Genomic DNA, 47,253 nt, shown 5'->3' with positions numbered 1-47,253 from the left:
TTAGGCTCGATGATGAGCGGACTTACAGTGGGTACGGGCGGCGCCAAGGATGCTGGTGGAAAAGGAGCTGAAACGGGACTTTCTATAGCCAAAGGAAAGATTTGAAACGAAAGCACCGAACCAGTGTTGATCTGAGATTTGGATCAACACTGCGTATCAATCAACACGCACTTCGTCGATGTAGAGACCAAAACCTTCAAAACCTTCACGCAGCTCAGCATTAGATGGTTTACTTTGCAGAATACCGATTCCGGAGTTCAAGCCGCCATTTTTGACTAACCCTAATGCGATAGAAAAGATCGCAAGAACTGCGAAGGCATACAACAGTCCCCACGCAGCAAAGAATGCGAAGGTACCGATCACGGCAGCACGAACAACCCACTTCACTGAATTGACGATAACGCTCGGCGCACCAATACGGCTGAATGAAGACCAAAGCGCTTTTTCAGAGCGAAGTATCCCACCCACACCACGGCCGAGCACATGCCCGATCCGCACTGCGGCGCTTCCGTTTTTGCGAGTTTCTGTGGTCATACTTCACCCCTGAATCGTCGTAAAACATGTCATTCTGATATCATTTATAGCCCTATTTCATGCTATATTCAACTCAATCCCCCTTAAAAATCAAGCTCACGACGAACAACACTTCACCAGGATCAGATTGCTCCGAGCCAATCCCACCAAGGCTTCCAGCCTGAGATTTCTGCCTCAGAAGATACTGATAACCGACCTGAAACAATCCCCAAGAGATTGCTTGTTGGATGCTTAAGATTGAGAACGTCCTTGATCACTAGATCTGCCTCAGCCATTAGGTGTTAGATTGGAAAATCTAGATCGTCTGTACTCAGAATGTATCACCCAGGGTTGGACTCCTGCCTCATATAACCCAAAAGGAAATGGCTGAAGCAAATGGAAAAGCGAAAGGTTTTAATGGAATGGGGCACAAGGGTAAGTGCCTTACCTGAAAAGGCCGTCGATGCCGACGGAAATGGTCAGCCACAAAAAGGAGTTCAGAAGCCAATACCGCCGGGCACGGCCCCAATGATGATTGCCGAACTGATTAAGCATCTACTTTTTTCATGTAAGCCCATGGCAGCACGCCAAAGCCATCACAAACCGGCCTCTTTGAAGCAGGCATACAATCCTGCCGGGGCAACCTTTCTAGAACTAATAAAGGTTTGGACTTGTTCCTCAGCGTTAGGTAGAGCAAAAGCCCACCAATGACCTCATCATGGGTGCCTCAATGCTCAAGTTTCTGTTGCGAAAAACAGCTTCCCCCCCTCCCTCCAAAAAGACAGCCGGCTTTCTAAAACCCGAGTCGCCCGACTCCCTGCTGGGTACGCCTCGCAGACGTAAACTGATCGAAAATATTTGGCAGCGTACTTCGCTATCTCGCAAACAATTCCAAACCCTTTACGTCGGCGCGTTCGAACGCTACGCCGCGCTGGTCCAGCAGCTCCCAGCCTCAGAAAACCATCACCATGCCTATCAGGGTGGCATGCTTGATCATGGTCTGGAGATTGTGGCCTACGCGCTGAAGATCCGGCAGATGTATCTACTGCCGATTGGGGCACCTCCCGAATCGCAAGCATCCCAGTCAGAGGCGTGGTCTGCTGCAGCGGCTTACGGTGCCCTTGTGCATGACTTGGGCAAAATCGCAGTCGACGTGCAAGTAGAACTGGTGGATGGAACAACCTGGCATCCATGGCATGGACCGTTGGATCAGCCGTACCGCTTCAAGTACGTCAAAGGCCGCGACTACCGACTGCACGGAGCAGCGTCCTCCCTCATCTACTCCAGCGTGATTCCGTCGTCAGCACTGGACTGGCTCAGCGGCTTTCCCGAGCTATGGGCTCAACTGGTGTTCGCTTTCGCGGGCCAGTACGAGCATGCCGATATTCTCGGTGAAATCGTTTCCCAAGCTGACCAGGCTTCCGTTGCTCAGGAACTTGGAGGCAATCCAGGTCGGGCGATGTCGGCCCCCAAACAGTCTATTCAACGACAACTGGCAGAAGGCTTACGGATGCTTGTGTCTGAGAAGTTCAAATTGAACCAGCCCAACGGACCCTCGGATGGGTGGCTGACGGCGGATGGTTTGTGGCTTGTCAGTAAACCTGCGGTAGACCAACTCAGAGCTCATTTACTGTCACAGGGCATTGAGCATATACCCTCGTCCAACGCCCCGATGTTCAACCTGCTCTAGGACCAGGCGATCATCCAGACTAACCCCGAAGGCAGGGCGATCTGGAAGGCCCACATCGACAATGGCCGGGGCTGGAAAAATAGCTTCACCGTTTTGAAAGTCTCGCCAGCTTTGATCTGGCCACAAGCCAGCGACCGGCCTGAACCCTACACAGGCATTCTGACCGTTGACTCTGCACCCGTTGCGAGTGAGGACGAAGAGACAACTCCTTCTCCCACAGAGCCGCTAGCGTCCACAAGCAAGAAGGGCTCGAAACCCAGCGGCACGGGTAGCGACCAAGAAGCGAACCCTTCACCGTCGAAAAAAGAACCCGCCCCAGAAAAAGACTTTAATGCGCTGGATGATTTACTCGAGCTATTCCCTGATCAAGTCGCTGAGTCAACGGACGCCCCTCCTGTGCCTGAGCCTGCCACTGATGAGCAGATTCCGTTCAGCGCTCCACCACAAACAACCACTCGCCTGAAACAGCCCATGCAATCCACCACAGCAACTGGAACAACCGATGACATGCAGATTGAGCAGATGAATCAAGATGTCCTCGACCCGAATACAAATCATGGCACGGCCTTTCTGAGATGGCTCAAAGACGGTGTGATCTCTCACAAGGTGATCATCAATGATGCCAAGGCACGCGTGCATACAGTAGACGGCACAGCCTTTTTGGTCAGCCCAGACATCTTTAAACGCTATGCACTGGAAAATCCCAGCATCGAGCGGCAGGCGCGAGAGCGGGACCTAGAAGCATGGCAATTGGTACAGCGTGCCTTTGAAAAATTGAAGAAGCATCGCAAGACGCCGACCGGCTTGAATATATGGACGTGCCTGGTCAAAGGACCTCGCAAGAGCAAAGAGTTGAGGGGCTACCTGCTTACAGATCCTACCGAAGCATTCAGCGAAGTGCCTTATGACAACCCAGTTCTGACGTTGGTAAATCTGGCGGATAAGGAAACATCCGAATGAATACGAGGACCCTCCCAGAGCTTACTGAGGAATACATACTGACCCACGATCTGCGCCCTGACACTGTGAAAATTTACAGGGCAGCGACCAAGTCATATGTGAATTTCTTCGGGGAATGCTTGGCCTGCGAGACTACTCATCGCGAAATGCTGAACTGGCGCAGATCTGAACTCGACAGAATCTCCAAGCGTAGCTGGAACACCTACTCAAGCCACTTGCGGACCGTCTATCGTTACGCAATGGAACACGGCCTGGTTGATTTCAAAGTCAATCCCCTAAGGGAGACCCGAGTTATCCCAACTAAGCGTCCCAAGAAGACCATAGTCAACGACGCAATAGTGCGCGCGCGCAGCTGGCTAGAAGTACTTGCCAGTGAGGAAAGCGAGACAATATCTCGAACTGAGATTACGCCAGCATGGTTTTGGCTATCTGTTTTCGAGATGTTTTACTACACAGGTTTAAGGCTTAACGCCCTGCTATGTTTGAGGTACGTCGATATTGACCTCAGCCAGCGGATGATTAAGGTCCGAGGGGAGACAGAGAAAACGCATCGTGAGTTCATGATTCCCGTACCTGACGGGCTAATGCCGCACCTGGAACGCATCATGACTGCAGCTCGGGCCCTAGACTTTCTTCCAAAGGATCAATTGTTCAACGTGAATCGCTTTTCAGGCCACTACCGTCGCAAAGAAATGAACTCTGATCAGGTCGAGGCGATGTTCAAAAAAGTTACCGCCATGACCGGTGTGAGAATTACGCCGCACAGATTTAGGCATACGATCGCTAGCGAGCTGATGAGACAGCCCGAGCGGAACATTCATCTCACAAAAACGTTGCTCAACCACTCCAACATCGCTACCACCATGGAGTACCTAGAGCCTGATTACGACATGATGCGCGAAGTCATGAACGAACGAGGAAGGCGACCTGCGAAGATCAGATACCTCTCCAAGGCTGACGCTGCCGTGCGAGCTGACAACCGGCCAAGGTTGCCAACCCCACTCAAGAGTTTGATATCTGCCCCAGCCACCCAAGCCCCATCAAATATCTCCCCCGCCGCGCCACAAAAAACCAGATCCAACCAGGATGCTGGCTCAGTTAGCCCTAAACATACAAAAATAGTGCCCCCGATAAGCTCCCATGAGCCGCCAAAAAGAGACCGCAGCGCAACGCAGGAACCCAGCCAGCAAAATAACCTACGTTGCCCAGCAGAGTACCTCGCGCCTTCAAGTCATGACGATGATCTGTTGCAGATATCAGGGCTACCATCGGACTGCTCCAGTCCAGAGGAGTTAGTCAGAAGCCTGGACCAAATCGCGCAGTGGCTGAGAAAGAATGTGACTAGGGAAAACGTACCTGTCAGAACATTGGATCAGGGGCCCTCGCAAAACCTACCTGATCAGATGCAACATTCCCGCTCAAACACCTTTAGTGATACTGGATGGAGCCCGCGTTCTGGATGACAGAGAAACTGCAAGCTCGCAGCCAGGAACGTCTGCTCTTAGAAAACGCATCCCGATTTCCACGGGTCGTCTTTTCTCGCCTAATGAACGCTGGGGTTAGGCCGATAGATGCTAGGCAAAGGAAATTTGGACAAAAAACGCCTTATCCACTCAGCTTTCGCTTCGAATAAGACGTTCCAATTTGACATCACCGAATGCCGGCGCTATGTTTCGCGACAGACGGCTGCTTGTCTGAGTGTAGATTCCATCAGATGGTAATGCCTGCCTTCAGCCTGAAGACGATCCACCTAATAGAATTTTAAGATCACAGCCACACAGCAATTTGGTCGGGGTAAGGGGATTCGAACTCCTGACATCCTGCTCCCAAAGCAGGCGCGCTACCGGACTGCGCTATACCCCGGTAAAACAAGGCACCTCTACAAGCTGCCTGCGACCTGATGCGAATGGCACCAGATCTTTAAGATTCCGCTCCAAGATTACTCTTGAAGCCAAAAATGGTGGGTCGTGTGGGATTCGAACCTACGACCAATTGGTTAAAAGCCAACTGCTCTACCAACTGAGCTAACGACCCGCTTCGTGGTGGCGCGTATATTACTGATTTCTCTCAGTAATTCAACACCTGTTTGCAAATATTTTAAAAGTAACGCGTGGGATCAGTCACCCCAGCCAATGCAAAGCCCTCAGCACGCAAGCGACAGCTGTCGCATTTACCGCATGCTCGCCCAAACTCGTCGGCCTGATAGCACGAAACCGTCAGACCGTAATCGACGCCCAGACGCACGCCTGCCTTGACGATATCGGCCTTGCTCAAATTCTGCAGCGGCGCCTGAATGGTGAAGCCTTGCCCTTCTACACCCGCCTTGGTAGCCAGGTTAGCCATGCGCTCGAATGACTCGATGAACTCCGGACGGCAATCGGGATACCCCGAGTAATCCACCGCGTTCACACCAATAAAGATGTCGCGAGCGCCCAGCACTTCTGCCCAGCCCAGCGCCAGCGATAGAAAAACCGTGTTGCGAGCAGGGACGTAGGTCACCGGAATACCTTCGCCCGGCGACTCAGGCACGGCAATGCTACTGTCGGTCAATGCCGAACCGCCGATACCATTGAGGTTAAGACCAATCACCTTGTGCTCCACGACGCCCAGGTCGTTGGCCACACGCACTGCCGCGTCCAGTTCAGCCCGATGACGCTGACCGTAATCAAAACTCATGGTGTAGCAGGAGTAGCCATCGGCACGTGCCATGGCAACGACGGTGGCCGAATCCAGACCGCCCGATAGAAGGATTACCGCTTTTTTCTCACTCATCACTTGCTCACTCATGTCAGCGCCCCGGCTCGTCGTTCCAGAGAAATTTATGCAACTGCAACTGCAAGCGGACTGGCAGGTTGTCAGCGACTATCCAGTCAGCAAGGTCGCGCGCACTCATGTCGTGATGACTGGGTGAAAACAATACCTCGCCCGCGCGACGCTCAAGCCCGTATTGAATGAGCTTGGAAACCGCCCAGTCGTAGTCTTCCCGAGAACAGATGACGAACTTGACCTGATCGTTGGACGTCAGCAGGTCAATGTTTTCATAACGGTTGCGGGTGACTTCTTTGGAACCGGGTGTTTTCAGATCGACAATCCGACTGACGCGAGAGTCCACCGCCGAGATGTCGAGCGCGCCGCTGGTTTCCAGGGATACTTCATAACCCGCATCGCACAGGCGCTTGAGCAGCCCTATCGCGTTCGGCTGGGCAAGAGGCTCGCCGCCCGTGACGCAGACATAGCGAGGACGATAGCTGGCAACTTGCTCAACCAACGAATCCAGCGTCTGAATAGTGCCGCCACTGAAAGCGTAGGCGCTGTCGCAGTAACCGCAGCGCAGCGGGCAGCCAGTGAGTCGCACAAATACCGTGGGCAGGCCAGCGGTGCGCGTTTCACCCTGCAACGAGTAAAAAACTTCGGTGATGCGTAATGTGTCTTGCATAAGAGCCACGGGCGTAACGGCTAAACAGGCCATCCGCCTCCGTCAGGCACTTCAAAGCACCCTGCGCACGCAGAATCCAGAGAAGCGAAATCAATACCGGAATTTCGGGTGCGAGATTCTAACGAAAAAAGCCGCGCAAAGCGCGGCTTTCTTGAATCAGCGGTCAAGCTCGATCAGAGACGCTGAAGGTCTCGTTGAGCCAACTGCGCGGCTGAAGTCCCCGGGTATTGGGCAACTACTTGCTGCAGGATGCCTTTGACCTTATCGGTGTGACCAAGGCGGCGCTCAACATCGGCCAGTTTGTACAGAGAGTCCGGCACTTTGGCATGCTTGGGATAATTCTGACTGACTTTGGCGAATGCCTGACCAGCACCTTGAAGGTCCCCTTTGGCCAGGTTCACCTCCCCCAACCAATACTGGGCGTTGCCCGCATACTGACTGTTGGGGTACTTGCGAAGGAAAGCTGTAAAGGCCTGACTGGCCTTGTCGAAATCCTTTGCCTTGATCAGATCGAAAGCAGCTTCGTAATAGAGCTTTTCTTTCGCTGGATCAGGAGGCTCACTGCCTGCCTGGGGTGCCCGAGCAGCCCCAGCAGGTGTTCCGCCGGCATTGATTGCGCCGTCGGATGAAGAATTATTGGCAGCGGGTGCAGCAGGTGCGCCGCCAGCGCCTATGCGCGAATCAAGGTCCTGATAACGCTCCAGCGCTTGTTGCTTCATTTGCTGGATATCGTTCTGCTGGACTTCGACTATTCCGCGCAAGCGCGAAATTTCATCCTGCATTTGTTGCAACTGCATGAACAGCTGACCTTGCGCCGAGGGTTGAGCCGTAGCCCCACCCCCGGCGTAGGCGCCGGCCGTACCATAACCTGATGGCGGATAACTGCTGCCAACAGAGCCAGAGTTGTCATCGACCACAGGAACCGCACCCCACGCTGCAAGCGGAAGGGTAAGAGCCAAAACGGTTAAAGCACGGCGGCACGTTCGCATGTCAAATTACTTACGCAGTTCGACGCGACGGTTTTGAGCCCAGGATTGCTCGTCGTTGCCGGTAGCAACTGGACGCTCTTCACCATAGGAAACCACTTCCAGCTGAGCTGGCGAAACGCCTTGCAGGACCAGGTAGCGTTGAACGGCTTTCGCACGACGCTCGCCCAGAGCCATGTTGTACTCACGAGTACCACGTTCGTCGGTGTTGCCTTCCAGAACTACGCGAGCGCCATTGCCTTTAAGGTCTTTAGCGTGAACGTCCAGAGCGCGCATGGCCTCTGGTTTCAGGTCCGAACTGTCGTATTCGAAGTAGAAGGTGGTGATTGCGCGCAGAGCAGCTTCTTCGCTCAGGCTGCCATCAACAGCACCGCTGTTAGCACCGTAACCAGCGTTTGGATCTACAGCAGCGCCTTCACCGGCATTGTCGCCGCCTTTGGACGAGCAACCTACAGCTACAGCCATGGCCAGAGCCAGCGCAGCAAATTTACCAAACTTAAGCATTTCCATCGTGAAACTCCTAATGAACCCCAGTGTGTTAAGTGAAACGTGAAACGCCGCGTCAGTTCAGGTAAGGGGACCAGGAAGGTTCTCTGACTTCGCCTTGAGCGGTAGGAAGCGGGAGCCTTACGCGTCCGTTAATGGACACGAGCATCAAGACTCCCCGGCCCTGCTGGCGGGTGGCGTAGATTACCATGGTGCCGTTGGGCGCAACAGTAGGCGACTCATCAAGGTTGCTGTCTGTGAGGATTTTAACGCTACCGCGCTGCAAATCCTGGGCTGCGACCTTGAAGTTGGTGAATCCATCCTGACGATGAATCATGACTAGCGTTTTTTCATCGGCCGACAACTTAGGGTTGGCGTTGTAGTTACCAATGAAAGTGACACGCTCCGCACCACCACCGTTAATACTGGTTTTATAGATCTGTGGTTTGCCACCACGATCGGACGTGAAGTAAATGGTTGAGCCATCTTTACCGAAGAAAGGTTCGGTATCGATAGAGGAATCATTGGTTACACGACTGATTTGACGGGACGCCAAGCTCATCACGTAGATTTCCGGGTTGCCATCTTTCGACAGAACGAACGCCAGCTTGCTGCCGTCCGGAGACCATGCAGGCGCGCCGTTCAGCCCTTCGAAGTTGGTCACCTGCTCGCGGCGGCCAGTATCGATATGCTGAATGAAGATGCGCGGACGCTTCTGCTCAAACGACACATAAGCGATGCGCTTGCCATCTGGCGCAAAGCGCGGTGACAGAATAGGTTCGCGCGACTGAAGCAGAGTCACCGCACGGGCACCGTCGTAATCCGAGCGCTGCAACGTGTAACGCGTGTTCATGCCGCCAAAACGCTCTGCGGTGACATACAGAATACGTGTGGAGAACGCACCTTTGATGCCGGTTAGTTTTTCAAACGACTGGTCAGCAATGTAGTGCGACATATCGCGTAGTTGATCAGGCGTGCCCGATACGTTGCCGGTCAATACCTGCTGTTCGGTCGCCACGTTGAACAGTGCGTACTGCACCTGCAGACGACCGCCCGCAGGGGTAATGTTGCCGACCATTACGTACTGCGCGCCCAGCGCTTTCCAGTCACGGAAGATGACTTCACTCGCCTGAGTCGGCAGGCTGATCATGTTCTGCTTTGGAATCGGCGTGTAATAGCCGGAGTTGAGCATGTCGTTGCTGATGATCGCCGACATGTCTTCTGGCAGCACATTGCCGCCTTGCCAGCCAAACGGCACAACGGCAATCGGCGTCGCGCGATCACTGCCGCTGGTGACCAGAATGTTTTTTTCGTCGGCAGCGACCATGCCCGCTGCGCAACATAGAACGACAAGCAATCCTCGAAGAAGGTTAATCACAAGGCTAGATCCTCTGGTGTGAATGTCATCTTGAATGACCGGTAAGGTGCGAAATCAGAAGGTTTCAGACCCTGCATCTCTGTCAAGCGACCAATATTCTTGACCGCAGCAACCGCTGAACTGTCGAAAGACCCGTCTCCGCTGGACTTGGAAACGTTGACCGTGGTGATCGTACCGTCCGGCAACATGCCAATCTGCAAGACCACCGTCATGCCTTTGCGCGCCGAAGGAGGTCGAGCCCAGCCTTCTGCCGCTCGCGAGCGAATCAAGTCGTCAAAGCTACCCGCTGTTTCGTCGCCCCGCTCATCAGCCAAGGCCTGTTGGCGCTCCGGCTTGTCGGAAAGCAGGTCAGCCAGTGCCTGAGCCTTTTTGTCCTCCGCCGATTTGCGCGCAGCTTCCTGAGCCTTCTTGGCAGAGTCCGCAGCCGCCTTTTTCTTGCTGTCCTCAGCCGCTTTTTTCTTCGCGTCGTCGGCAGCCTGTTTCTTGGCGTCTTCAGCTGCTTTCTTTTTCGCGTCGTCGGCGGCCTGCTTCTTGGCTTCTTCAGCGGCAGCGCGCTTGGCGTCTTCCTCAGCCTTTTTCTTCGCGTCGTCTTCAGCTTTCTTCTTGGCTATATCAGCCAATTGTTTCTCTTCTGCAGCTTTCTTCGCGTCATCGGTTTTCTTGGCCTCGGCCTTTTTGGCGTCATCCGCCTTTTTGGCCTCGTCGGCTTTCTTGGTTTCTTCAGCCTTTTGTTCTTCGGCTTTTTGAGCAGCTTCCTCTTTCTTTTGTTCCGCCGCCTTCACCGCTTCCTGCTTCTCCTGCTCAACTTTTTTCTGTTCCATCTGTTCGACTTCTGTTTGTCGCGCAGCGGATTTCTTTGCCTCACCAGCAAGCTTCTGGTTGGTCTGGGTCGTCGCCTGACTTTTCGACTTCAACTGATAGAGCGTGGCCTGAACGATAGGCTTGGCCTCAGGCAGTTCCGGCGTCATGGCGAAACTGACAAAGAGCAGGCCAAAAATCAGGACATGCAACGCCACAGCCCAAACGGTGGGCCAGAAGTAGCTTTCCGAGGCTGTCGGCTCTCGAATTGGCTGCATCAGGGCGCCTCAGTAATCAAACCAACGTTCCCGACCCCGGCCTTCTGTAACCCACCCATCGTGCCCATGACCGATCCGTAATCGACAGTTTTGTCGCCACGAATAAAGACCTGGGTCTGTTTACCGGCTTCACGGCCGGCGGCGATGATCTTGGTCACGGCACTGGTCAGCTGCGGCAAGGTCATGGCCTTGTCCATCTGCTTGTCGGTATCGACTTCAGTGCCAAGGTTCCAGTAATAGGTCTTGTCAGCCTTGATCGAAATAGTCAGGACCTGATTGTTGTTGTCCTGCGGCAAAGCCTCGCTGGAGACCTTGGGCAGATCAACCTTCACGCCCTGGTTAATCATTGGCGCGGTCACCATGAAAATGACCAGCAGCACCAACATCACGTCGATGTATGGCACCACGTTCATTTCGGCGACCGGCTTGCGTTTTTTTCGTCGATCGCGAGCGATTAAAGCCATTTGGAAATACCTGCCTAGTCTTCGCTGGTGTGCACTTTACGGTGCAGGATTGCCTGGAATTCGTCGGCGAATGTGTAGTAACGGCCAATCAGGTTTTCACCGCGAGCGGCGAAACGGTTGTAGGCGATTACTGCAGGAATTGCTGCGAACAGACCAATGGCGGTGGCGATCAGTGCTTCGGCGATACCCGGTGCGACAGTCGCCAGGGTCGCCTGTTGCGCAGTGGCCAGACCACGGAAGGAGTTCATGATCCCCCAGACAGTACCGAACAGGCCTACATAGGGGCTGGTTGAACCGACCGTGGCAAGAAAAGGCAGACTTTGCTCGAGCTTTTCTTCTTCACGGGAAATGGCAACGCGCATGGCTCGCGCCACACCTTCCATGACCGCATCAGGGTCGACGCCCGGTTGTTGGCGCAGACGGGAGAACTCCTTGAAACCAGCTCGGAAGATCTGCTCCACACCAGAATCCGGGTCCGGATTGCTGCCTGCCTGACGGTAAAGTTTCGACAGGTCGATGCCCGACCAAAAACGCTCTTCGAAGCTTTCCAGCGCACGGCGCCCTGCACGCAGCAAACTGCTGCGCTGAAAAATCATGACCCACGAAGTGATTGAAGCAGCCACCAGGATCAGCATCACCAATTGAACGACTACGCTGGCATTGCTGACCAAACTCCACATGGAGGAATGGTCGACGACGTTAGCTTCCACGCTGTATCTCCTGCTCTGAATGTGTACCCGCGCCGCTCTGACCGGCAAAGGCCGTGCGCAGAGCTTCGGGAATGGCCCGGGGTTTCAAACTGTCGGCGCGCACACACGCCACTAAAAACTGCCCCTCGCAGAGCAGCACATCATCCGCTACCCGCCTGACTTGCTGATGAAAGCGCAGGCTGACACGGTTCAATTCGGTCACATCGGCGCTGACCAGCAGCTCATCATCCAACCGCGCAGGCTTGTGGTAACGGGCCTCACAGGAATGCACGACGAACAACAGGTTCTCACCGGCCAGTGCGGACTGGGCAAATCCCAACTCCCGCAGCCGCTCGGTACGAGCCCGCTCCATGAATTTCAAATAATTTACGTAATAAACGATGCCGCCTGCATCGGTGTCCTCGTAATAAACGCGACAGCGATGTGAGAACGACTGCCCCCCGTTTTGCGCGCGCATACTCTAGTGCTTACTCCTCAGGTTGCCAATCCGGCCAGGCAACTGTTTTTCATCAATTTTGCCGCTGACCTGTCGCCGCTTTATCGCGACTGCCCGTCAGACCATGAAACATCCGAATAAATCGCCCACCGTCACTTTTAATCATCAAGATCTTCGAGATCATCGACAGGCGTGCTCAACGTTGGCAGCTCACCCATGCGCGCAGGAATGTTCAGACCAAAATGCAGATAGGCATGGCGCGTCACCACGCGGCCACGAGGCGTGCGCATGATATAGCCTTGTTGGATCAAATAGGGCTCAAGTACATCTTCAATAGTGTGTCGTTCTTCACTAATTGCAGCAGCAAGGTTGTCCACCCCGACCGGCCCGCCATCAAACTTCTCGATCATGGTCAAAAGCAGGCGTCGATCCTGATGATCGAAGCCTCGTTCATCGACATCCAGCAAGTTAAGCGCAAGGTCGGCGATCTCTTTGGTGATCTGCCCCTGCGCACGCACTTCAGCGAAATCCCGAACGCGGCGTAGCAGCCGATTGGCAATACGTGGAGTGCCGCGAGCCCGTCGAGCAATCTCGAACGCACCGGCATCTTCGATGTGCAAACCGAGGATGCCAGCAGAACGCGAGACGATGGTGGCAAGATCCGCGATGTTGTAGAACTCCAGGCGCTGCACAATCCCGAATCGATCACGCAGCGGATTGGTCAACATGCCAGCACGGGTTGTCGCGCCCACCAGCGTGAACGGCGGCAGGTCAAGCTTGATGGAGCGGGCGGCAGGGCCCTCTCCGATCATGATGTCGAGCTGGAAGTCCTCCATCGCCGGGTACAGCACTTCCTCGACAATGGGCGAAAGACGATGAATCTCGTCGATAAACAAGACATCGTGCGGCTCAAGGTTAGTCAGAATCGCAGCCAGATCGCCAGGACGTTCCAGAACAGGCCCGGAAGTGCTTTTAATCGAAACGGACATTTCCTGGGCAATGATGTTGGCCAGCGTCGTTTTGCCCAAGCCCGGCGGGCCGAAGATCAGCGTATGGTCCAACGCTTCGTTGCGCCCACGCGCAGCCTGAATGAACAACTCCATTTGCTCGCGCACGGTGGGCTGACCGATATAGTCAGCCAGGCTAAGAGGCCGGATCGCCCGGTCCAGCTGCTCATCACGGTCACGTCCACCCGTGGCGGCTATCAGGCGGTCGGCATCAATCACTTAAACCATCCCCTTGAGTGCGCGTCGGATCAAATCTTCACTGCTCAAATTTTTGTCCTTGATGGCGGAGATTGCCTTGCTCGCCTCTTGAGGCTTGTAGCCCAGGGAAACAAGCGCACTGACCGCATCGGACTCTGCCGTTGCCTGTTGTACAGGCGCTCCAGGGCCCTCGGTCACCAGCGTAAATGCCCCAGGCAATGTGTCCCACGCCTTGAAGCGATCCTTGAGTTCGACCAGCAATCGTTCCGCGGTTTTTTTGCCAACGCCAGGCACACGAGTCAATGCCGAGGTGTCCTGAGCCTGAACGCAACGCACCAAATCATCGACTTCAAGCGTTGACATCAGGGCCAGTGCCAGTTTAGGCCCGACACCGTTGAGGCGAATCAACTCACGAAACATCTCGCGATCACGCTTTTCGTAAAAACCGAACAACAGCTGCGCATCCTCACGGACCACCAGATGCGTATGCAGGGTCACCTGTTCGCCAAGGTGCGGCAATCTGTAAAGGGTAGTCATGGGGACTTCAATTTCGTAACCCACACCGCCGACATCGAGCACCAGATGTGGCGGCTGCTTCTCGACCAATGAACCGCGTAAACGTCCAATCACCTATCGGATCCTTATTGATAACCGGGTAGTGCTCCATCCCGGCTTGACCGTGCTCGCCATGTTTGCAGGACTTGCGCGACCTGCAAATGAAAATTTATGAGTGAATGATGCGTCACAGACGCAAACGTCCACCACGACTGCGCGCCGTACTCAAGCCATGAGGAATAAGACTGGACCGGGTATGCGCATGGCACAACGCAATTGCCAAGGCATCCGAGGCGTCTATTTGCGGCTTTTGCGTCAGCTTCAGCAAATGCATGACCATCATCATCACCTGCTCTTTATTTGCACCGCCCGTTCCGACAATGGCTTGTTTGACCTGAGTCGCTGTGTATTCGGCGATTTCCAGGCTTTCTTCGGCGGCGGCGACAATGGCGGCACCTCTCGCCTGTCCGAGTTTGAGCGCGGAATCCGCATTTTTGGCCATGAATACTTTTTCAATGCCCATGGTCATCGGGCCGTAGGTCTGAATGACTTCCCTCACCCCTCGAAAAACGATCTGCAGACGTTCGTGCAACAAGCCACCCCCAGTACGAATACAGCCCGACGCCACGTACACACAGCCGCGTCCGGTATCACGCACAACGCCATAACCGGTAATTCGTGAACCGGGATCGATACCTAGGATAAGAGTCATAACGCCTGCAGCATGAGAAGTGGCACACACAATGAAACGCAGCATAAAGGCAGAAGCCGGAGGCCGATAGCGATGAGATCATCAGCGCTTCGTTTCTCCGGCTTCACTGTCCTGACAAAAACACCGTTAGCCAAGCTGCTCCAGAACATCGTCTGGAATTTCAGCATTGGAATAAACGTTCTGAACGTCATCCAGGTCTTCAAGCATGTCGATCAGCTTGAGGACCTTTTCAGCCATCTCAAGATCAAGCACCGCACTGGTGGTCGGCTGCATCACGATTTCAGCATCAGTGACATTGAAACCGGCAGCTTCAATCGCGGTGCGCACAGAATAAAAGCTCGCAAAAGACGTAAAGACATCAATGGAGCCGTCCTCATTGGTGACGATGTCGTCAGCGTCAGCTTCCATCGCCGCCTCAATGAGCGAATCCTCATCGACGCCGGCAGCAAAGGATATTTGCCCCTTGCGCTCGAACAGATAAGCAACTGAGCCATCAGTGCCAAGGTTGCCGCCGCACTTGCTGAACGCGTGACGAACAGCCGCCGCGGTACGGTTTCGGTTGTCAGTCATGGTTTCAACCATGATCGCCACCCCACCTGGTCCGTAGCCTTCATAACCTAACTCTTCAACATCGTTGCCATCGTCGGCACCGACACCTCTGGCAACCGCACGATCGATAGTGTCGCGGGTCATGTTTGCGCCCAGGGCCTTGTCCAACGCCAGACGCAAACGTGGGTTCGAGCCCGGATCACCGCCGCCCTGCCGAGCAGCAACGGTCAGCTCGCGAATCCACTTGGTGAAAATCTTGCCTTTCTTGGCATCCTGACGCTCTTTGCGGTGCTTGATGTTCGCCCACTTGGAATGACCAGCCATAACACGCTCCAAACCTTGAAACACGAACGTCTTCAACTTGATGACTCAAGCGAAGACGCTTTACTCAATACGAGCCCACTAAGGGCCAAAAGACAGGGCGCAACGATGAATAATGCGCCCTACCCGGTTTACTCAGCCTTTGGCTGCTCACGCAGACGGATGTGCAACTCGCGCAACGCTTTGGCATCAACGGCACCAGGCGCCTGGGTCATGACGTCAGCAGCACTCTGGGTTTTCGGGAAGGCGATCACTTCACGAATCGACTGGGCGCCAGTCATTAGCATGACCAGACGGTCCAGACCGAACGCCAAACCACCGTGCGGCGGAGCACCGTATTTCAACGCGTCGAGCAGGAAGCCGAACTTCTCTTGTTGCTCGTCTTCGGAAATGCCCAACAGGCGGAAGACCGCTTGTTGCATTTCCTTGCGGTGAATACGGATCGAACCACCGCCCAGCTCTGTGCCATTGAGGACCATGTCGTAGGCACGGGACAACGCGGTGGCAGGATTGGCCTCCAGCTCTTCAGGCGAACACTTGGGTGCAGTGAAGGGGTGGTGCAATGCCGTGAAGCTGCCGTCGTCGTTCTCTTCGAACATCGGAAAGTCAATGACCCACATCGGTGCCCACTCGCAAGTGTGCAGCTTGAGGTCGTTACCGATCTTGATGCGCAGAGCGCCCAGGGCTTCGCTGACGATTTTGAACTTATCGGCACCAAAGAACACAATGTCGCCGTCAACCGCGCCAACGCGATCAAGAATGACTTCAAGATTGTCCTCAGGGATGAACTTGACGATCGGCGACTGCAGGCCTTCGGCACCTTTGGCGCGCTCATTGACCTTGATATACGCCAGGCCCTTGGCACCGTAAATGCTGACAAATTTGGTGTAATCGTCAATCTGACTGCGTGGCATGGACGCAGCACCCGGGACACGCAATGCTGCAACACGACCTTTAGGATCGTTGGCCGGGCCGCTGAACACCTTGAACTCAACCCCGGTCAGTTGGTCGGCAACATCGACCAACTCCAGCGGAATACGTAGATCCGGCTTGTCAGAGCCGTAGCGACGCATGGCTTCTTCGAAGGTCATGTGTGGGAAGTCATCGAACTCAAGATCCAGCACTTCCTTGAAGAGCTTACGGATCATTTCTTCGGTGATGCCCATGATGTCGGCTTCGTTCAGGAAGCTGGTTTCGATATCGATCTGAGTGAACTCAGGCTGACGATCGGCACGCAAGTCTTCGTCACGGAAACACTTGGCAATCTGGTAGTAGCGGTCGAAGCCGGCAACCATCAGCAACTGTTTGAACAGTTGAGGCGACTGCGGCAAGGCAAAAAAGCTGCCAGGGTGGGTGCGGCTCGGCACCAGGTAGTCACGCGCGCCTTCAGGGGTGGCACGGGTAAGGATCGGGGTTTCGACGTCGAGGAAACCGTTGCCGTCGAGGAAGCCGCGGATACTGGACGTGATGCGCGAACGCAGACGCAGCTTTTCAGCCATTTCCGGACGACGCAGATCAATGAAACGATAGCGCAGGCGGGTTTCTTCGCCGACGTCGGAATATTCATTCAAGGGGAACGGGGGCGTCTCCGATTCGTTCAGCACTTCCAGGTCGTAACCCAGAACCTCAATGGCACCGGACGCCATGTTTGCGTTAACCGCGCCAGCCGGACGGGCACGGACTTTGCCCCGAACCTTGACAACGTACTCGCTGCGAACACGGTCAGCAGCGGCAAATGTGTCAGCACGATCAGGGTCGAAAACCACCTGGGCCAAACCTTCGCGGTCACGAATATCGAGGAAAATCACCCCGCCGTGGTCGCGACGGCGATGGACCCATCCGCATAGGGTAATTTCCTGACCTTCCAGGCTCTCGTTGAGTTGGCCGCAATAATGGCTGCGCATCATGATCGTGTTTTCACTTCTCGTAATTCGGAATTCAGTGGAGCTCTCACTGTCACTGGCGGGCAATGGTGCGAGAGCTTTGGCATGCAGTTCAACCCAGCGGTCTATCCCTGCCGTCCATAGTAAGGCGAAGGATTATATAGGGTTAATCAAGGCTGTGCAGCCGCGCAGATAGACTGTCTATCTGCGCGGCCCTGAATGCGGGCACAAGACAACCCGCAGGATGCAGGTCCGCCGAAAGCGAACCTGCGAAATTTTCATTCCATCCGTATCACGCTTTCGACAGCGGCAAATCATCAGTTTTCAATACATGAGCTACACACACCACGCGGATCAACCCGCTAAAGTTTTTTACCCCTCCGTGCCTCAGGTGTACCTCCCTGTCGACATACGACAGAACAGAATTGATAGAACAACGATTAAGCCGTGCGATCTCGGACAGGATATTCCAATAAACCTCTTCAAGACGCAAACAGGTTGCAAGACCATTCAACCTCACCGACCGCGAATGAGGCTGCGCAAGTTCCATATTGAAATCCTCGACAAAGGGATCACTTCGAATTCCGATACTCCCACCTAAATCCCCGACTTCTCGAGCCACTCCTCGAACCATGATGCCTCCGTTTTTCCGTTACTTGATTCAACACATTAAGAAACATCCAAAAACAAATGAATGCATCTCTATCAAGCCTTATTCAGGTTCTTTTATCCAGCAGGTGCAACACCTGAACGCTGTAGGAGACAACCATTTTTACTTGAGGAATATAGGAGCCTGATTGTAGAAAAACAGCGAAAGTCGGCAAGGGTAATAATTATTTATTTTTTGTACTCCCCCTATACAGAATCGAAATTAAAAAACCGTCAAGCAGCCAGCTGGCCCCATGCCTGACGACAAATGTCCACAGGCCAAAGGCTGATCGGCATCATGAGTACGCGGAGACGACACAGAGAGAGAGCGACCGTGCCTGCTGAAGCGATGGCTGAAAGCCAAACGTCAGCCCATTGGCTGGGCATCAGCCAGACTGACCCTATTGAAATGGGCGAACGGCACGTTGCATGCCGCACGCCCTTTGCATTAGTTGGTTTCCAACATGGAACGAAGCATCCATGCGGTCTTTTCATGCACTTGCATACGCTGAGTCAACAAGTCAGCGGTAGGTTCGTCACTGACCTTATTGAGCAGTGGAAATATACCGCGAGCGGTTCGCGTGACAGCTTCCTGACCTTGTACCAGCGAGCGAATCATATCTTCAGCACTTGGCACGCCATCCTCTTCCTTGATAGAAGACAAACGTGCATAAGTGGAGTAAGTACCTGGCGCAGGAAAACCCAACGCACGAATTCTCTCAGCGATCAAATCCACCGCCAATGCCAGCTCGTTATACTGCTCCTCAAACATCAAGTGCAGAGTACGAAACATCGGACCGCTGACATTCCAGTGAAAATTATGGGTTTTCAAGTAAAGCACATAGGTATCCGCTAACAGGTGCGAAAGACCTTCCACGATCGACTTGCGATCTTCCTTGCTAATACCGATATCAATTGCCATGTTTTTCCCCTTTGCAGGATAGTGTTTTCCAAACAGATGCCAACCACTCTAGCAAGAGAATGCTGCAAACGCAGCTATCTATCGGTATAGGTCCGCGAACCCAAAAAAAAAACCTCGACTCGCGCTTTGGGCTCGGCGCCCTCTCAAGAAGGCCCACCCCACGCCAGCGAGCCAAAATAAAGTCAAAAGGCCACCAACCCTGACTTACACCTCCCCTAAGCGCTTGATTTGAGTAGCTCTCGGCTTTGCTGTTAAATACACCGCGTGTCGCTATCGATTTGCCAACTGGCTATAGCGCATAGGCTGACTCGACCGGAGTGCATCACGCCTTCCATTTTTCAGAAGCGTACCGAAGGCCATCAGCTATTTCCTTGTGATCCATCTTAATGTGAGTCATTCAAAATGTTGAAAATAGTCCACCTGCTAACGGGCGCAGCTGCCCTGCTGCTGTCATTCATACCTGGCCTGCGTAGTGAGGCCTTGTCTTCCTACCTGTCCCAACCTGATGCGCTGTATCTGGCATTCTTCGGGTTGCTGAACCTGGTGCTTGCCCCAGTGATCCCCTATTGGAACAGAGGACCACGCCACCAATTGCAAAACCTGGTCAGCGCATTGCTCATCCTTGCTGTCGTCCTTCAAACCATGATCCTGCTCGTACCCCTTGAAACTATCGCTGGCCAACCTGCCATTCTGGTCAGCCTGATCGCCGTTGTGATAGCAGTAGCTCTGCATCTGGCCGTCAGCTTCTATAAGTCATCCCCTACCCCTGCCGCCCAGAACCACGACTTGGGCAACCGCGATACCGGCACAGTGAAATGGTTTAACACCTCCAAAGGGTTCGGCTTCATTTCCCGCGACTCCGGCGACGATATCTTCGTGCATTTCCGCGCCATTCGCGGAGAAGGTCATCGGGTTCTGGTCGAAGGCCAGCGCGTGGAGTTTTCCGTGATGAACCGCGATAAAGGCCTGCAAGCCGAAGATGTGATTGCTGCACTGCCTCGCAGATAAAAATCTGTCGATAAAAAACCGCGCCCCTGAACAGAGCGCGGTTTTTTTGAGCCTGCTATACGCAGTGCTGCCTGCGCCTCAATAATGAGGCGGCGGCGCATCTTCCTCAGACGCTTCGAATTGCCCGCCCATTTCATCCTGCCGTTTTATCAAGGCGGCGACCTGCCGCTGCAACCGCTCCAACGAGCGCTGCTGAGTCACCAAAACGTCATTGAGCGCCTGGAGGGTATCGTCCTGAAACGCCAAACGGCTTTCCAGCTCCATGACTCGCTCGTCAAGGCTCATAGCGGTGTCTCCACGAACGTAAAGTCCTCGGTGAGTACTGCCCTCAACTGCGTGATGATTGCTGCAACCTCATCGGCAGAATAAGGCAATGCCGGATGTTTGCCCCAGACCGGGGCCGGCCATGCCGCATCGTTACGGTGGCGAACGATGACATGCATGTGCAACTGACTTACCACGTTCCCCAACGCTGCGACATTCATCTTGTCTGCCTTGAACAACTGCTTGAGGGTTTGTGACAAAACCGTGGTCTCTTGCCACAGTTGCGCCTGCTCCGTCCCGGACAGCTGAAATATCTCACTTACATCAGCCCGCCGGGGCACCAGAATGAACCACGGGTAATGCGAGTCATTCGACAACAGCAGCCGACACAGTGGGAAGTCGCCTACAGCCAAAGTGTCCTGCATTAACCGCGAATCTAAGACAAACACATATAACTCCTGACTAATGGGTAACATTTGGTGCCGCACTTCGAAGTGCCTGGCTCGCAATACCGAGCAGCATACTCGGGAACAGAATTTGAATCATACGATCGACGGTATTTCAAGGCACACCTCCAAGCACCATGGATTTTGGGCCGGCCCAGGTGCAATAGCCTTTTTTGCGAGCCGCGCACCAGCAGCGGACACTGCTGGCAATCTCGCACCGATATGACTCACCACGTAACAAACACCAGGCAAAGCCAGAGCCTATTGAGACACCTGATTCCGGCGCATGAAGGCACCATTCATCAAGCCGTTCTATATCTATCAGCCACGGCATCGCACGACAGCTCCAACATCAGGCATTTTCCGCCCTTCACGCACCAAAACGACCCACTCTCAAGACGATAGCCACCCACAGCATCCGTAAATTACTCACTTGGTATAAAGGTCAGGTAACGTCGGTGACATATTCCAGGATCAATCTACATTCAGAGTCAAGAAATGAGTTTCTCCATGAAAAAAAATTATCTATAAAAATCATATGGTTATATGGAAACTCTAAATTTTTCCGTACATTTTTGCTTTTTTTTCATACTGACCGGAACTTTGTGCACGGTTGTTGCTTCATCCCTTATAGGAACGACAACGGTGCGGATCTGAAAAGGATACCAGCGCGGTCGAAAACGGTGACAACGGACCGATTTACCGAAAGGATTTGAAGGATGGATTTCAGACCACTGCGGGGTGGTTTTATCCCTCAAAAAACACCGCATGTCGTTGTACGTTTTAGACGATGGAAGCTGTTCAATAGCGACATGGACAGAGCTGATTTGCGACACGGCCGTAAAGAGTTTGAAAGGATAGGTTCGTAACTATCGCCAATAATGTCAGCGTGCTATAAATTTCGCTGACACAAAAAAGAAAGAGCCGCCCAGATAAAAACACAGGTGGGACGGCAGTACTCTTCTTAAAAACCAAAGGAGCAAAGTCACGATGAGAGTGATGAAGTGGAGCGCAATCGCACTGGCAGTTACCGCCGCCAGCACCCAACTGGCCACAGCGGCCGCTTTCGTAAGCGACCAATCTGAAGCCAAGGGTTTTATAGAAGACAGCCATCTGGATCTGAAGGCTCGTAACTACTATTACAACCGCGACAAGAAAAACGACGCGGTAGACGACAAAGACTGGACTCAAGGCTTCTTTGGTAATTACAGCTCCGGTTACACCCAAGGTCAGATCGGCGTGGGTATCGATGCGTTCGGTTACGTCGGCTTCAAGCTCGATGGCTCCGACAAATACTCAGGCTCGGGTAACCTGGTGACCGATAGCCAAGGCAAGAACGAAGACAGCTTTGGTAAAGCCGGTGCCGCTGTTAAGTTTCGAATCTCGAAAACCGAGCTAAAAATCGGTGACATGCAACCAGCCAACCCCGTTTTTGCTGTCGGCGGTTCTCGCCTGCTGCCACAAACCGCCACTGGCGTGACGTTGCAGAGCAGTGAAATCAAAGGCCTGGACGTTGAAGCCGGTCGCTTTACCTCCGGCATCAGCCAGGACGACACCAACCGTAATGGCGATATCTGGGCCACTTATGCGGGTGTAACTTCCAAATCGTCTACTTATGGCGGTGGCAAGTATTCCATCACCGACAACCTGGGCGTTGGTTTTTACTACAACAAACTGGAAGACGTGTGGAACCAGTATTACGGTAATGTGAACTACGCTCTGCCGTTGACTGACGACCAGTCCCTGGCCTTCGACTTCAACTACTACAACACCCAGGATACCGGCAGCGCTAAAGCTGGCGATATCAGCAACAACACTTACTCCCTCTCAGCGGCCTATTCGTTCCTGGCTGCTCACACATTGACCTTGGCATTCCAGAAGGTTAACGGTGACACCCCGTTCGACTACATCGGTATTGGCGATAATAACCGCGGTGGCGACTCGATCTTCCTTGCGAACTCGATTCAATACTCCGACTTTAACGGTCCTGGTGAAAAATCCTGGCAGGCGCGTTACGACCTCAGCATGGCTCCATATGGTGTTCCTGGCCTGAGCTTCATGACTCGTTACATCAGTGGTAAAGACATCGACGGCACCAACACGCCGTCTAACAGCACCTACACTGGATTGTATGGTGCTAACGGCAGCCACCACGAGACCAACGTCGAAGCTAAATACGTTGTTCAAACGGGTCCAGCCAAAGACCTGTCGTTCCGCATCCGTCAAGCGTTCCACCGCGCCAACACCGATGAGGGTGAAGGTGATGTTAACGAGTTCCGTCTGATCGTCGACTATCCAATTTCGGTTTTGTAATCGTAGAGTCTGACACTCGTTGCACAGAAGCCCGGCCTAGCGCCGGGCTTTTCTATTCGCGTCAATAACCGTGCCTCACGCCTTGGGACGGCCACCCGCCCTGTACTCGCAGGTATCACCACCGTACAATGCCGGGTCATTTCCAGTCACAGCAACCGACAACGGCCAACCATGCGCACCAGTCAATATTTGCTTGCCACACAAAAAGAAACGCCTTCCGACGCCGTCGTGATCAGCCACCAGTTGATGCTGCGTGCCGGCATGATTCGTAAACTGGCTTCCGGCCTTTATACCTGGCTCCCCATGGGCCTGCGTGTACTGCGCAAGGTCGAAGCTGTCGTTCGCGAAGAAATGAACGCCGCAGGTGCGCTGGAAGTGTTGATGCCCGGTATTCAACCAGCAGAACTGTGGCAGGAATCAGGACGCTGGGAACAGTATGGCCCTGAGCTGCTGCGCCTGAAGGACAGACACGACCGGGATTTCTGCGCAGGCCCGACCCACGAAGAAGTCATTACCGATCTGGCGCGTAACGAGCTGAACAGCTACAAACAGCTGCCCATCAACATGTACCAGATCCAGACCAAATTCCGTGACGAAATCCGTCCACGCTTCGGCTTGATGCGCGGTCGCGAGTTCATCATGAAGGACGCCTATTCCTTCCATACCGATCAGGCTTCCCTGCAGCAAACCTACGACCGTATGCATCAGGCGTACTGCAACGTCTTCACCCGCCTGGGCTTGAACTACCGCCCGGTTGAAGCAGACAACGGCTCTATTGGTGGCGCGGGTTCTCACGAGTTCCACGTCCTGGCCGAATCCGGCGAGGACGACATCGTTTTCAGCGATACCTCCGATTACGCCGCTAACATCGAGAAGGCCGAAGCGATACCACGAGAAACCAGCCGCCCTGCCCCAGCCGAAGAATTGCGTCTGGTCGACACACCAAACGCCAAGACTATCGCAGCCTTGGTCGAGCAATTCGATCTACCGATCGAAAAGACCGTCAAAACGCTGGTTGTCCACGCCGCAGAAGAAGGCAAGCTGATTGCACTGATCATTCGTGGTGACCACGAACTCAACGAAATCAAGGCGGCGAATCAAGAACAGGTCGCCAGCCCACTGGTCATGGCGACCGAAGCTGAACTACGCGACGCCATTGGCGCCGGGGCGGGCTCGCTGGGCCCTCTGAACCTGCCACTGCCGTGCATCATCGATCGCTCCGTCGAGCTGATGAGCGACTTCGGCATCGGGGCAAACATCGATGACAAGCACTACTTCGGCGTGAACTGGGAGCGCGACCTGCCGGTACCGCTCGTTGCCGATCTGCGCAACGTGGTTGAAGGTGACCCAAGCCCGGATGGCAAAGGCACAGTGGTTATCAAGCGCGGCATTGAAGTCGGCCATATCTTCCAACTGGGCACCAAATACAGCGAAGCGATGAAGTGCCAGGTGTTGGGCGAGAACGGCAAGCCGGTCACGCTGACCATGGGTTGCTACGGTATCGGTGTTTCTCGCGTGGTGGCTGCCGCCATCGAGCAGAACAACGACGCTAACGGCATCATCTGGAGCGATGCATTGGCGCCATTCCAGATCGCACTGGTCCCACTGCGGTACGAGACCGACGCCGTGCGCGAGGCAACCGACAAGCTGTACGCCGAACTGACCGCTGCCGGTTTCGAGGTCTTGCTGGACGACCGCGACAAGAAGACAAGCCCTGGAATCAAGTTCGCCGTCATGGAGCTGATTGGTATCCCGCATCGTATCGTCGTCAGTGACCGCGGCCTGGCCGAAGGCAATCTGGAGTATAAGAGCCGCACCGAGCCAGAAGCCCAGGCCTTGCCTGTGGCGGACGTGTTGTCGTTCATCAAGGGTCGCCTGAACCGCTGAGTCTGGGGCGCGCTCGCTATCGGCGAGCGCGTCCTTCTCAGCCTTGGCGCTTGTTCAAGCGTGTCCGCCTCATCGGTCCCAAGAGATCTCATGTACAAGCGAAGTTCCCTTAGCCTCGCAAGCGCCACGCTGTGCGGCACGCTGATTGTCAGCGGTTGCGCCAACCATCTTTCCCAACGCAGCGAGCACGAAGAACGCATCGAGCGCAAACTGCTCGAACACAGCTTGCAAGTTGATGTTGGCGAACCCAAGACGCTCGAACTGCCGCAACGTCGTGTGCTCATCCATGAGCTGAAAACCTTTGACGTCACCGAGTTCGAAGTAACGCGTCACTACGACCGCTACACCCCGTACCAGCCCTGGCGGGAAATTTACGAAATTCCGCTAGGCGCCGTGGCGATTGTCGCAGGCGTCGGTGCGAATATCGTCAATGTGGTTACGTTTGGCAGCCTGCCCGATAGCATCACCAAGGACTGGATCAGTTATGGGGTCGCAGGGCTCAATCCGTTCATGAACGCTCCGTCTCATGGGCGCGCGCAGCAGAATCTGGCAGGCATCGACGAAGTCCAGCGCGATCATCACGTAGAGCGCTCAAGTTTGCCCTGGAGCGAGAGCCCGGTTGACGTCGAAGCTGGCAACCAATCTCATGAACTGATCACAGACCGCAATGGCGTCCTGCGCATCAACCTGCTGGACAGCCCGTTTGCCGAACAGGACCTCAGCCGTGTGACCCAACTGAACCTGAGCGTGGAGGACAATCAGGCGACCGTACACGCCAATGCTACGTTGCCGCTAAGCAAGTCACTGCGCGGCAAGCTGATCGAAGCTCATGATCTCATTTACGACGACCTGGAAGACGATGAGGTCAGCCAGTGGGTTCATCGAGTAAAACGCTTGTCCGATCTGGGCCTGGAGGAAGAAGCCAGTGACCTGGAACAGACCTTAATCGAAATGACTCGCAACGATCCACAACTGCAGCACGAACTTCTCAAATCGCTGGCAAAGGATGCCGGTCGCCTTGTCGCCGTACCGGCCACTGCCGAGTAACGTCGCAATGCACGCTTAGGGCACAGACGGGTGACTCAACGGCTGTGTAAATGCTCAATGAGAAACAGCTCCAGTTGTTCGTGGGCGCCACGCAAATCATGCAGGCGCACCCCCACCCCCAGTAACCGCACCGGTTTACCACCGCGCGCGAATGCCTGAGTCAGCAGTTGCGTATAACTTTCCAGATCCCAGCCCGCCCCCGCTTGTTCCAGCGTGGTTTGGGTGAAGTCGTGAAACTTCACCTTCACGAACGGTTTGTCTGGTCGGTACTGGGTGTCCATGCGCTCGATCCGCCCTGACAAGGTCTCTATCAATGCAGGCAACTTCTCCACACAGCTGGCCAGATCAGGGAGATCGTTATCGTAGGTATTTTCAACACTGACTGACTGCCGACGGCTGTCATTTTGCACAGGCCGTTCATCCACTCCCTGAGCCAGATTCCACAGCCGCTCCCCGAACGAGCCAAATTCACGCGCCAGGCCCAACTTGCTCCACTGACGCAAATCGGCGCAGGTGACGATGCCTAACCTGCCCAGCTTGTCTGCCGTGACTTTGCCGACGCCATGCAACTTTGACACAGGAAGCTCAGCGACGAAGGCCTCCACCTGATCCGGGGTGATGACAAACAGGCCGTTTGGTTTTTTCCAGTCGCTGGCGATCTTGGCCAGAAATTTATTCGGAGCGACCCCCGCCGAGACAGTGATGTGCAACTGGTTGGACACCCGCCGACGAATATCCTGAGCGATACGCGTAGCGCTGCCTCCAAAATGCTCGCTTTGCGAGACATCCAGATAGGCTTCGTCGAGCGACAGCGGCTCAATCAAATCGGTGTATTCACGAAAAATCACGTGGATCTCTTTCGACGCCTCCTTATAAGCATCGAAACGCGGCTTGACGATGGTCAGGTCTGGACACAAGGTCAGCGCGTGGCGCGAAGACATCGCAGAGCGTACCCCGTAGGCCCGCGCTTCATAATTGCAGGTGGCGATCACCCCTCGTCGATCAGCCGCTCCGCCTACGGCCAATGGCTTGCCCGCCAACTGCGGATCGTCGCGCATTTCAATGGCGGCATAGAAGCAGTCACAGTCAACATGGATAATTTTGCGCTGTGGCATGACGTGCAGTCGTACGTACGGAAAAAGGTGAAGCAGTATCGCATTCAAGCCGCAATGCCGCACTCGTCACGCCGATGTGCGAGTAGGACATTTCTGAAAAATCGATGCCAAAAAGCCAAACCGGCGCACAGAATATGCGCGCATAAGCCCGTGCAGCATGGCTCTACAGGTATTTCAGCGTACAGCGAGGGCTGCTAACCAATTGAACAAAAAGCACTTTTTTCAATACAACGGTTGACACCCCTGCGTTCCTCTGTAGAATGCCGACACACAGACGCGGGATGGAGCAGTCTGGTAGCTCGTCGGGCTCATAACCCGAAGGTCGTCGGTTCAAATCCGGCTCCCGCAACCAAACATCAAAAGAGGCTACTCGCAAGAGTGGCCTTTTTTGTGCCTGTCACTTTCCAGTCTTCCCTATAGCGCCGGCCGTGCCCTCCTTTAAATAAGGCGTGAGCAGGCGGAGCGTGCCTCTCTGGGATAAAAGCCTTGTGCGACCACAACTTATGCACGCCAAGGCAATAGATGGGGTTAATTTGTCGATGTTCAGCATTAAAGATTGACACTTCGGCGTTCGACTGTAGAATGCCGCCACACAGACGCGGGATGGAGCAGTCTGGTAGCTCGTCGGGCTCATAACCCGAAGGTCGTCGGTTCAAATCCGGCTCCCGCAACCAACGTTTAGAAAGAAGGCTACTCGAAAGAGTGGCTTTTTTTTTGCCCTGGCGAAAAGCCCCGAACAGCACACGCATTGCACTGTCAGACGACCACCAGCGATTCGTTTCACATGGTTTTCATCTGTATTTCTCACGGCGCGATAGTTTTTGATCTTTGCGCCGATAGGGTATGCATCAGCTGAACCTAGACTGAATGGCAACCGAAACATTTCTGCCTTATTCGCCCGTTAGGCGTTGAAGCGCTAACATCCTGAATTATTTTTTGCGTAGGGATTGGTAACTTGGCTGTATACCCCCATCCTGTCGCGCACGATCCGAGGAGTGATTGATGCGCGCCAACCCGTCCGACAACAATGCTGAAGCAGTTACGGCTCATACATCGCCTCCCCCTGCCCGCCGGCGCCTACTCGACCTACTGAGCAAAAACCGTCAGTCCATCGGGCTCGCAGTCACGATACTGTTGTTTGCGCTGGCGTTGATCGCCTGCCGGCACATGCTGACCGAACTCGACATCTATGCGCTGCAGGATTCTTTGCTCAGCGTACCTGCGCCGTCTCTGGCCGGTGCCGTGCTGGCGACAGTCGTCGGCTTCATTATCCTGCTGGGGTATGAGTGGTCCGCCAGCCGTTACGCCAATGTCGATTTGCCCAAGAAGATGCTGATCATGGGCGGATTCTGCGCGTTCGCCATCGGCAATGCTGTCGGTTTGTCGATGCTGTCTGGCGGCTCAGTGCGCTACCGGCTGTATTCACGCCACGGCCTGAGTGCTGGCGAAGTGGCGCGCATGACGTTATTTGCCAGCCTGTCACTGGGCTGTGCATTGCCGCCTCTGGCTGCCCTGGCGACGTTGAGCGATCTGCCTTCTGCCTCGCTCGCGCTGCACCTTTCTGTGTCGGTGCTGGCAACCATTTCCGTGATCATTCTGGCGCTGAGTGCGCTGCTGGGCGTGGCGATCTATCGCCGTCGGTTGCCTGAGCAAACCATCCCGCACAACTTGCTGGTCCGCGCCGGACGCCGGACGTTGCGCCTGCCTAGTCTGCGCTTGACGCTCATGCAATTGGTCATCACGGCGCTGGATGTAGCAGCGGCGGCAGTCGTTCTTTATATGCTGCTACCGTCCGCGCCTCCCTTTGGCGCCTTCCTGCTGGTGTATCTGCTGGCCCTTGCTGCTGGCGTACTGAGCCATGTGCCTGGCGGCGTCGGGGTGTTCGAGGCGATTCTGCTGGCCGCGTTCGCCGACGAACTGGGCGCCGCGCCGCTGGCTGCCGCGTTGCTGCTGTATCGGCTGATCTACGTAGTGCTGCCACTGCTGGTGGCCTGCCTGACCTTGCTGTACAGCGAAGCCAAACGGCTGATTTTCACTCAGCAAGCGATTCGCGTGGCCTCGGGCCTTGGCGCCCCGATCCTTGCCCTGCTGGTTTTCCTGTCGGGTGTAGTGCTGCTGTTTTCGGGCGCAACACCGGAGATCGACACACGCCTGGAAAGCCTGGGCTTCCTGATTCCCCATCGCCTGATCGACGCCTCACACTTTGGTGCGAGCCTGATCGGCGTGCTCTGTTTGTTGCTGGCGCAAGGCCTGCGCAGACGCTTGTCAGCGGCATGGATGCTGACAACGATTCTGCTGCTTGTTGGCTCGGTGCTCTCGATCCTTAAGGGTTTCGACTGGGAGGAAGCCAGTCTGCTGCTGCTGACCGCCTGTCTGCTGGCGATCTTCCGTCGCTCGTTCTATCGCCCAAGCCGTCTGCTGGAGTTGCCGTTTTCACCGTTATATCTGGTGGCGAGCGTCTGTGTGCTGGGGGCTTCCTTTTGGCTGCTGCTGTTCGCCTATCAGGACGTGCCCTACAGTCACCAACTGTGGTGGCAATTCACTCTAGACGCCGATGCCCCTCGTGGTCTGCGCTCAGCGCTGGGGAGCGCGGTGCTGCTGGTGATCGTGTCGCTCACCTGGTTGCTGCGCACGGCGCGCCCGGTCATTCACTTGCCCAACGAGGCGGAACTGGCGAAAGCAGCCGAAATCATCAACGCGTCAAATCAACCGGACGGCGGCCTGGTGCTCACCGGCGACAAAGCCGTGCTGATGCACCCAGACGGCAATGCGTTTCTGATGTATGCCCATCGCGGTCGCAGCCTGGTTGCGTTGTATGACCCCATTGGCCCGACCCAACAACGCGCCGAACTGATCTGGCAATTTCGCGATCTGTGCGATATCCACCATGCACGCCCTGTGTTCTACCAAGTACGTGCCGAGAATCTACCGTTTTATATGGACATCGGCCTGACCGCGATCAAGCTGGGCGAGGAAGCCCGGGTCGACCTGCACAAGTTCGACATAGAGGCCAAAGGCAAGGAAATGAAAGACCTGCGCTACACCTGGAATCGGGGTGGGCGCGATGGTCTGTCGCTGGAAATCTACGAGGTCGGACAGGCACCGCTCGATGAACTGAAAGTGATTTCCGATGCTTGGCTGACCGGCAAGAACGTGCGCGAAAAAGGCTTCTCACTGGGCCGTTTCAGTACCGAATACCTGAAGCATTTCCGCATTGCGATCATTCACTTCGAAGGCAAACCGGTAGCATTCGCTAACCTGCTGGAGACTTCCCGGCGTGACTTGGCCAGCCTGGACCTGATGCGCGCCCACCCCGAAGCGCCGAAGCTAACCATGGAGTTCATGATGGTCGGCTTGATTCTGCATTACAAAAAAGAAGGTTACGCACGCTTCAGTCTGGGCATGGTGCCCTTATCTGGCCTGCAGCCACGACGCGGCGCACCACTGACACAGCGTCTAGGCTCAATGGTCTTTAATCGCGGCGAGCAACTCTATAACTTCCAGGGGCTGCGCCGCTTCAAAGACAAATTCCAGCCTGAATGGGAACCTCGCTATATGGCCGTGCCCGCCGGACTTGATCCGCTGGTTGCACTGGCTGACACTGCCGCCCTGATTGCAGGCGGCCTGACTGGATTGGTGAAACGCTGATGATTCAACGCTACTGGCGATTTTTGCTTGCAGGCCTGATTATTCTCGCCGTTGCATTAGCAGCCTGGATGTGGAACCGCCCTGCCCCGCAAGCCACACTGGAAAACCTGCAACTGGACAACGGCACGACGCTGATTCGCGCCAATCCGCCGTCGAGTCCCAAAGCCCAGGTCGCTTTGGCTGTGACCTCCGACGATGCACTAAGCGACAAGCAATTGCTGGCCCTAAGCCGTGACGCCTCGGCGCAGATCGTGCAAGTGGTCTTGCCCAAGGACGATTGTGCGCTGCAGGAGCAAACGTTCAAGCAAGCCCTGAGCAAACTCGATAACCCTGCCACGCTGGTCGCCGGTATCGGCCCAGGTTCGATTCTGGCCTGGCGCTGGCTCACCGAGCAAACCGATGACAAAGCCAGCGCGATCTCGGTCGGCTTTAACATCGAAGATCCGGGCTGTCACGACAACCTGCCGCAATCCGCGCCACATGGCCATTGGCTGGCGGCCTGGAACGACGCACCGGATGACCCGAGCGCCAAGTTCGTACGAGATCAGCCAAACGCCGACACCAGCATCAGCGACTACGACATCAAGTTGCCGCAAGTCCTTAACACGGAGCTGCGCCACCAATTGGTCGGCGGCAGCGACGATGACGGCGGCCTGCACATTCCAATGGTCGAAGTGCCTGTCAGCCAGGCAACCGATACCGTCACGCTGTTTCTGTCCGGTGACGGTGGTTGGCGGGACTTGGACAAAGACGTCGCCGGCGAGATGGCCAAAGTAGGCTATCCAACGGTGGGCATCGACACCCTGCGTTATTACTGGGAACACAAGTCACCGGAGCAGACAGCGGCTGACCTGGCCGATCTGATGGCCCATTATCGACAGAAATGGGGCACCAAGCGGTTCATCCTGATGGGGTACTCGTTCGGCGCCGATGTGCTGCCAGCGATCTACAACCGCCTTGATCCGGACGATCAAAATCGCGTTGACGCCATTGTATTGCTGGCATTCGCCCGCACCGGCAGCTTCGAAATCGCAGTGGAGGGCTGGCTGGGTGCAGCAGGCAAGGAGGCAGCAACAGGGCCCGAAATGGCCAAGTTACCCGCTGCCAAAGTGCTCTGCGTGTACGGCATCGAGGAGAAGGACGAAAGTGGCTGCACCGAAGCCACCGCTCCCGGCGAAAAACTGCAACTGCCAGGTGGGCATCACTTCGATGAGAACTACCCGGCCCTGGCAAAACGCCTGATCGACGCCATCAACAAGCGGCAAAGCAAGACGCCAGCCCAGTAAGCGCTGGTCGTCAGGCAAAAAAATCCCCACAGTCGCAGGACTGTGGGGATTTTTTATGAGGCTTGTTAACGGACAACGCCGGTTTTATCGCGACCACGCACAGTGGGAGCTAGATTTCCACCTGTGTACCCAGTTCGATCACTCGATTGAACGGCAATTTGAAGAAGCGCAGGTTACCGTTGGCGTTCTTCAACATGAAGGCGAACAAGCCCTCACGCCAACGCGCCATGCCCACCAGTTTGGACGACACTACGGTCTCGCGGCTCAGGAAATACGTCGTGCGCATAGGGCTGAAGTCCAGCTCGGCGAGGTGGCACAGCTTCAGCGCGGCCGGCACGTCAGGTTCGTCGATGAAGCCAAAATGCAGGATCACCCGGAAGAATCCTTCGCCGTATGCCTCCACTTCGAAACGCTGCTGCGTCGGAACCCTCGGGCGGTCTTCATAAACCACGGTCAACAGCACCACCTGCTCATGCAACACCTGATTATGCAGCAGATTGTGCAACAGCGCATGTGGGACAGCATCCGGACGGGCGGTGAGAAACACCGCCGTGCCCTGGACGCGATGCGGCGGCTGCAAACGGATACTGCTGATAAAGATCGGCAACGGCAGGCCACCTTCATCGATGCGCTCTACCAACAGCTGTTTACCGCGCTTCCACGTGGTCATCAGGATGAATAGCGCGATACCGGCGATGAACGGAAATGCGCCGCCCTGCACGATTTTCGGTACGTTTGCCGCGAAGAACAGACCATCCACCAACAGGCAACCCAACAGCACCGGCACCGCCAGCAAAGGTGGCCATTTCCACAACAGCAGCATCACCGAAGACACCAGAATCGTGGTGCAAAGCATCGTGCCGGTGACCGCGACACCGTAGGCCGACGCCAGCGCCCCTGAAGACTCGAAGCCCAGCACCAGCAGAATCACCCCGACCATCAGTGACCAGTTAACCGCGCCGATGTATATCTGGCCCTGCGCATCACTAGAGGTGTGCTGGATGTACATGCGAGGGATGTAACCCAACTGAATGGCCTGCAAGGTCATCGAGAACGCACCGGAAATCACTGCCTGTGAGGCGATCACGGTGGCCAGTGTCGACAGCGCGATCAACGGCAGCAAGGCCCAACTCGGCGCCAGAAGATAGAACGGGTTACGTACCGCTTCCGGGTCCTGTAACACCAGCGCACCCTGGCCAAAGTAATTGAGCACCAATGCCGGCAGCACCAGCACGAACCAGGCACGGGAAATCGGCTTGCGACCGAAATGCCCCATGTCGGCATATAGCGCTTCGGCACCGGTCAGCGCCAGCACCACGGCCCCGAGGATCGCCACGCCAATACCGGGGTGGACAATGAAGAAGCGAACGGCCCACATCGGGTTTATCGCATGCAGCACCTCTGGACTTTGAAGAATCCCGTAAACACCCAGCACCCCGAGCACGACAAACCAGGTCACCATGACCGGGCCGAACAGAATGCCGATGCGCGCCGTACCGTGGCGCTGAATCAGGAACAAGCCCACCAGCACCACCAGGGAAATAGGCACGACCCAGCGTTCGAGCCCGTCGAACGCCAACTCCATGCCTTCGATCGCCGACAATACCGAGATCGCCGGGGTAATCATGCTGTCGCCATAGAACAGCGCCGCGCCGAACAAGCCGAAGACAATCATCGTCGCCTGCAACCTGGGGTATTTGGCTGATGCCCGACGCGCCAGTGCGGTCAGCGCCATGATGCCGCCCTCGCCCTGATTGTCGGCGCGCAAAACGAAGGCCATGTACTTGAAGGATACGACCCAGATCAGCGACCAGAAAATCAGCGACAGAATGCCCAGCACCCCGTCGTGACTAACCTGCACGCCATAGCCACCGGAAAATACCTCCTTGAGCGTATAAAGCGGACTGGTGCCGATATCGCCGTACACCACACCTACCGCCGCCACCAAAAGACTCAATGGCTTGGCCGACTGATGCCCGGCCTCTGCCGAACTACTTGCGTGACCCATTTACCACTCCTGAAACCATGACCCAAGCTGCGCGATAGCGCGCCGGGAAGATGACCAACACCCTACCTTTGAATTCCGATGCAGCCCACTGGAGGTACAGTGCAGGCAACGCGGCGAAGCATAGCGCAGCACTCGTCGTAATTCTCTGTATAACACTGGTCAATTACTCGACTGATCGCTAGAATTGCGCACTTTTTGATCAGAGGCGCATCAAGCGCCCAGTCAGTGTCTTGGCCTACAGCCTTGGCACACCTACGCCGAGGTTAGTCATGTCCATCGTTACCACGCCTTCCGCCCCCAAGGTTGGCTTTGTCTCGCTTGGGTGCCCGAAAGCACTCGTCGACTCCGAGCGCATCCTGACTCAGCTGCGTATGGAAGGTTACGAAGTCGTGCCGACCTACCAAGACGCTGATGTCGTCGTGGTCAACACCTGCGGTTTTATCGACAGCGCCAAGGCCGAATCGCTGGAAGTGATCGGTGAAGCCCTCGCAGAAAACGGCAAGGTCATCGTGACCGGCTGCATGGGCGTGGACGAAAGCGTCATCCGCAACGTACATCCAAGCGTGCTGGCCGTGACCGGTCCGCAGCAATACGAGCAAGTGGTCAACGCCGTACACGACGCCGCGCCGCCGAATCTGGATCACAACCCGCTGATCGACCTGGTGCCACCTCAAGGTATCAAGTTGACCCCGCGTCATTACGCGTATCTGAAAATTTCCGAAGGCTGCAACCACAGTTGCAGCTTCTGCATCATCCCATCCATGCGCGGTAAGCTGGTCAGCCGCCCAGTGGGCGATGTGCTCGACGAAGCTCAGCGCCTGGTGAAAGCCGGCGTTAAAGAGCTGCTGGTGATTTCCCAGGACACCAGCGCCTATGGCGTCGACGTCAAATACCGCACGGGTTTCTGGAACGGCGCGCCGGTCAAGACACGCATGACCGAGCTGTGCCAAGCCCTCAGCTCATTGGGCGTCTGGGTGCGTCTGCACTATGTTTATCCGTACCCGCATGTCGATGAAATCATTCCGTTGATGGCTGCCGGAAAAATCCTGCCGTACCTGGACATCCCGTTCCAGCACGCAAGCCCCAAGATCCTCAAGCTGATGAAACGTCCGGCCTTCGAAGACAAAACCCTGGCGCGGATCAAAAACTGGCGCGAGCAATGCCCTGATCTGGTCATCCGGTCAACGTTCATCGTCGGCTTCCCCGGTGAAACCGAAGAGGACTTCCAGTACCTGCTGGATTGGCTGACCGAAGCGCAACTCGATCGCGTCGGTTGCTTCCAATACTCGCCAGTCGAAGGCGCACCGGCAAACCTGCTGGACGCTGCGATTGTGCCGGATGATGTGAAACAGGAACGCTGGGACCGCTTCATGGCGCATCAGCAAGCGATCAGCGCCGCACGCCTACAGATGAAGATCGGCAAGGAAATCGAAGTGCTGATCGACGAAGTCGACGATCAAGGTTTCGTCGGTCGGTGCTTCTTCGACGCGCCGGAAATCGACGGCAGCGTGTTCGTCGAAAGCGATCAAAACCTCAAGCCAGGTGACAAGGTCATGTGTCGGGTGATCGATGCCGATGAGTACGATTTGTGGGCTGAAACGATCTAAAAGCTTCGCGAGCAAGCCGCGCCCTACAGTGCATTCTAGCCCTGCCCCCCATGTGGGAGCCGGGCTTGTCCCGCGACCGGCGGGGAACCCGTCGTAAAACCTGTGCACGCGGTGTGACAGGCAAACCGCGCAAGCGGGTTTACTGCCGCTACGCGCCAGCTCGCGGGACAAGCCGTGCTCCTACAATGTGAAGTGCGCCCCCAATGATAAGACTGAACCACCAACCCCGCCCTTCAAACGACGGGGTTTGTTTTTTCTGGCTATCGTGATGACATCGGCATCGACATCTCAGCCACGGGAGAACCGGCAATATGCCCCACCATTCGGTCATCTACTTGCCGAAAGTGCATGACTATCCCGAACTCACTCGTGTCTGGGAGGATTCTGTGCGTGCTACCCATGATTTTCTCCCCGACGGCTATATTGCGCTGCTGAAGAACCTGCTTCTGACCCAATACCTGGATGCGGTCAATCTGTTCTGTCTGCGCGACGCTAACCTCAAGATCACAGGGTTCGCGGGTACCACGCTCGGCAAGCTGGAAATGCTGTTCATTGCCCCTGAACATCGCGGCATGGGGCTGGGCAAGAAGCTATTGGACTACGCCATTGAGCATTTCGATATTTATGAACTGGACGTCAACGAACAAAACCCACAGGCCCTTGGTTTCTATATCAAACAAGGGTTTGAGGTGGTGGGACGTTCGAAGGTCGATGGGCTGGGACGGCCCTACCCGATGCTGCGGATGAAGTTGATCATGCCTGGCGAGAGGCACGGAGATCGCTTGTAGGCGTTTGCCAGGTCAATCGTTGACTCGATGAACGACGAATAACCTGTACAAGCTCCCTCCCTCGGGCTCCATGCCTGCTGCCAGTTATCGGGTCAACGCTTCAAGTTATCCAGCAACGCCTTGTTGAAGTGTTCCGGGTCCTGGATTTGCGGCGCGTGTCCCAAGCCCGCAAACTCCACCAGCGTCGCATGAGGAATACGCTTGGCGACGGCTTTACCCAGCTCAGGATAGTTGCCTAGCTCTTTGCGCAACGCTTGGGGCGCGGCGTCCTTGGCGATGGCCGTGTTGTCCTTCTGACCGATGAACAATACGGTCGGCATCTTCAGCTTTTCAAAATCATAGAATACCGGCTGATTGAAGATCATCCCGTAGGTCAGCGCCGAAGCCCGTGCGACTTCTTCCTTGCCGCGGCCGTTAAACATCCCCGCCTGCATGTCGACCCAGTGATCGAATTCCGGCCGCCACTCGTTGGCGTAATAGGTCGACTGCTGATACTTGCGGATGCTGTCAGCGTTGGTCTTTAGCTCGCGCGCATACCAGTCATCGAAGCTGCGATCAGGCACGCCTTTGGCTTTCCAGTCCTCCAGGCCAATGGGGTTAACCAGCAGCAACTGATCGACTTGCTCCGGGTACATCAACGCGAATCGCGTCGCCAGCATGCCGCCCATGGAATGTCCGAGCACGGTGACGTGATCAATACCCAAATGGCTCAAAAGCCCCTTGGTGTTCTGCGCCAGTTGCTCGAAGGTGTACGTGTAATCCGCAGGCTTGCTCGAACGGCAGAAGCCAATCTGATCAGGCGCTACCACGCGATAACCTGCCGCGCCCAACGCCTTGATGCTGCCCTCCCAGGTCGCGCCGCAAAAGTTTTTGCCATGTAACAACACAATACTGCGGCCGTTGGCTGTACCTGTTGGCTTGACGTCCATGTACCCCATCTGCACCTGCTTGCCCTGAGATTCAAAGGTGAAGTTCTGAACGGGGTATGGGTACTCAAATCCCTCAAGTTGGGGGCCGTAGGTGGGTGTTTGAGCCGCCATCAGCGGCAAACTCACCGTCAACAACAATGCAGGAAGCCACTTGACCATGTACAAACTCCGGGGTGGAAAGTCTCAGAGACGAGCGGCAGACAACATTTACCCTCGCTGCCCTCGTAAAAATGCCCTCGCATGGACACCCATCCGCAGGGCATTTTCAATGTTGCAGCGATTAACGGTGCTTGCACGGGTACAATAGGCGCCTTTCCTCTCTGTAACGGCTTTTCTCATGACTGACCCCATTCGCCTTTCCAAACGCCTGATCGAGCTGGTTGGCTGCTCCCGTCGGGAGGCCGAGCTGTTTATTGAAGGCGGCTGGGTCACTGTTGATGGCGAAGTCATCGAAGAACCGCAGTTCAAAGTCGAGAATCAGAAAGTCGAGCTCAACTCAGACGCCAAGGCAGACGCTCCCGAGCCTGTCACACTGCTACTGCACAAACCGGCCGCTCTCGACGCAGACAGCGCATTGAAACTGATCACGCCTGGCACACTGTCCGTCGAGCACAGCTACGGCAAGCGTCCACTCAAGGGCCATTTCCTGCGACTAGAAGCAATTTCAACGCTGCAAGCCAATGCCAGCGGTCTGATGATCTTCAGCCAGGACTGGAAAATCCTGCGCAAGCTCACCGACGATCGCAGCAAGATCGAGCAGGAGTACGTGGTCGAAGTGTCGGGTGACATGGTCGCCCATGGTCTTAATCGCCTGAACCATGGCATGACCTACAAAGGCAAGGAATTGCCCAAGGTCAAGGCCAGTTGGCAGAACGAAACTCGCCTGCGTTTCGCGATGAAAAACCCGCAGCCGGGCGTCATTGTGCAGTTGTGTGAAGCTGTCGGACTCAAGGTCGTTTCCCTGCGTCGGATTCGTGTCGGCGGCGTGTCGATTGGCAAGGTGCCAGAAGGCCAGTGGCGCTACATGACCGACAAAGAAAAGTTCTGAGTGACTTGCACCCCATTCTTCAGCGGCACATCTGCCGCCCAACCCGATTTTTCAGGACCTCTGCATCATGATGAACAACGATGTACTGCGTAGCGTTCGCTACATGCTCGATATCAGCGACGCCAAGGTGGTGGACATCATCAAGCTCGGCGGCCTAGATGTCTCCAAAGCCGACGTGATTACCTTCATGAAAAAAGACGAAGAAGAAGGCTACGTGCCTTGCAGCGACGAGATCATGGCGCACTTCCTTGACGGTCTGGTGTTCTTCAAGCGCGGCAAAGATGAAAGCCGTCCGCCAGTGGCCACCGAGCTGCCGATGACCAACAACACCGTTCTCAAGAAATTGCGGGTCGCCTTCGAACTCAAGGAAGATGACATGCACGCCATTCTCAAGGCTGCTGAGTTCCCGGTTTCGAAACCTGAGCTGAGCGCGCTGTTTCGCAAGTTCGGCCACAACAACTACCGTGCGTGCGGTGATCAACTCCTGCGCAACTTCCTCAAGGGCCTGACCCTGCGCGTGCGCGGCTAACGGTCTCACGATGATTGAAACCTTGCAAATGTCCCCTGTTGGCTACGTTCGCTCGTGCTTCAAGGAGAAGTTCGCCATTCCGCGCCAGCCTCAGTTGGCCCCGGCTGCACGCGGGGTGCTGGAACTGATCGCGCCGTTCGATCAGGGTGACGCGGTGCAAGGGCTGGAGCAGGTCAGTCATGTTTGGCTGCTGTTTGTGTTTCACCAAGCGCTGGAAGATAAACCGCGATTGAAAGTCCGCCCACCGCGCCTGGGTGGCAATCAGTCCATGGGCGTGTTCGCGACGCGTTCAACCCATCGACCCAATGGCATCGGTCAGTCGGTAGTGAAGCTGGAGAAAGTCGAAGCCGGCCGGCTCTGGCTCTCGGGCATCGACCTGTTGGACGGCACGCCGGTACTGGATATCAAGCCGTATGTGCCTTACGCCGACATCATCGGGGAAGCGACCAATGCGATGGCCTGCGCCGCGCCGGTTTTGATTCCGGTTCAGTGGGATGAGCCTGCGCTGATTCAGACCCGCGAACATGAGCAACGCCTGGGGGAACCTTTGGTGGCGCTGATCGAGCAATGCCTGGCACAGGACCCACGACCGGCCTACCAGAATCCCACGCCAGAGCGTCGCTACGGCGCGCAGTTTTGGGACGTGGATGTGCGCTGGCATTATCCGCGCGTCGGGCTGATTCGGGTGCTGGAGGTCGTGCTGGCGGATACTTGAGCTTATCGTCAGGCACATAATCATCGCCCACAAAAAAACCGCCTGGTCCGTGACCTCCAGGCGGTTTTTTTGTCAGACGCGGAACGTGGAGTACACATTCCCCTTGTAGGGGCTACCGAAGGTTGCGATCAGATCGAAACCGCGAAAACCGTTCCGGTTTTATCGCAGCCCTCGGCAACGCCAATTACAAAGTCAGGTGGGGCAAGCCAAATCACTTCTCTACGAATGCCCGCTCGATCAGGTAATCACCCGGCTCGCGCATACGTGGCGATACCGTCAGGCCGAAGCTGTTGAGCACTTCGCTGGTCTCATCGAGCATGCTTGGGCTGCCGCACAGCATGGCGCGGTCATCCTGCGGGTTGATTGGCGGCAGACCGATATCGCCGAACAGCTTGCCGCTGCGCATCAGATCGGTCAGGCGACCTTCGTTCTCGAAAGGCTCACGCGTAACGGTTGGGTAGTAGATCAACTTGTCACGCAGCGCTTCGCCGAAAAATTCGTTCTGTGGCAGGTGTTCGGTGATGAACTCGCGGTAAGCGACTTCATTCACGTAACGCACGCCGTGGCACAGGATGACTTTCTCGAAACGCTCATAGGTTTCCGGGTCTTGAATCACGCTCATGAACGGCGCAAGACCGGTACCTGTGCTCAGCAGATACAGGTGTTTACCGGGTTTTAGGTCATCCAGAACCAGCGTGCCCGTGGGCTTTTTGCTGATGATGATCTCGTCACCTTCTTTCAAGTGCTGAAGTTGCGAAGTCAGCGGGCCGTCCGGCACCTTGATGCTGAAAAACTCGAGATGCTCTTCCCAGTTAGGGCTGGCAATCGAGTAGGCACGCATGAGCGGGCGCCCGTTTGGCTGCTGCAGACCGATCATGACGAACTGACCGTTCTCGAAGCGCAGGCCTGGATCACGGGTGCACTTGAAACTGAAGAGCGTATCGTTCCAGTGATGGACGCTGAGGACACGCTCGTGATTCATGTTGCTCATGGTACGTGGGAACTCCTGAAGTTTTCCTGCGCAGGTGCATGCGCCATTGCGCGACATTCTAGTGGCAGACACAATATCTGTTAACTGAATTATTAAGATATGGGTTATCGGTTATATAGATATGCGATTTACTCTTAGGCAACTCCAGGTATTCGTCGCCGTCGCCCAGCAGGAAAGCGTTTCCCGTGCTGCCGTGCTGCTTTCTCTGTCGCAATCGGCCGCCAGCACGTCGATCACTGAACTGGAGCGTCAGTCGAGCTGCCAGTTGTTTGATCGTGCCGGCAAACGCCTGAGCTTGAACGCCACGGGGCGGCAGTTGTTGCCTCAGGCCGTAGCCCTGCTTGATCAAGCCAAGGAGATCGAAGACTTGCTCAATGGCAAGTCAGGTTTTGGCTCCCTGGCAGTCGGCGCTACCTTGACTATCGGCAATTACCTGGCGACGCTGCTGATCGGCAGCTTCATGCAGCGACACCCGGAAAGCCAGGTGAAACTGCATGTGCAAAATACCGCCAATATTGTGCAACAAGTGGCGCATTACGAAATTGATCTGGGTTTGATCGAAGGTGATTGCAGCCATCCAGACATCGAAGTGCAAGCTTGGGTCGAGGATGAACTGGTCGTGTTCTGTGCCCCACGACATCCATTGGCCAAACGAGGCCAGGCCACACTCGAACAATTGACAAAAGAAGCCTGGATTTTGCGCGAGCAAGGTTCGGGCACGCGGCTGACCTTCGATCAAGCCATGCGCCATCACCGGAACAGCCTGAACGTGCGGCTGGAGCTCGAACACACCGAAGCGATCAAGCGCGCGGTGGAGTCAGGTCTGGGGATTGGTTGCATTTCACGGTTGGCATTGCGCGATGCGTTTCGACGCGGGAGCCTGGTGGCGGTTGAAACGCCTGAATTGGATCTGGTGCGACAGTTCTACTTCATCTGGCACAAACAGAAATATCAGACGTCCGCGATCCGCGAATTCCTCGACTTGTGTCGCTCATTGACCGCAGGCGTGCGCCGCAGCGATGAGATCGTCCTCCCAAACATTGCCTGATCAGCCAAGCAGAATCAGTGCCCAGACCGCAGCGATCATGGCCAGCGCCACGAACTGCGCAGCGCTGCCCATGTCTTTCGCATTCTTCGACAGTGGATGACGATCCAACGAAATGCGATCAATCGCCGCTTCGATGGCTGAGTTGAGCAATTCGACGATCAGCGCCAGCAAGCAGACCGCAATCAACAACGCCCTTTCGACCCGGCTTACATGAAACAAGAACGAGACCGGAATCAGAATGACATTGAGCAATACCAACTGACGGAAAGCCGCCTCGCCCTTGAACGCGGCGGTCAGGCCGTCGAGCGAATAGCCGGAAGCGTTGAGAATACGTTTGAGGCCGGTTTGGCCTTTGAAGGGCGACGACATAAATAGGCTACTGACTGTAAGGAGGATGACGAAGGCTAGTGCAGCGGCAGTCAAAAAAGTGTGAAGAATCACGCATGGATGACTGCCCTCCTGGCTTTTAATTGGGCGAGATTGATTCCATTTGCTGCAGCAATAAGGCGGCCTGAGTACGAGTGCGCACGTTCAGCTTGCGGAAGATTGCAGTGACATGAGCCTTGATGGTCGCTTCGGACACGCTCAGTTCGTAAGCGATCTGCTTGTTCAAAAGCCCCTCGCAAACCATGGTCAGCACGCGAAACTGCTGCGGTGTCAAACTGGCCAGACCTGCGCTCGCGGCTTTGGCTTCCGGCGAAACACTGATGGCTTCGTTGACCTGCGGTGGCCACCAGACGTCACCAGCGAGGACCAGACGAACAGCCTGCTGGATGGTTTCCAGGGAACTGGATTTTGGTATGAAACCGCTGGCACCGAACTCTCTGGAGCGCACCACCACCGAGGCTTCTTCCTGGGCAGAAACCATCACCACTGGGACTTGCGGGTATTGCCCACGCAACAGCACCAATCCGGAAAACCCGTACGCGCCTGGCATATTCAGGTCCAGCAATACCAAGTCCCAATCTGCCTTTTCGTTAAGGCGGGCTTCCAGGTCGGCAATACTCTCAGCTTCCACCAAACGCACATCAGGCCCAAGGCCCAGCGTCAAGGCTTGATGCAAAGCACTGCGAAACAAAGGATGGTCATCGGCGATCAGGATTTCGTAGGTCATTTCGTGATCCTGTTTTATGTGAGTGCTGACGGATTCAGCCCTCACGATGGCATCCACAGATGCCAACACATACATACACTGCGCCAACGGGGCGCATTCAACGCCAAAAAAGCACATAGAAAACGGCGTTCAAGCCTTCACGCGGCGCCAAGGATGCCCAGCGAATCGAGAGTGGTCAAGTTCGGCGCTTTACGGCAAAGTCTGCGCCCCCTGACTCCATCGAGCCACATCATGAAAAAACAAGCCCTTAGAGCCGATCTGCTGATGCTGCTCACAGCCATGATATGGGGCTGTGGCTTTGTCGCGCAGGCCAAAGGAATGGATCATATCGGTCCGTATCTTTATTCCGGGCTGCGCTTTGCTCTGGGTTCGCTGTGCCTGTTGCCACTGATTCTAAGGCGCCCGACACAAGGCCCACCGCCAGAGCCCCTGTTGACCCGCGGCCTGCTGCAAGGCGGCGTGATCATGGGCCTTGTACTGGCGTTGGGTATCAATCTTCAGCAGGTTGGTCTGCAGTTTACCAGCGTAACCAACTCTGGGTTCATTACAGGTTTATACGTGATTGTAGTTCCGTTTCTCGGCTTGGCGCTGGGGCACAAGACTGGAGCCGGAACCTGGATCGGCTGCGTTCTGGCGGTGGTCGGGATGTTCCTGCTCAGCGTGGGTGACAACTTTCAGGTGGCGCCCGGCGATTGGCTGCAACTGATCGGCGCGTTCGTCTGGGGCGGCCATGTGGTGTTAGTGGGTGTATTCGCCAGTCGTCATGACCCAATCCGTCTGGCATTCCTGCAGTTCGTCACCTGCTCGGTTGTCAGTCTGGGGTTGGCGGTCTGCCTTGACCCCATTGATCTGCCATCCATTGCTGGGGCCATGCCAGCATTGATTTACGGCGGTGTTGTGGCCGTTGGCATCGGTTATACGTTGCAAGTCGTTGCGCAAAAAGACGCCATTGCCTCCCATGCGGCGATCATTCTTTCAATGGAGGCGGTATTCGCTGCCATTGCCGGGGCATGGCTGTTGGGCGAGTCCCTGCAACTGCGCGGTTACCTGGGTTGCGGCCTGATGATGGCGGGGATGCTGTTGGCACAACTGTGGCCACGCAAAATGGGTGACCACCGTAAAATCGCCGAGCCTCTTACACAAAAGCCTTGAGATGAGTGTGTGAAGTATCGTTCGGGTCGATAGGCCGCTGGTACTTCGCTCCCAAATAGTGAGCGCTGAATACGTCCAGATAAGCATCGAGAACGCCCGCAGCAACCTGATCGCCCGCCAGTTCAAGGCACATCGCCGCGACCTCGGCCGTGCAAAAATGATCATCGCGCTTGGACCGACGCAAGCAATAGCGCGATATTTGCTCCGGCTCCAGACTCAGCACCGGCAAGTGATCCAGATAAGGGCTTTTGCGGAACATTTTCCGGGCTTCGGTCCAGGTCGCGTCTAGCAGAATGAACAAGGGCCGCTTGCCATCCTTAACCTTGACCTCGGTGACCACACGGTCCGGCGCCACGAACTCCCCCGGAAACACGATATAAGGCTGCCACTGTGGATCGCTGAGTAACGCCGGCAACTGCGCATCGACCTCAATACGCGACCAGCCAAAGGCTTGGGTGTCTTCGATCACATCGGCGATCAGCCAACCGGTATTGGTGGGTTTCAGCGGCTCGGTGTCGTACATCAGCAGGCACATGGCCGACCTGGCGTCGACTTTGGGTTTCCACGCACACAGGCAATAGCTGTCAATCACCCTGCAACCCGGGCAACGCGGCGCGCGCGACCCTCTTGCGACGAATGGCTTGGTGCTGCGGGCCAGACGCTCGGCGCGCAGGCGGGAAACGGCGTGACTCATGGCACAAGGCCTGCAGGTAGATTCATCAAGCAACAGAAATGCATTAACACGTGAAAATCCGGGTAAAAAAGTCGGCGAAGTCTATCAGAACCTGTGTGTTGACTGGTGTCTGGCGCTGTGACTCACCTATACTGCGGCGCCTCGAAAGCACTATTGCAACCAGTGAACGCCTGCACCTATGTTGGGTCCAACGCCCATTCACTGAACCAGGAGAATTTAATGCTGCGCCTTATCGCCCCTACCCTCACGCTTTTACTCGTCGCTCCGTTTTGCGCCCAGGCGGCGTCGAAGCAGGATTTCGAACTGAGCAAAATGCTGGAAAAAGTTGCGAAGGAAAGCAGCGTTGGTACGCCACGCGCAATCAACGAGGACATTCTGGATCAAGGCTACACCGTTGATGGCAAAGAACTGATCAATCATCTGAGCGTGCAGTCAGGTCAAGCGCAGCAGATGCGCTCCAATCCTGACGCCGTGCGCAGCCAGTTGGGCAATAGCGTTTGCCACAACACCGGCTACCGCCAACTGATGGCAAAGGGTGCGACGCTCAAGTATCAATTCTCTGAATATAAGACCAATCGCCCCATCACCAGCCAGGTTTTCACTGCCGCTGACTGCGCCGCTAAGCCTGCCAAGAAGTAAGTCGAAGGCTGACTGCGCATCGTCGGCAATCCGCGGCGCGCATCTCAGCCAAAAGTAATACGACCGCTTTCTTCCTTGCGTCAGCAGCCTCACACACTCTGTGTGAGGTGTTGTCAGCTCTGATGTTATGAGCACATCATCGATGCCATTGGCAGTGTAACGTCATCCCCCACAATAGGAGGTTGGCGTTTCACATTCACTCAACACACGTTTTTCTTTAAACCAAGGACACAGGCAGAATCAGTGAGGATGAATCAAGTATTCATCCGTGCGAAGCGCTCTTCAGGTAAGGCTGCTAGCAGCGATGCACGATGCGTCGCGATCCGACGATCCAAGAGCGGATCGATGATTCTGCACAAGGAGAAAGCTTGAATGCCGTACAAACCTAGTGATGTCTTGTCTCACCATTTTCAGAGCGAAGGTACCGACCTCATCAGCAAGGTCGAAGAACAAATCCATCTGGTGGCTCCCAACAGCCCCAATATTGCGCTGTATCGCGACATGGTGCTGACTGTCCTGCGTATGGCACAGGACGACCGCAACCGCTGGAACGCCAAAATAACCCTGCAGGCTCTGCGCGAGCTTGAGAATGCTTTCCGAGTGCTGGACCAATTCAAAGGCCGACGCAAGGTCACCGTTTTTGGTTCGGCACGCACGCCGCTCCAACATCCTTTGTATGCACTGGCCCGAGAGCTCGGAGCAAAACTGGCGGCCTCAGAACTGATGGTCATCACTGGCGGGGGTGGTGGCATCATGGCGGCAGCCCATGAAGGCGCTGGCCTGCATTACAGCCTTGGCTTCAATATCACCCTGCCATTCGAACAACACGCCAATGCTACGGTCGACGGTACGGACAATCTGCTGCCATTCCATTTCTTCTTTACCCGCAAATTGTTCTTCGTCAAAGAAGCAGACGCGTTGGTGCTCTGCCCTGGCGGATTTGGCACGCTGGATGAAGCGCTGGAAGTTCTCACACTGGTCCAGACGGGCAAAAGCCCTCTGGTACCGATTGTCCTGTTGGATGCACCTGGAGGGACGTTCTGGCAAAGCGCCCTGAACTTCATCAAAGACGAACTGGAAGGCAATCACTACATATTGGCGACCGACATGAATCTGCTGAAGCTGGTTTATAGCGCAGATGAGGCCGTTGAGGAGATCAATCAGTTCTACAGCAACTTCCATTCAAGCCGCTGGCTGAAAAACAAGTTTGTCATTCGCATGCGTCACGCATTGAGTGAGGCAGCAATGACCCATATACAGGACGCTTTCGCCGACTTGCGCCTGAACGAAGACTTTCATCAGCACGCCTATTTGGGCGAGGAGCATGACGACGCCCAATTCAGCCACCTGACGCGCCTTGCGTTCAGCTTCAACGGACGAAACCAAGGGCGGCTACGTGAACTGGTGAACTACATTAACTTGACCGAGAACTGGGCAACAAAACCGCAATCTGAAACCCTTCAGACTCGCGAGCCACTGCAGGAAACGTGATTTTTCAACCGTTTTGGCAAGCGTTGAGGCTTGCCTCAATCGCTCAGTCGTCCATACCCCGGCCGCTCAGCAGGCGGCCGATCATCTCCAGCGGATATCCGCGATACGTCAGAAAACGACCTTGCCTGGCTCGCTCGCGAGCATCCAAGGGCAATTGTCCGGAGAACTTCCGACGCCAGGCTTCTTCAAGCTTTTCCTGCCAGTTAATACCGCACTCTCTCAGTGCAAGCTCGATATCCGCACGCTGAAGACCACGCTGGCCTAGCTCTTCACGAATACGCAAAGGGCCGTATCCTGAGCGGGCACGGTAGGAAACAAAGCTTTCGAGATAACGGGATTCGCAAAGCAAACCCTCCTCCGTCAGACGGTCGAGGGCAGCTTCAATCAATTCAAGTGACGCGCCACGCTGACGCAACTTTCGGGTCAGTTCGACTCGACCATGCTCGCGACGTGCGAGCAGGTCCATTGCCGTACGCCGTACAGCGACAGGCGTATCAAGCTCTGCAGACATATAAGTCTCAGAGATCTGCGTCAGCTTCAACCTCAGCCAAATCGT

General features: G+C 55.4%; 44 protein-coding genes, 4 tRNA genes and 3 pseudogenes. 22 read left to right on the top strand and 29 right to left on the bottom strand.

Annotated elements, in window-relative coordinates; genetic code table 11:
* Nucleotides 1-156: 156 nt before the first annotated feature.
* Complete coding sequence (locus VGC62_RS23495) at nucleotides 157-534, bottom strand: DUF3742 family protein (protein ID WP_331189466.1); 378 nt, start codon at nucleotides 532-534, stop codon at nucleotides 157-159.
* Nucleotides 535-909: 375 nt separating this feature from the next.
* On the opposite strand from VGC62_RS23495, the gene VGC62_RS23490 reads away from it, so the two are divergent.
* From VGC62_RS23490 to VGC62_RS23480, 4 genes and pseudogenes are all read left to right on the top strand, one after another.
* Nucleotides 910-1,224: a hypothetical protein gene (locus VGC62_RS23490; RefSeq protein WP_331189465.1), complete on the top strand. Its 315-nt coding sequence runs from the start codon at nucleotides 910-912 to the stop codon at nucleotides 1,222-1,224.
* 7 nt (nucleotides 1,225-1,231) lie between these two features.
* Nucleotides 1,232-2,390: pseudogene (gene mobH / locus VGC62_RS27835) on the top strand (MobH family relaxase); the annotation flags it as partial.
* Nucleotides 2,391-2,749: 359 nt separating this feature from the next.
* A pseudogene (locus VGC62_RS27830) lies at nucleotides 2,750-3,163 on the top strand (conjugal transfer nickase/helicase domain-containing protein); the annotation flags it as partial.
* Nucleotides 3,160-4,626, top strand: a complete 1,467-nt coding sequence (locus VGC62_RS23480; protein ID WP_331189464.1) for a site-specific integrase — start codon at nucleotides 3,160-3,162, stop codon at nucleotides 4,624-4,626. The pseudogene VGC62_RS27830 and the gene VGC62_RS23480, both read left to right, overlap by 4 nt.
* A 323-nt stretch (nucleotides 4,627-4,949) precedes the next feature.
* Here the strand turns inward: VGC62_RS23480 and VGC62_RS23475 are convergent.
* The 18 genes from VGC62_RS23475 to VGC62_RS23390 all read right to left on the bottom strand — a co-directional run bounded on the left by VGC62_RS23475 (nucleotide 4,950) and on the right by VGC62_RS23390 (nucleotide 18,930).
* Nucleotides 4,950-5,026, bottom strand: a tRNA-Pro gene (locus VGC62_RS23475).
* A 95-nt stretch (nucleotides 5,027-5,121) separates the two neighbouring features.
* Nucleotides 5,122-5,197 (bottom strand) — tRNA-Lys (locus VGC62_RS23470).
* Between the two features lie 63 nt (nucleotides 5,198-5,260).
* On the bottom strand, nucleotides 5,261-5,935 hold the full coding sequence (queC, locus tag VGC62_RS23465) for a 7-cyano-7-deazaguanine synthase QueC (protein ID WP_331189469.1): 675 nt from the start codon (nucleotides 5,933-5,935) through the stop codon (nucleotides 5,261-5,263).
* Between the two features lie 16 nt (nucleotides 5,936-5,951).
* Nucleotides 5,952-6,599 (bottom strand): 7-carboxy-7-deazaguanine synthase QueE, encoded by a 648-nt coding sequence (gene queE, locus VGC62_RS23460; protein ID WP_331189463.1) that lies wholly within the window; start codon nucleotides 6,597-6,599, stop codon nucleotides 5,952-5,954.
* Between the two features lie 173 nt (nucleotides 6,600-6,772).
* Nucleotides 6,773-7,588: a tol-pal system protein YbgF gene (gene ybgF / locus VGC62_RS23455; RefSeq protein WP_331189462.1), complete on the bottom strand. Its 816-nt coding sequence runs from the start codon at nucleotides 7,586-7,588 to the stop codon at nucleotides 6,773-6,775.
* Between the two features lie 6 nt (nucleotides 7,589-7,594).
* Nucleotides 7,595-8,095: a peptidoglycan-associated lipoprotein Pal gene (pal, locus tag VGC62_RS23450; RefSeq protein ID WP_268799979.1), complete on the bottom strand. Its 501-nt coding sequence runs from the start codon at nucleotides 8,093-8,095 to the stop codon at nucleotides 7,595-7,597.
* A 52-nt stretch (nucleotides 8,096-8,147) separates the two neighbouring features.
* On the bottom strand, nucleotides 8,148-9,398 hold the full coding sequence (gene tolB / locus VGC62_RS23445; RefSeq protein ID WP_331189461.1) for a Tol-Pal system beta propeller repeat protein TolB: 1,251 nt from the start codon (nucleotides 9,396-9,398) through the stop codon (nucleotides 8,148-8,150).
* 47 nt (nucleotides 9,399-9,445) lie between these two features.
* Complete coding sequence (gene tolA / locus VGC62_RS23440; RefSeq protein WP_331189460.1) at nucleotides 9,446-10,525, bottom strand: cell envelope integrity protein TolA; 1,080 nt, start codon at nucleotides 10,523-10,525, stop codon at nucleotides 9,446-9,448.
* The gene (tolR, locus tag VGC62_RS23435) at nucleotides 10,525-10,989 is read right to left on the bottom strand and encodes a protein TolR (protein WP_414705841.1); all 465 of its coding nucleotides are present in this window, start codon (nucleotides 10,987-10,989) and stop codon (nucleotides 10,525-10,527) included. The genes tolA and tolR overlap by 1 nt, the downstream gene beginning before the upstream one ends.
* 14 nt (nucleotides 10,990-11,003) lie before the next feature.
* Nucleotides 11,004-11,699 (bottom strand): protein TolQ, encoded by a 696-nt coding sequence (gene tolQ / locus VGC62_RS23430; protein ID WP_331189459.1) that lies wholly within the window; start codon nucleotides 11,697-11,699, stop codon nucleotides 11,004-11,006.
* A complete protein-coding gene (gene ybgC / locus VGC62_RS23425) occupies nucleotides 11,689-12,156 on the bottom strand; it encodes a tol-pal system-associated acyl-CoA thioesterase (RefSeq protein ID WP_331189458.1) in 468 nt (155 codons plus the stop codon). The genes tolQ and ybgC overlap by 11 nt, the downstream gene beginning before the upstream one ends.
* Nucleotides 12,157-12,293: 137 nt before the next feature.
* The gene (gene ruvB, locus VGC62_RS23420; RefSeq protein ID WP_331189457.1) at nucleotides 12,294-13,361 is read right to left on the bottom strand and encodes a Holliday junction branch migration DNA helicase RuvB; all 1,068 of its coding nucleotides are present in this window, start codon (nucleotides 13,359-13,361) and stop codon (nucleotides 12,294-12,296) included.
* Complete coding sequence (ruvA, locus tag VGC62_RS23415) at nucleotides 13,362-13,970, bottom strand: Holliday junction branch migration protein RuvA (RefSeq protein ID WP_331189456.1); 609 nt, start codon at nucleotides 13,968-13,970, stop codon at nucleotides 13,362-13,364.
* A gap of 112 nt (nucleotides 13,971-14,082) precedes the next feature.
* Nucleotides 14,083-14,607, bottom strand: a complete 525-nt coding sequence (ruvC, locus tag VGC62_RS23410) for a crossover junction endodeoxyribonuclease RuvC (protein ID WP_331189455.1) — start codon at nucleotides 14,605-14,607, stop codon at nucleotides 14,083-14,085.
* A 126-nt stretch (nucleotides 14,608-14,733) separates the two neighbouring features.
* On the bottom strand, nucleotides 14,734-15,480 hold the full coding sequence (locus VGC62_RS23405; RefSeq protein WP_331189454.1) for a YebC/PmpR family DNA-binding transcriptional regulator: 747 nt from the start codon (nucleotides 15,478-15,480) through the stop codon (nucleotides 14,734-14,736).
* A gap of 128 nt (nucleotides 15,481-15,608) precedes the next feature.
* Nucleotides 15,609-17,384: an aspartate--tRNA ligase gene (gene aspS / locus VGC62_RS23400; RefSeq protein ID WP_331189453.1), complete on the bottom strand. Its 1,776-nt coding sequence runs from the start codon at nucleotides 17,382-17,384 to the stop codon at nucleotides 15,609-15,611.
* Nucleotides 17,385-17,652: 268 nt separating this feature from the next.
* Complete coding sequence (locus VGC62_RS23395; RefSeq protein ID WP_331189452.1) at nucleotides 17,653-17,994, bottom strand: ribbon-helix-helix domain-containing protein; 342 nt, start codon at nucleotides 17,992-17,994, stop codon at nucleotides 17,653-17,655.
* Between the two features lie 462 nt (nucleotides 17,995-18,456).
* Complete coding sequence (locus tag VGC62_RS23390; RefSeq protein ID WP_331189451.1) at nucleotides 18,457-18,930, bottom strand: Dps family protein; 474 nt, start codon at nucleotides 18,928-18,930, stop codon at nucleotides 18,457-18,459.
* 402 nt (nucleotides 18,931-19,332) lie between these two features.
* Between VGC62_RS23390 and VGC62_RS27825 the strand changes: the two are divergent.
* Both VGC62_RS27825 and VGC62_RS27820 read left to right on the top strand, forming a co-directional pair.
* Nucleotides 19,333-19,656: pseudogene (locus VGC62_RS27825) on the top strand (cold shock domain-containing protein membrane protein); the annotation flags it as partial.
* Between the two features lie 60 nt (nucleotides 19,657-19,716).
* The gene (locus tag VGC62_RS27820; protein WP_004667445.1) at nucleotides 19,717-19,938 is read left to right on the top strand and encodes a cold shock domain-containing protein; all 222 of its coding nucleotides are present in this window, start codon (nucleotides 19,717-19,719) and stop codon (nucleotides 19,936-19,938) included.
* A gap of 78 nt (nucleotides 19,939-20,016) precedes the next feature.
* Here the strand turns inward: VGC62_RS27820 and VGC62_RS23380 are convergent, their stop codons facing one another.
* Both VGC62_RS23380 and VGC62_RS23375 read right to left on the bottom strand, forming a co-directional pair.
* Nucleotides 20,017-20,223 carry a SlyX family protein gene (locus tag VGC62_RS23380; protein ID WP_331189449.1) on the bottom strand — a complete coding sequence of 69 codons (207 nt, stop codon included), beginning with the start codon at nucleotides 20,221-20,223 and terminating at the stop codon, nucleotides 20,017-20,019.
* Complete coding sequence (locus VGC62_RS23375) at nucleotides 20,220-20,651, bottom strand: HIT domain-containing protein (RefSeq protein ID WP_331189448.1); 432 nt, start codon at nucleotides 20,649-20,651, stop codon at nucleotides 20,220-20,222. The genes VGC62_RS23380 and VGC62_RS23375 overlap by 4 nt, the downstream gene beginning before the upstream one ends.
* A 987-nt stretch (nucleotides 20,652-21,638) precedes the next feature.
* Here VGC62_RS23375 and VGC62_RS23370 point away from each other — a divergent pair.
* The 3 genes from VGC62_RS23370 (at nucleotide 21,639) to VGC62_RS23360 (ending at nucleotide 25,895) form a co-directional block, all read left to right on the top strand.
* Entirely contained in the window at nucleotides 21,639-22,961 is a 1,323-nt protein-coding gene (locus tag VGC62_RS23370) for an OprD family porin (RefSeq protein ID WP_331189447.1), read from the top strand.
* A gap of 171 nt (nucleotides 22,962-23,132) precedes the next feature.
* Entirely contained in the window at nucleotides 23,133-24,848 is a 1,716-nt protein-coding gene (locus VGC62_RS23365) for a proline--tRNA ligase (protein ID WP_331189446.1), read from the top strand.
* Nucleotides 24,849-24,938: 90 nt separating this feature from the next.
* Entirely contained in the window at nucleotides 24,939-25,895 is a 957-nt protein-coding gene (locus VGC62_RS23360; RefSeq protein ID WP_331189445.1) for a hypothetical protein, read from the top strand.
* A 35-nt stretch (nucleotides 25,896-25,930) separates the two neighbouring features.
* Here VGC62_RS23360 and dinB read toward each other — a convergent pair whose 3' ends face one another.
* A complete protein-coding gene (dinB, locus tag VGC62_RS23355) occupies nucleotides 25,931-27,010 on the bottom strand; it encodes a DNA polymerase IV (protein WP_331189444.1) in 1,080 nt (359 codons plus the stop codon).
* A gap of 275 nt (nucleotides 27,011-27,285) precedes the next feature.
* On the opposite strand from dinB, the gene VGC62_RS23350 reads away from it, so the two are divergent.
* The 4 genes from VGC62_RS23350 to VGC62_RS23335 all read left to right on the top strand — a co-directional run bounded on the left by VGC62_RS23350 (nucleotide 27,286) and on the right by VGC62_RS23335 (nucleotide 31,944).
* A tRNA-Met gene (locus VGC62_RS23350) sits at nucleotides 27,286-27,362 on the top strand.
* Nucleotides 27,363-27,607: 245 nt separating this feature from the next.
* Nucleotides 27,608-27,684, top strand: a tRNA-Met gene (locus VGC62_RS23345).
* 328 nt (nucleotides 27,685-28,012) lie between these two features.
* Entirely contained in the window at nucleotides 28,013-30,658 is a 2,646-nt protein-coding gene (mprF, locus tag VGC62_RS23340) for a bifunctional lysylphosphatidylglycerol flippase/synthetase MprF (RefSeq protein ID WP_331189443.1), read from the top strand.
* Nucleotides 30,658-31,944 carry a virulence factor family protein gene (locus VGC62_RS23335; protein WP_331189442.1) on the top strand — a complete coding sequence of 429 codons (1,287 nt, stop codon included), beginning with the start codon at nucleotides 30,658-30,660 and terminating at the stop codon, nucleotides 31,942-31,944. Before mprF ends, VGC62_RS23335 begins: the two co-directional genes overlap by 1 nt.
* A gap of 109 nt (nucleotides 31,945-32,053) precedes the next feature.
* Here the strand turns inward: VGC62_RS23335 and VGC62_RS23330 are convergent, their stop codons facing one another.
* Nucleotides 32,054-33,952, bottom strand: a complete 1,899-nt coding sequence (locus VGC62_RS23330; protein ID WP_331189441.1) for a potassium transporter Kup — start codon at nucleotides 33,950-33,952, stop codon at nucleotides 32,054-32,056.
* Nucleotides 33,953-34,221: 269 nt separating this feature from the next.
* Here VGC62_RS23330 and rimO point away from each other — a divergent pair, with 269 nt between their 5' ends.
* Both rimO and VGC62_RS23320 read left to right on the top strand, forming a co-directional pair.
* Nucleotides 34,222-35,559: a 30S ribosomal protein S12 methylthiotransferase RimO gene (gene rimO, locus VGC62_RS23325; RefSeq protein WP_331189440.1), complete on the top strand. Its 1,338-nt coding sequence runs from the start codon at nucleotides 34,222-34,224 to the stop codon at nucleotides 35,557-35,559.
* Nucleotides 35,560-35,870: 311 nt separating this feature from the next.
* A complete protein-coding gene (locus VGC62_RS23320) occupies nucleotides 35,871-36,347 on the top strand; it encodes a GNAT family N-acetyltransferase (RefSeq protein WP_331189439.1) in 477 nt (158 codons plus the stop codon).
* Between the two features lie 92 nt (nucleotides 36,348-36,439).
* Here the strand turns inward: VGC62_RS23320 and VGC62_RS23315 are convergent, their stop codons facing one another.
* On the bottom strand, nucleotides 36,440-37,435 hold the full coding sequence (locus tag VGC62_RS23315; RefSeq protein WP_331189438.1) for an alpha/beta hydrolase: 996 nt from the start codon (nucleotides 37,433-37,435) through the stop codon (nucleotides 36,440-36,442).
* Between the two features lie 178 nt (nucleotides 37,436-37,613).
* Between VGC62_RS23315 and VGC62_RS23310 the strand changes: the two genes are divergently transcribed.
* The 3 genes from VGC62_RS23310 to tsaA all read left to right on the top strand — a co-directional run bounded on the left by VGC62_RS23310 (nucleotide 37,614) and on the right by tsaA (nucleotide 39,568).
* A complete protein-coding gene (locus VGC62_RS23310) occupies nucleotides 37,614-38,324 on the top strand; it encodes an rRNA pseudouridine synthase (RefSeq protein ID WP_331189437.1) in 711 nt (236 codons plus the stop codon).
* Nucleotides 38,325-38,391: 67 nt separating this feature from the next.
* Nucleotides 38,392-38,853, top strand: a complete 462-nt coding sequence (locus VGC62_RS23305) for a DUF1456 family protein (protein WP_331189436.1) — start codon at nucleotides 38,392-38,394, stop codon at nucleotides 38,851-38,853.
* Between the two features lie 10 nt (nucleotides 38,854-38,863).
* On the top strand, nucleotides 38,864-39,568 hold the full coding sequence (tsaA, locus tag VGC62_RS23300; protein ID WP_331189435.1) for a tRNA (N6-threonylcarbamoyladenosine(37)-N6)-methyltransferase TrmO: 705 nt from the start codon (nucleotides 38,864-38,866) through the stop codon (nucleotides 39,566-39,568).
* Between the two features lie 211 nt (nucleotides 39,569-39,779).
* Here the strand turns inward: tsaA and fpr are convergent, their stop codons facing one another.
* Nucleotides 39,780-40,559, bottom strand: coding sequence for a ferredoxin-NADP reductase (fpr, locus tag VGC62_RS23295; protein ID WP_331189434.1), 780 nt, complete (start codon nucleotides 40,557-40,559; stop codon nucleotides 39,780-39,782).
* Between the two features lie 121 nt (nucleotides 40,560-40,680).
* Between fpr and VGC62_RS23290 the strand changes: the two genes are divergently transcribed.
* Entirely contained in the window at nucleotides 40,681-41,607 is a 927-nt protein-coding gene (locus VGC62_RS23290) for a LysR family transcriptional regulator (protein ID WP_331189433.1), read from the top strand.
* Here VGC62_RS23290 and VGC62_RS23285 read toward each other — a convergent pair whose 3' ends face one another.
* Together VGC62_RS23285 and erdR are read right to left on the bottom strand one after the other, a co-directional pair.
* A complete protein-coding gene (locus tag VGC62_RS23285; protein WP_331189432.1) occupies nucleotides 41,608-41,976 on the bottom strand; it encodes a diacylglycerol kinase in 369 nt (122 codons plus the stop codon). It abuts the gene before it with no gap.
* 97 nt (nucleotides 41,977-42,073) lie between these two features.
* Nucleotides 42,074-42,721, bottom strand: a complete 648-nt coding sequence (erdR, locus tag VGC62_RS23280) for a response regulator transcription factor ErdR (RefSeq protein WP_331189431.1) — start codon at nucleotides 42,719-42,721, stop codon at nucleotides 42,074-42,076.
* Between the two features lie 231 nt (nucleotides 42,722-42,952).
* Here erdR and VGC62_RS23275 point away from each other — a divergent pair, with 231 nt between their 5' ends.
* Nucleotides 42,953-43,873: a DMT family transporter gene (locus VGC62_RS23275; protein ID WP_331189430.1), complete on the top strand. Its 921-nt coding sequence runs from the start codon at nucleotides 42,953-42,955 to the stop codon at nucleotides 43,871-43,873.
* Here the strand turns inward: VGC62_RS23275 and VGC62_RS23270 are convergent.
* Nucleotides 43,857-44,567, bottom strand: a complete 711-nt coding sequence (locus VGC62_RS23270; protein WP_331189429.1) for a tRNA-uridine aminocarboxypropyltransferase — start codon at nucleotides 44,565-44,567, stop codon at nucleotides 43,857-43,859. The two genes, VGC62_RS23275 and VGC62_RS23270, sit on opposite strands and share 17 nt — an antisense overlap.
* Before the next feature lie 219 nt (nucleotides 44,568-44,786).
* Between VGC62_RS23270 and VGC62_RS23265 the strand changes: the two genes are divergently transcribed.
* On the top strand, nucleotides 44,787-45,206 hold the full coding sequence (locus VGC62_RS23265; RefSeq protein ID WP_331189428.1) for a quorum-sensing-regulated virulence factor family protein: 420 nt from the start codon (nucleotides 44,787-44,789) through the stop codon (nucleotides 45,204-45,206).
* A 372-nt stretch (nucleotides 45,207-45,578) separates the two neighbouring features.
* Entirely contained in the window at nucleotides 45,579-46,697 is a 1,119-nt protein-coding gene (locus tag VGC62_RS23260) for a TIGR00730 family Rossman fold protein (RefSeq protein WP_331189427.1), read from the top strand.
* A 43-nt stretch (nucleotides 46,698-46,740) separates the two neighbouring features.
* Here VGC62_RS23260 and recX read toward each other — a convergent pair whose 3' ends face one another.
* Nucleotides 46,741-47,208: a recombination regulator RecX gene (gene recX, locus VGC62_RS23255; RefSeq protein ID WP_331189467.1), complete on the bottom strand. Its 468-nt coding sequence runs from the start codon at nucleotides 47,206-47,208 to the stop codon at nucleotides 46,741-46,743.
* Nucleotides 47,209-47,253 lie beyond the last annotated feature (45 nt).

Source organism: Pseudomonas sp. (assembly GCF_036404235.1).
Lineage (GTDB): Bacteria > Pseudomonadota > Gammaproteobacteria > Pseudomonadales > Pseudomonadaceae > Aquipseudomonas.
This window is presented reverse-complemented; position numbering and strand designations above follow the sequence as displayed.

Coding starts and splice junctions, on each gene's coding strand:
- VGC62_RS23305 (WP_331189436.1), top strand. CDS start 38,392: ATGATGAACAACGATGTACTGCGTAGCGTTCGCTACATGCTCGATATC.
- erdR (WP_331189431.1), bottom strand. CDS start 42,721: ATGACCTACGAAATCCTGATCGCCGATGACCATCCTTTGTTTCGCAGT.
- recX (WP_331189467.1), bottom strand. CDS start 47,208: ATGTCTGCAGAGCTTGATACGCCTGTCGCTGTACGGCGTACGGCAATG.
- dinB (WP_331189444.1), bottom strand. CDS start 27,010: ATGCCACAGCGCAAAATTATCCATGTTGACTGTGACTGCTTCTATGCC.
- VGC62_RS23360 (WP_331189445.1), top strand. CDS start 24,939: ATGTACAAGCGAAGTTCCCTTAGCCTCGCAAGCGCCACGCTGTGCGGC.
- queC (WP_331189469.1), bottom strand. CDS start 5,935: ATGAGTGAGAAAAAAGCGGTAATCCTTCTATCGGGCGGTCTGGATTCG.
- fpr (WP_331189434.1), bottom strand. CDS start 40,559: ATGAGCAACATGAATCACGAGCGTGTCCTCAGCGTCCATCACTGGAAC.
- ruvC (WP_331189455.1), bottom strand. CDS start 14,607: ATGACTCTTATCCTAGGTATCGATCCCGGTTCACGAATTACCGGTTAT.
- VGC62_RS23495 (WP_331189466.1), bottom strand. CDS start 534: ATGACCACAGAAACTCGCAAAAACGGAAGCGCCGCAGTGCGGATCGGG.
- VGC62_RS23405 (WP_331189454.1), bottom strand. CDS start 15,480: ATGGCTGGTCATTCCAAGTGGGCGAACATCAAGCACCGCAAAGAGCGT.
- VGC62_RS23275 (WP_331189430.1), top strand. CDS start 42,953: ATGAAAAAACAAGCCCTTAGAGCCGATCTGCTGATGCTGCTCACAGCC.
- VGC62_RS23260 (WP_331189427.1), top strand. CDS start 45,579: ATGCCGTACAAACCTAGTGATGTCTTGTCTCACCATTTTCAGAGCGAA.
- aspS (WP_331189453.1), bottom strand. CDS start 17,384: ATGATGCGCAGCCATTATTGCGGCCAACTCAACGAGAGCCTGGAAGGT.
- mprF (WP_331189443.1), top strand. CDS start 28,013: ATGCGCGCCAACCCGTCCGACAACAATGCTGAAGCAGTTACGGCTCAT.
- VGC62_RS23265 (WP_331189428.1), top strand. CDS start 44,787: ATGCTGCGCCTTATCGCCCCTACCCTCACGCTTTTACTCGTCGCTCCG.
- ybgF (WP_331189462.1), bottom strand. CDS start 7,588: ATGCGAACGTGCCGCCGTGCTTTAACCGTTTTGGCTCTTACCCTTCCG.
- VGC62_RS23320 (WP_331189439.1), top strand. CDS start 35,871: ATGCCCCACCATTCGGTCATCTACTTGCCGAAAGTGCATGACTATCCC.
- VGC62_RS23315 (WP_331189438.1), bottom strand. CDS start 37,435: ATGGTCAAGTGGCTTCCTGCATTGTTGTTGACGGTGAGTTTGCCGCTG.
- VGC62_RS23285 (WP_331189432.1), bottom strand. CDS start 41,976: ATGTCGTCGCCCTTCAAAGGCCAAACCGGCCTCAAACGTATTCTCAAC.
- tolB (WP_331189461.1), bottom strand. CDS start 9,398: ATGGTCGCTGCCGACGAAAAAAACATTCTGGTCACCAGCGGCAGTGAT.
- pal (WP_268799979.1), bottom strand. CDS start 8,095: ATGGAAATGCTTAAGTTTGGTAAATTTGCTGCGCTGGCTCTGGCCATG.
- VGC62_RS23270 (WP_331189429.1), bottom strand. CDS start 44,567: ATGAGTCACGCCGTTTCCCGCCTGCGCGCCGAGCGTCTGGCCCGCAGC.
- VGC62_RS23370 (WP_331189447.1), top strand. CDS start 21,639: ATGAGAGTGATGAAGTGGAGCGCAATCGCACTGGCAGTTACCGCCGCC.
- VGC62_RS23335 (WP_331189442.1), top strand. CDS start 30,658: ATGATTCAACGCTACTGGCGATTTTTGCTTGCAGGCCTGATTATTCTC.
- tolA (WP_331189460.1), bottom strand. CDS start 10,525: ATGCAGCCAATTCGAGAGCCGACAGCCTCGGAAAGCTACTTCTGGCCC.
- VGC62_RS23310 (WP_331189437.1), top strand. CDS start 37,614: ATGACTGACCCCATTCGCCTTTCCAAACGCCTGATCGAGCTGGTTGGC.
- tolR (WP_414705841.1), bottom strand. CDS start 10,989: ATGGCTTTAATCGCTCGCGATCGACGAAAAAAACGCAAGCCGGTCGCC.
- VGC62_RS23290 (WP_331189433.1), top strand. CDS start 40,681: ATGCGATTTACTCTTAGGCAACTCCAGGTATTCGTCGCCGTCGCCCAG.
- rimO (WP_331189440.1), top strand. CDS start 34,222: ATGTCCATCGTTACCACGCCTTCCGCCCCCAAGGTTGGCTTTGTCTCG.
- VGC62_RS23390 (WP_331189451.1), bottom strand. CDS start 18,930: ATGGCAATTGATATCGGTATTAGCAAGGAAGATCGCAAGTCGATCGTG.
- VGC62_RS23365 (WP_331189446.1), top strand. CDS start 23,133: ATGCGCACCAGTCAATATTTGCTTGCCACACAAAAAGAAACGCCTTCC.
- tsaA (WP_331189435.1), top strand. CDS start 38,864: ATGATTGAAACCTTGCAAATGTCCCCTGTTGGCTACGTTCGCTCGTGC.
- VGC62_RS23490 (WP_331189465.1), top strand. CDS start 910: ATGGAAAAGCGAAAGGTTTTAATGGAATGGGGCACAAGGGTAAGTGCC.
- VGC62_RS23480 (WP_331189464.1), top strand. CDS start 3,160: ATGAATACGAGGACCCTCCCAGAGCTTACTGAGGAATACATACTGACC.
- queE (WP_331189463.1), bottom strand. CDS start 6,599: ATGCAAGACACATTACGCATCACCGAAGTTTTTTACTCGTTGCAGGGT.
- ybgC (WP_331189458.1), bottom strand. CDS start 12,156: ATGCGCGCGCAAAACGGGGGGCAGTCGTTCTCACATCGCTGTCGCGTT.
- VGC62_RS23380 (WP_331189449.1), bottom strand. CDS start 20,223: ATGAGCCTTGACGAGCGAGTCATGGAGCTGGAAAGCCGTTTGGCGTTT.
- VGC62_RS23330 (WP_331189441.1), bottom strand. CDS start 33,952: ATGGGTCACGCAAGTAGTTCGGCAGAGGCCGGGCATCAGTCGGCCAAG.
- VGC62_RS23395 (WP_331189452.1), bottom strand. CDS start 17,994: ATGGTTCGAGGAGTGGCTCGAGAAGTCGGGGATTTAGGTGGGAGTATC.